This is a genomic window from Aequorivita lipolytica (genome assembly GCF_007997135.1).
Taxonomy (GTDB): Bacteria; Bacteroidota; Bacteroidia; order Flavobacteriales; family Flavobacteriaceae; genus Aequorivita; species Aequorivita lipolytica.
This window is the reverse complement of record NZ_VORU01000016.1, coordinates 1-49,046: the sequence shown is the minus strand read 5'-3', so window position 1 is coordinate 49,046 and position 49,046 is coordinate 1. Positions and strand designations below refer to the sequence as shown.

The window sequence follows — 49,046 nt, the reverse complement described above, 5'->3', positions numbered from 1 at the left end:
TGGTTTACCAGAACGAAGCTCATCACCCATTTGTTTAATGAGGGCTTCCATGTTCAAAGTAATTTCTGTATTTTTCATATGTCTAATTTATTAAATTATAAATTGACACACTTAATTGAATAGACTCCTCCCTAATTGAATAGACTCGACTCCTCCCTTGAACATTGCACATTGAACCTCCAACCTGCAACCAGTAACCAGTAACCAGTAACCAGTAACCCGCAACCAGTAACCTGTAACCTGTAACCTGCAACCTGTAACCTGTAACCTGTAACCTGTAACCTGCAACCTGTAACCTGTAACCCGCAACCCGCAACCAGTAACCAGTAACCTGCAACCTGTAACCTGCAACCTGTAACCTGCAACCTGTAACCAGTAACCTGTAACCTGCAACCTGCAACCTGCAACCAGTAACCTGTAACCTGTAACCTGCAACCTGCAACCTGCAACCTGCAACCTGTAACCTGTAACCTGTAACCTGCAACCTGCAACCTGCAACCAGTAACCTGTAACCTGTAACCTGTAACCTGTAACCTGCAACCTGCAACCTGCAACCTGCAACCTATCCCCAACTAAATATTTCACTACCTTAGCCGCAATAGCGCCAAAGAAATAGCAAATAATAATAGAAAATAGCAATAAAGAATAATAAAGAATAATAATAGAAAATAAATAATAATAAATCCAATCAAAAGAATCTTCGACATACTGTTTTCGGCTTTCCTCTTAATACTCATCGGTTGGTTGATTGTAGTATTAATTATTGTTGCGGCCATTGACACAGGGAAGGGGCTCTTCCTTCAAACCAGAATTGGTCAATATGGCAAGCCTTTTAAAATTTATAAAATACGTTCCATGAAAGTGCGCCGTGGCACCATTTCAGCCTATGGCAGTTTTCTTAGAAGTTCAAAACTGGACGAACTCCCACAATTGCTTAACATTCTTTTAGGGCAGATGAGTTTTGTGGGCCCACGGCCCGATGTGCCGGGTTATTACGATAGGCTGGAAGGAGAGTCACGAAAAATCCTTGAACTGAAACCTGGCCTATGCAGCGCCGCTGCCTTGAAATATTATAACGAAGAGATGCTATTGGTAAAACAAAAAGAACCCTTGAAATATAATGATGAGGTTATCTTTCCCGATAAGGTGCGGATGAATTTGCAGTATTATTATAATAGATCGTTTTTCGGGGATTTGAGGATTATTTTTGAGGTGGTTGTTTTTAGGTTGTAGGCTGTAGGCTGTAGGCTTTGCTGTGCGTTGTATGTGAATATGTGTCCCGATAGCTATCGGGATTGTGAATATGTGTCCCGATAGCGATCGGGATCGTTAATTCGGGTCCCGATAGCTATCGGGATCGGGATTCGTTAATTCGGGATTTGTTAATTCGGCATTCGGGAAATGGGGATGTTCGAAATATGAAAATTGGGAATTTTAGGTCACAATCTATGGTGACCGAGTGATTCCGATTATTCATTGGGATTGTATCGAGGCCAGCGCTTGCAATTCGGAATATTGAAAGTCACAATTAAAGGTGACCGAGTGATTCCGATTTTTCATCGAGATTTTATCGAGACCAGCGGCTGTTCTGTTCAGAAATAAATAATTTAAAGCGATAATATTATCAAATCCCACCTTCAAAACAGGGTTCTTTTAATATTAAATTATTCTTAAACATTATAAATCCATTTTTAATTTTCTAGCTTTGCGCCCTCCAAAAAATCCATAAATATTTGAGAATTTTGACAATACAAAGTTCTATGATATCGTTTACGAAATAATCCTATTTAATTGATATGCAATTGATTTTCGATTGAGATTTTAATTAAAAATTTTTTTTAAACAAACTGTGCTAATGAAAGAAAAAATTTACTTATCCTCCCCACATATGGGCGGAAGTGAACAGACTTACGTAAATGAGGCTTTTGAAACAAATTGGATAGCCCCATTAGGCCCCAACGTGGAGCAATTTGAAATTGCAATAGAAAACTATTTGGGTTCCAATAACCACGTTGCAGCGCTTAGTTCAGGCACGGCTGCGATCCATTTGGCGCTTATAATGCTAGGTGTGGAAAGAGATGATGAGGTAATATGCCAGAGCTTTACCTTTTCTGCTTCCGCAAATCCTATTATGTATCAAAGCGCAACCCCAATATTTGTGGATAGTGAGCCCGATACTTGGAATATATGTCCACATCATCTTGAGGAGGCTATAAAAGATAGAATTTCCAACGGCAAAAAACCAAAGGCCATAATTGCAGTGCATCTTTACGGAATGCCATATAAGGTTGATGAAGTTAGAAAGATTTCAGAAAAATATGAAATACCCGTAGTTGAGGATAGCGCCGAAGCTTTGGGCAGTAGTTATAAAGGACAAAAATGTGGGACTTTTGGCGACCTTTCAATCCTTTCCTTTAATGGTAATAAAATTATTACCACCTCTGGGGGCGGCGCTTTGGTTTCACGTAATTTAAAACACAAAGAAAAAGCAATATTCCTAGCCACCCAAGCTCGCGATGCGGCAGTACATTACCAACATTCTGAAATTGGATACAACTATAGGTTGAGTAATATTTCAGCTGGAATAGGGCGGGGGCAGATGGAAGTACTTGATAAGCACGTGGGTTTGAGAAGAGATATGAACCAATTTTATAAAGACATTTTTCAGAATACAGCAGGGGTTCAGGTATTTAATGAGCCAAATGCCGATTATTTTTCTAACCATTGGTTGTCGTGTATTCTTGTAGATAGAAAGACAAGCGGTTTCTCAAATGAAGATATACGCTTGGCCATGGCAGAGAATAATATAGAGTGCAGACCGTTATGGAAGCCAATGCACTTGCAGCCCGTTTTTAAAAATGCCCCTTATTATGGCGATAAAGTTTCCGAACAGCTGTTTGAAATTGGTTTGTGTTTACCCTCAGGTTCAAACCTCCAAAATGAAGAAAAGGTGAAGATTAACGATATTTTAATACACTTAATCGAGAAATAGTTTATATTTGTAGTCCTAAATCCTACGATACTGTGACTCATAAAATTTCTATTTTAGAACAAATAAGAATGCGTACTAAAACTATTTGCTTACTGAACCAACGCTATTTACCGCGCTGGGCAGTATTTATGATTGATATTCTTATATGCGTCGTTTCCTTTGGGATGGCGTATTTTATCTTGGATGGTACACCTTTAAAATTCCAAAAAGTTTGGCCTACCCCAGTTAGGGCTGCTTTTATTATTGGCGCCAACGTTTACTTCTTCTATATGCTTCGCACCTATGCGGGCATAGTTCGTCATTCCACTTTTACAGATGTGTTTAGGGTTGCTGCGGCTTCTTTTTTAACTGCACTTTCAGTGGTGATTTTCAATATGGCTTATTTCGCCGTGAGTGGAGAAAAAATCTTTCTAACCACTGGCATTCTTCTATATATGTTCTTTTCTTTTACATTGATGCTATTTTTTAGAATCGTGGTGAAAGAGTCTTATCAGTATTTAAGAAGAATGAACAACAGTAGTTTAAAAAAGCGTGTGGCGATAGTGGGAATGGATAACCAGACCATTAGTTTGGGAAGAGCGCTTACCACGGAATCTGACTTGTCTTTTCATTTAATCGGTTTTCTTACAGAAAATTCTTCTAATAAAAGCCTAAGTATAATGGGTAAACCTGTTTTTTCTTTGCCTATCAATAAAGATTCCCTTCAATTCGCCGAATTGATTAAGAAACACCAACTGGATGGTGTTTTGATGGTACGCGATTCACTTTCGGTTTCTGAAACAAACGAAATAGTAGAGGCTTGCTTGGCAAACAGTATTGAAGTTTTCAATGTGCCACTGGTGGAGAATTGGAACAAAAAAGAGGATATACAGACTCAGATAAAACATATAGAAATTGAGGATCTTTTGGATAGACGTCCTATTGAAATAGATACTGAAATTATTAAGGACGATTTAGAGCATAAAACCATTTTGGTAACTGGTGGGGCGGGCTCTATCGGTAGTGAGATAGTTAAGCAATTAGCGGTCTTTAACCCTAGCGAGATTGTTGTCTTGGACAATGCTGAAACTGCACTTTATGAAATGGAACTGTATTTAAATAGTGCGTTTCCCGATTTGAAATTTTCAACGGTCTTGGCAGATGTTCGTAATGTAGAACGCCTGGAGATGATATTCTCAACTTATAAGTTTGATATGGTATATCACGCTGCAGCCTATAAGCATGTGCCGATGATTGAAAAGAACCCGCATGAAGCTGTGGGTGTCAATATCTGCGGGACTGTTAATCTTGCAAATCTTTCCGTGCAGCACGGTATTGATAAATTTGTAATGATTTCAACAGATAAGGCCGTAAACCCAACCAACGTTATGGGCGCGTCCAAACGGGCGGCAGAGATGTATGTGCAATCCCTTCAGGAAAAAATAGGTACCCATCCAAGATTTATTACCACACGTTTCGGTAATGTTTTGGGTTCCAACGGATCGGTCATTCCTTACTTTAGAAAACAAATAGCTGCTGGAGGACCCGTGACAGTTACGCATAAAGAAATAATACGTTATTTTATGACCATTCCAGAAGCCTGTCAACTTGTACTGCAAGCTGGAACCATGGGAAAAGGTGGTGAGATCTTTATTTTTGATATGGGTAAGCCTGTGAAAATATTGGATATGGCCGAACGTATGATATTGCTGTCTGGCCTAAAACCCTATAAGGATATCGATATACAGATAATCGGTTTGCGCCCCGGCGAGAAACTTTATGAGGAATTGTTGAGCGACACCTCACAAACACTGCCCACGTATCACTCTAAAATTATGGTCTCTAAAGTTCACTCTGAAAATTTCAGCAGTGTAAGCGAGAAGATTCAAGCAATAGTTAATGCTACTTCAAAGAACAAAAAAATGGATGTTGTTATTAGACTTAAGGAACTGGTTCCTGAATATGTGAGTCAAAATTCCGAGTTCCAAATATTAGATGTTCACCATCAAAATTGAATTAAGAAAAAACAAACTTTTTAATATACTGAACCTTCGTACTTATATATGAAGGTTCTCTGTTTTTATAAAAGAGAATAAAGGGCTAACTTAGTTATCTTTTTAGAATAAAGGAGGGAATTATTTTTTTTGGGATTTCGGTCATCTTGAAGTGTTTTTATAGATGAAATGATAATTTTCTCGGTTATATGCTACTTCCTTTAAGTAAGCTGATTAGAAAAGATTATATTTGCAAAAAAAAATTGATGAGACGTTTTTTTACTAAAGTATTTATCTTGTTTTTACTTGGGAGCATAGGTGTTTCCTGTGTTTCTTCAGAAAAAATAGTTTACTTTCAGGATTTATCCGAAGGTCAGATGCTTTTGGACACTATTCAAAAAAGTTCAAAAATCCAGTCTGACGATCTTCTAAGTATCGTGGTATCGGCCTACGATTTAAATGCTGTGCGTCCGTTCAATCTTATTAGTGAGACACGACCAACAATAGAGGCAACTGGCGTTTCCTATAATACTAGCAATCAGCAGCAAGCCTATCTTACCGCACAGGATGGCACCATAGATTTTCCGGTATTGGGAAGGATTAAGGTAGCGGGACTAACTAGGACGGAGCTTAGTGAAATGTTGAGCCAGCGTATTTCAGAATATGTAAAAGATCCCATCGTTACCGTACGTATTGTAAATTTTAAGGTGAGTTTATTGGGAGAGGTTAACAGGCCCGGAACCTATAATTTTGAAGGAGAACGCCTTACGCTGCCTGCCGCACTCGGCCTGGCGGGAGATTTAACCCTTTATGGGCGAAGGGATAATGTTTTGGTAATCAGGGACGATGGCAAGATCAAAAACTTTAAGTATCTCGATCTTAGAAGTGCTGATGTACTGAACAGTGACTATTATTATCTGCAGCAGAACGACGTGGTATATGTGGAACCAAACACCGCACAGGTACAGAGCAGTAGTTTTAACAGGAATACCGCTATCTACGTTAGTGTTGCCTCCTTACTTCTTTCGGCTATGGCCATTATTTTTAGATAGGTTAAAATCGGAAGATTGCACAACATTACTAAAACATTTATATTTTATTATTTATCGCATTATCGCGAAAAATTAGAGGGTTATATTTTAAGAGCGAAACCCATTAGATTGTCCAAGAAATTAAATTATGAACGATAGCCTTAATAACCAAGAAGCTGACGAACTTTCCTTAAGGGAATTAATAGAGCAATACTCCCGATATTGGTACCTTTTTGTAATAGGAGTGATTATAGCTCTAGCAATTGCCTTTATTTATTTGCGCTACACCCCACAACTCTACCAGAGTAAGGCAACTATTATTATTAAAGACGAAAAGACCCAAAGTCCGCTAGAAATGGCTGCCTTTTCGCAATTTGGTAGCTTTCTGTCGCGTTTTAAGAGTAACCAGATTGATAATGAGTTGGCTATCTTCAATTCTAAAAGATTAATTTCAGAAACTGTCAAGGAACTTCAGCTTAATATCAAGTATGAAGTAATGGGCAATATAAAGACTTCCGAAATTTATGGCTCCAAACCTTTTGAGGTAAAGTTTCAATCGTTTAATGATAGTCTTTCACGAGAAAAAGTACCAACTTTATATATCGAAATCTTATCAGATTCCGAGTTTATCATTGAGGACGAAACTAGAAGCAGTAAAGCCACCTATAAGTTTGGGGAAAGTATCTCGCTAATTTTTGGGGATATAACGGTACTGCCAAATTTGGACTATGCGGAGCGATTTGAATCGTATATAAACAAAACGATTATTGTAAGTTATAAATCTGTTGAAGATGTAGCGCTGAGTTTTCAGGACAGGGTCAACATTCTAAATGCGGATGCTAAAAGCAATGTGGTAGAGCTTTCCATACAGACCCAAAATAAGGAAAAAGGAGAAGATTTTTTAAATGAACTTGTGCATCAGTACAATAAGGATGCGGTACAGGATAGAAATGAGATTGCCAAAAAAACTTCAGCCTTTATTGAATCCCGCCTTCAGATTATAACGCGCGAGCTGGATTCTGTAGAAACGAATAAGGAAGATTTTAAAAGCACCAATCGCTTGACAGACATACAGGCGGAAGCGCAGATAACGCTGGAAAATGCAAGTGAGTTCAATAAAAGGCAGTTGGATGTTTCCACCCAAATGGAATTGAGCAGCACTATGATAGATTATATGAAGAATAGCTCTGATAGTGAGCTGCTGCCTTCAAATATTGGTATTTCCAATGAAAATGTGGGAAGTGCGGTAAACAATTATAACGAACTTATTTTATACCGAAACAAACTACTGCAAACATCCACTCCCAAAAACCCGGTGGTTAAGAGTGTAAATGAGCAGATTACACAAATGCGGGGCAATATTCTGGGAAGTTTGGAAAACTCAAAAAATGCCTTGAAGATTGCAATGAAGGATTTGAATATCCAAGAAAACATTATCAGTTCAAAAATATCACAAGTTCCCGCAAAAGAAAAGATTTTTAGAGGTATAGAACGTCAGCAATCTATCAAGGAGAAGTTATATCTTTTCTTGCTACAACAGCGCGAGGAGGCATCTATAGCTTTGGCTGCAACCTCAGACAGGGCAAAAATTGTTGATAGTGCTTACGGTTCCCAAGAGCCAGTTTCCCCTAAAAAACCGCTTATTTATTTAGGTGCATTGCTCGCGGGGCTTTTAATTCCTTTCGGTGGGATTTATGGTTTCCATTTGCTCAGTACAAAAGTGAATAGTAGAAAAGATGTTGAAAAGCACATCAAAACTATTCCTATAATTGGTGAGATACCCAAAGTGCTCAAGGGAGATTCAGACCTTATACAGCACAATGATAGAAGCATCATGGCAGAAGCCTATAGGATATTGAGAACCAATCTGCAATATTTATTTATCAATAAGCTGGAAGAGAGCGAGAAAGGTAAAACCCTAATTGTTACCTCCACCATTAAGGGAGAGGGAAAAACATTTGTAGCATTCAATTTGGCCTTAACCTTGGCACTCACTGGTAAAAAGGTAGTGCTGGTGGGAGCCGATATTCGTAATCCGCAATTGCAACGTTATTTGCCAGAGCATTTAAAAACTAATAAAGGGCTTACGGAGTACATTGTCCATAGCGATATGAAGGTGGAAGATATAATCTCCCAAAGTGAGTACAATGAAAACTTGAGTATTGTTCTATCCGGGGCCATTCCGCCAAATCCCGCGGAATTGTTAATGCAAAAACGAACCACCACGTTTATTGATGAACTTAGAAATAATTTTGACTATATCATTATGGACACAGCACCATCTATGCTAGTTACAGATACTATTTTGATAAATAAACTGGCAGATATTACACTTTATGTAGTTCGTGCCGGCTACACAGACAAGCGTTTACTGGATTTTCCTCAAGATGCTATTAAAGATGGCCGTTTAAGCAATGTAGCTATTGTGCTGAACAATGTGAAGCTCAACAATTTCGGCTACGGAAATAAATATGGTTACGCATATTCTCAAGAAGAACGTTCTTTTCTACAGAGAGTTTTCAATAGATAAATTCCGTTTTATGAAAGCGTCCGTAATAGTTGTCTTTTTAATACCCTTACAGTTTTTTTCACAGGAGTTCGAAATTGGCGGTACTGTTGAATCAAAAACAATTCTGGCAACGAAAGATGAAAATCCTTTTTGGTTTCACACGAACACCAATAATTCCTTAGGGGAACTAAGTAATCTTTCCGCAACGGCAGAATTGAAATCAAACCTCTCCTTTTCATCGTTTAAGTTAAACGCTGGCGTAGCTATATATGGAAGGGATGGAGTTGAAGATGCTATTCAAAGAAGGGATTTATATATTCAATTCGAAAATTCTTGGTTGCTGGCTACTATTGGAGCAAAGAAGCAAACCGAGGTTCTGGACGGTCTTTCGTCTACCAATCAAAACTTTTTGTGGTCTGGGAATGCAAGACCTCTGCCAGGATTACTTTTGGAGGCAAACAATCCCATTAAAATTTCGAAAGCCTTTGCTCTAGATTGGGGAATAGCTCATTATGAAATGAATGATGATCGTTTTGTGGACGGAACACACTTGCATTATAAAAGGCTAGCGTTAATAACTAGATTTAATGAAAACAATAAGCTTACTGCAAAAATACAGCATTATGCACAGTGGGGTGGCACTTCGCCTGTCTATGGCAATCTGAAAGATGGTGCTAAAGATTTTGTTAATATGTTTTTTGCACATACTACATCTGAAGTCGAAATTGATAACGAAATACTAAACAAACTGGGAAATCATTTGGGCACCTATTTTCTTGAATATAAAACTAAAAACAAGCTAGGTGAATTTTCCATTTATCTCGAACATCCTTTCGAAGATGGCTCTGGCAGTGGTTTGAAGAACTTTCCTGACGGTGTATATGGGATTCACTTTAAGCCCATTAACCAAAGTATTATTTCATCTATACTTTATGAATATATAACTACTACAGATCAGAGTGGTTTATCGGGCGGTAGTGGAAGAGATAGTTACTTTTCAAATGGTATATATAGAAGTGGCTGGACTTACGAAGAAAACATAATTGGCGCTCCCTTCATTCTTTTTGATAAGAATGTGGAGATTGATGGAGGGAATACAGCATTTATAAGTAATCGTTCAGAAGTGCATAATATTGGGGTTGCAGGAGGCTTAAACAAATTTCAATGGAAGCTGAAAAGCACCTATGCTAAATATTTGGGAACTTACAGTAGACCATTTACACCTGAATGGAAATCTTGGTATAATTTCGGATCACTTTCCTATAAAACCACAAAAATTGGGATATTTACCATTATTTGCGGTGCAGATTTCTCAAATATTTCCCAAACGATCTTGGGTGGGGGATTAGCATATTCTTATTCATTCTAAATTTTTATTTCCAGGGCTTACTTATATCAGGATTCAAACGTTAGAAATTTCCCAATTTTCGTGAATGCTTACTATTTAGTTTTGTTACTGAAACAATAGCTATTAAATTTGTACATAATAATAATTAACCTTAAAAAAGTGCTATGAAAAAGTTGATATTAATTTTTGTTGCTGTTTTAGCAATTAGCTGTGGCGACAGTAAAAAAGAAGACGCAAACGAAATAAAGATCGGAACCCAAGTGGAAGAAACTACTCCGGCTGAAGTTACAGATGGCGCCGTGGCCAATGTAACCATAGAGGGTAACGACCAAATGAAGTTCAATAAGACCGAGATCCGAGTTAAAGCTGGTCAGAAAGTGAAACTTACATTGAATCATGTTGGAAAGATGGACGTAACAGTTATGGGCCATAACTGGGCATTACTTACGCAGGATGCCGATATGGCCGCTGTCGGTCAAGCCTCTGCCGTTGCTAAGGATACGGACTACATTCCTAGCGATATGGCAGATAAGATAATTGTACATACCAAAATGCTAGGTGGTGGTGAATCTGATACTATAGAATTTGATGCTCCAGCGCCAGGAACTTATGTATTTATGTGTACTTTCCCAGGGCATTATGCATTGATGCAAGGGAAGTTTATTGTAGAGTAGTTCGAACTACGAGTTACGAAATACGAGCGACGAGCGATCAATTAAAGAAAAGCTGCAATTTTTATTGTGGCTTTTTTTATTGCTTTTTTCTGAATAGAAAACCCAGCGGAAGCCATATAAAAAGAAACAAGAATTTACCAGTTACTATACCAATAATTGTGATTAGTGCGGCAGCTATTATTAATAGTATTTTATAACTGTCTTTCATTATTACTTCGTAAATCTATTAGTACCCTTTTTCATCAAAGGAGAAAACCTCTTGAAATGGGTACCTCATCCCATTTTTGACTGAGTGAATCTGAATAAGTGGCAGCAGCTTGAAAATAGTATCGCGACCCCGATTAACAAATTAACAAATCCTACAATTCTCATGCGTTCGTTCCCTGTCGCTCGCATCTCGTCCTTCGTCGCCCATACCTCGTCGCTCGTATTTCGGAGCTCGCACTTCTAGCACTTCGTATTTCACTCCGAATCCCAAATCCCCCTAATCCCGATTCCGATAGCTATCGGGAAACGAATCCCTAATCCCCATCATCCCCATAAATCAATTCAATAAACTCCACTTTCGGAATATCCCCGAAATACTCCTTCACCTCAATATCCTTCAGCAATTCTGAAATAGCTTCTTTTTCATATCGAGCGCCTTCCATAAGCATTTCTAGTTTTTCCACCGGCTCCTTTCCGAAGAAGTCCCCGAATATTTTGAATTCTTTAATATGTCCTTTTTCAACAAAAATACGCAGGTCTATTTCGCCAACCGCAAAACGCTTGCTTCGCTGAATATTGAACTTTGGCGAACGGCCGTAGTTCCAGTCCCAAGTGTCGTATTTTTCTTCTTTCAATTCGTGAACAGCTTTCCATTCTTCGGGCGTTAAATGATAGCTTTCAAAAGGCTCACTTTCGTCGTATAAACCTTCCAATAAGAGTTGACGGAATTCTTCAATTTTCAATGGTTCTTTTAAAAATTCAGAAATATTGGCCACGCGGCTGCGTACAGATTTATGTCCTTTGGATTCTATCTTGCTCATTTTTACGTTCAGTGCGTTTACTACTTCGCCCAAGTCTGTATTGAACAGCAGCGTGCCGTGGCTTACCATTCTTTTTCCTGTGGAAAACTGTGCCGTGCCCGAGATTTTCTTTTCGTCCACTTGTATATCGTTACGGCCTTTTAGTTCAGCGTTAAGGCCTAAACTGTTCAAGACCTTTATTACGGGAGCCGTAAACTTTTTGAAATTGTTCAAGCTTTTTACATCGTGATTGGTAATAAAACTGAAATTGAGATTGCCAAAATCATGATAGACGGCGCCACCACCTGAAACTCTCCGCACCACGTGAATGTTATTATCTTCTACGTATTGAAGATTTATTTCTTCCAAAGTGTTTTGGTTGCGACCAATAATGATGGAGGGTTCGTTTATATAGAACAATAAATAATCACTTTCAGGACTAAAATTTCGCAAGGCATATTCTTCTAAAGCGAGGTTGAGTTTTGGATTGGTAATGCCTTCGTTTTCTATGAAAATCATTTTTTGCTTATTTGAATTGTAAAGATAAGAGTTATTGTAGCGAAAAGGGAAAATGGGAAGTTGGAAGTTGGAAGTTGGAAGTTTGAAATTTGGGAAATAGGAAGTTGAAACCCGCAACCTGCAACCTGCAACCTGCAGCCTGAAACCTGCAACCTGCAACCAGAAGCTGGAAGCTAGAGGCTAGAAGTTAGAAGCTAGAAGTTAGAGGCTAGACCATATTTATTAACCTACCGCTTACAGCCTAAAGCCAATCTTAACCCCCCCAAACCAATTCCTCGGCCTTCCCGGATAATAATATCGAGGTTCGGAATTGCCGAAACCGGTGGCGTTTATCAAGACTGAGGCTGCATATTTTTCATCTGTAAAATTGTTGATTCCTGCGTTTATCTCCAAAGAAAGTTGCTTGGAAAGTTCTTTTTTATAGGAAGCTTTCGCATTGAAAACTGTGTATTTTTCTGAATAGAGTGCATTGGAATCGTTCAAGGGAATTTCGCCTATGTGAAGAAAATTGGTGATCAGACTCAAATTTTTAAATCCGAAGTTAATTCCACCGTTCACTTTTTTTTGGGGAACTCCCGTGAGCTGGTTTCCTGAAAAATCAGTATTACCATCCATAAAATCAATGAATTTGTGATCGGTGATTTCGGCATTCAGGTAGGGAGAAACATATATAAATTTATTTATAGACTGATTGTATGAAATGCTCATTTCTAAGCCTTTGTGTTCTGTTTTCCCAGCATTTCTGCCAATATATTGATCATCGCCCTCGCGCTCTGCTACCAACAAATCGTCAATATCCAAAAGATAGGCGTTCACTTGAAAATGCAGTTTTCTTTTGAAGAGGAAAAACTCGCTGCCCACTTCATAATTAAAACCTTTTTCTGGGCCCAGCTCGGGATTTATGACACCTTCGGGGGTTAAAGTTTCCTCTATGGAAGGATAATTAAAGCCGCGGCTAAAATTTAAATAGGAACTTAGATTTTCGGTGAATTGGTACAAAAGGTTAACATTGGGTGCAAAAATTGGGTCGAAGTCGCGATCCGCACTTTTATCTGCTTCACCTTGATTGAATTCATCATTGAAACTGTAATTGGTTTTATTGAAATTCAAACCAAATTGGCCTTTAAACTTTTCAGTAAATGGTATTGTCACGGTGGCAAATGCGTTTAAATTATTCCTTTTTTCAATATTGTCGCTTAGCAAATCGCCTTCCAGACTGCCGTTGCCGTTGTTTTCTTTATACAGATTTGCGATGGTTTCCCAGTTGTATTCGTCTTTATAAAATTCGCCTCCAAAACTGAGATTCGCTTTATTGTTCAGAAATATAAAATCTTTGGCAAAAACCGTCCGTGCGCCATAACCATTTGTAAACTCGTCTAGAATGTTGAAAGGTCGCGGTTCGTAATGATCCAAATACGTGTAAAAAATACTGCTCGTGTTACTGAACTTTTCAGAAAAGCGATGGGTAAAGCTAAGCCCCACCAGCGTCTGTTTGTTATCCTCAAAACCCTGCGCTGCTTTCCAAGTGAAGGCCGCTTGTGATGGGTCTTCCTCAAAAGCAGTTTTGCCAATGGAACTAGGAATTTGCGCTAAGTAATCCACGTAATTCACCAAAAGTGACAACTCATTTTTGAAGTTGAATTTATATGTTGAATTGAGCAGCAATGTTTTTCTGTTATAATCGCTGTTTTCCCGAAAGCCTTCAGTTTCCAAGTGATCATAATTGAGATTCAGGGATAACTTTTCAGTGGAAGTTGCTGCAGAAACGGAGTTTTTTATCAGTCCGAAGGAGCCAATCGTTAAATTACTTTTCAAAAATGACTCTCCAACAGCGGCCTGTTTTGAATTAAGAAGCAGTGTCCCGCCTAGATTGGTTCCATATTGCGTGGCTTTAGGACCTTTTATAATCTCTAAAGATTGGAGGTCCTCGGGATCAAAAATGTCTATTGCCGTTTCGCCGATTCCATTCGTTATCGGAATTCCGTTGAAATAGGCGCGAATTTTATTGGTACCGTATAGTGTTCGTGAACCCACGCCGCGGATTGTGATTCTATTCGTATTAATGGCGCCACTTTGAATAAAAACACCGGGCGTTTCATTGATGGCTGAAACGAGATCAATCGGACTATACTGATCAAATTTTTCTGCGGTTATTTTTTCGGTGGGAATAATTATAATAGTTGCCGAGCCTGCTGAAGTATCCTTTTGATTGGTGGAGGAAACAATTATCTCATCCAGATTTTCAGATTTTAAAAGTGGAGATAATTGAAAGGTTGAATTGTTCTGTTTCATTTCAACTTCGCTTATAAAATAATCGGGATGCACCAGCCTCAAGTTGATTGGAAGTTTTAGAGCTTCGGAAAGAGCAAAAATACCTTGTGTATCTGTTTCAGCAACCTTTTCAGAATTGAAAAAAATCGAAACATTGGGAATTGGCAGATTCTTTTCAGAATAAACAACCCCCTTATTTTGCGCCCAAGCATTATTAAAAAAGGTGGTTAAAAATACAACCGCCAATGTTTTTTGATGAAGGAATTTCATTTTTTTTAATTTATAGGAGTAAGCGAAAAGCGACGAGCGAAGAACTACGAGTCAAGAGCCAAGAATCAGGAGTCAAGATTTTTTTATTCAAAAATACACGCATTCACATACTCACAGATTCACTACTCAGAATAACTCACTTTCCAAATAACATTTCCAGCATCATCATTTATCAGCAAATCGCCTTTTGGAGTTACTGTTACACCCACGGGGCGGCCGTAAACGTCGCTTTTGTTTTCGTTGGCTATAAATCCAGTTAAGAAATCTTCGGGCTGTGAAGCGGGTTTTCCATTTTCGAAAGGAATGAAAACTACTTTATAACCTGAAAGAGTTGAACGGTTCCAGGAGCCGTGTTGCCCAACAAAAATTCCGTTCTTGTACTTGGCGGGAAACGCATCTGCATTATAAAATGTTAGCCCCAATGAAGCTGTATGCGGCCCAACGGAAACATCTGGCACAATTGCTTTTGCAACTAAATCTGCACCCTTTCCTTCCATTCGTGGGTCTTTCAACTTTCCGAAATAGGAGTAAGGCCAACCATAAAAACCACCTTCCTTAACGCTGGTAACATAATCTGGCACCAGATTGTCTCCAAGTTTGTCGCGTTCGTTTACCGCAGTCCAAAGCTCACCATTCGCTGGGTTCCAATCCATCCCAACAGGATTTCTAAGTCCACTTGCATATATCCTTTCGTTTTGACCATTTAAATCCACAACCAGAATATTTGCACGGCGAATTTCCTCGTCCATTCCGTGTTCGGCAACATTGCTTGCAGAACCCACGGAAATATAGATTTTGTCTTTGGCTTCATTGGTAATAATATTTCGGGTCCAGTGATTGTTGTAACCTCCGGCGGGAAGTTCAACTATTTTTTCACCTTTTGAATCGTTCAGGGAAGTCTGTCCTTCTGTGTATGGGTATTTATAAAGTCCGTCCGTATTGGCTACGTAAAAGCTGTTGCCAATAACCAGCATCCCAAAGGGTTGTTTTAAATTTTCAAGAAAAGTTTCGCGCACCTCAGCTTTTCCGTCCCCGTCTTTATCGCGTAGCAAAGTGATAAGTCCTGCACTTCCGCGTGTGTTTGCTTCACAAACAAACATATCGCCATTGGGCGCAATGTATGTCCAACGTGGATTTTTAAAACCGTCGGCAAATTTGGTTACGGTAAAACCTTGGGGGGCAACTGGCATTTTTCCTTCTGGCCAATCTACCAAATCGGTTGAATTCCTAACGGATTTAGTGGCATAGGGTTTTGGAAGTACAAGTTGCCCCAACGCAGTTTGAACCGTATCTGCTTCCTGCTTCATTTGTGCAGAAGCCATTTCATCTGTATTCCTTTTCTGTTCCGATTTGCAGGAATAGATTGAAAATGTACAGAGCGCTAAGAATAGTATGTGTTTTTTCATAGTTTTTGGTTTTCTTTAAAATTAACTAATTACAGTTTCACTTAAAGAATTATAATGAAAGTTTAGATAATTTTTAACTGATTTTGGATGGTTGAGTGAGTGAGTGAGTAGGTTAATAAGTTAATAATTGAGTGAGGGATTTGTTATGTAAATAGAATATATTATTATTCACAGATTCACAATCCCGATAGCTATCGGGACACAGATTCACGGATTGACAGATTCACCATTAAAAAAATTATCTTTGCTCTTATGAGCAAATTAGTTCAAATAGCGATATTGCCTCGGCAGCAGGAAGACTTGGAATATATTCTGGAGCTTGCTTTGGAAAAAGAAAAGCTTCGTAGAGATGGAATTAGTGATTGGCGCATTCGAAAACGCTCTATAGATGCACGCCGTAAACCCATCAAAATAAATCTGCAGATTGAATTATGGTTGAAAGGCGAAGTGCGTGAAACCATTCCGCCGTTTGTTCCACAGAATGTTTCATCTTGCAAAGAAATTGCAATCATTGGCGCAGGTCCAGCTGGATTGTATGCTGCACTTCGGGCAATTGAAGCAGGTTTGAAACCTATCATTTTTGAACGTGGAAAAGACGTTCGGGAACGCCGAAGGGATCTTGCGGCAATCAATAAAGACCAAATTGTTAACCCGGAAAGCAACTATTGTTTTGGCGAAGGCGGCGCGGGAACTTACTCTGACGGAAAACTTTATACCCGCTCAAAGAAGCGTGGCAACGTTCTAAAAGCCTTGGAGTGGTTTGTGCACTTTGGAGCCGATGAAGATATTCTCGTAGATGCCCATCCACACATTGGCACAAATAAACTTCCGAAGATTATTACTTCAATGCGCGAAACGATTCTTGAAAATGGGGGCGAAGTACATTTCAATTCAAAATTGACGGATTTCAAAGTTGTTGATAGTTCACTTAAAGCAATCCAGATTAATGGTGAAGAATGGTTGCAATTTGATAACGTAATACTTGCTACTGGCCATTCGGCCCGGGATATTTTTTATTTACTTCACGAGAAAAACATAAAAATTGAAGCCAAGCCTTTCGCCATTGGCGTTCGTGTGGAGCATCAGCAGGAGCTTATAGATTATATTCAATACCACGGAGAAGACGACAACCCATACCTACCACCAGCTAGTTATGCGCTAGTAGAGCAGGTGGATGGGCTTGGTGTGTATTCTTTTTGTATGTGTCCCGGGGGAATAATTGCGCCTTGCGCAACAGAGCAGGAGGAGGTGGTTACCAACGGATGGAGCCCAAGCAAGCGCAACAATCCGTATGCAAACTCTGGAATTGTTGTAAGTGTTTCGCCCGAAGATTTACCAAATTATAAGGAAGACGACCCGTTTGTTTGCCTTGATTTTCAAAAGCTTGTAGAACAACGCTGCTGGGAAGCAGGAGGGAAGACACAAAAAGTTCCAGCCCAGCGGATGATTGATTTTGTGGAAGGAAAAGTTTCTGAAGATTTTCCGAAGACATCTTACCAGCCGGGCATCGTTTCAGCGGATTTGAATGAAGTACTTCCGTCATTACTTTCCAAGCGTTTGAAAAAAGCCTTTGTAGCTTTCGGAAAGAAAATGAATGGCTATTATACGAACCAAGCAGTGCTCCACGCGCCAGAAAGCCGAACTTCTTCGCCTATTTCTATTCCTCGAAATGCTGAAACTTTAGAACATATTGAAATTAAAGGCTTATATCCTTGCGGCGAGGGCGCAGGTTACGCCGGTGGAATTATCTCCGCAGCCATTGATGGAATTAACTGTGTGGATGCGATTGTTTTGAAAAGGGCTGTAAGCTATAAGCTCTAGGCAAATTGCTGAGATTCTGAACCTAGAAAAAGGGGAGATGATTAATTAGTAATGAATAATTAATAATTAATAATGAGTAATGAGTAATGAGTGATGAGTAATTGGTATTTTTTGTAACTACAGCCTACAGCCTACAGCCTACAGCAAAAAAAAGACCACCTTTCGGCAGTCTTTTTCAATAGATATTTCTAAAAAATTACTTTATCTCAAGCAATTCGAGTTCAAAGGTCAAATCTTGTCCTGCTAGTGGGTGATTGGCATCCACGATGATAAAATCATCTTTTACATCTGAAACGCGCAGTTGGCGTTCGCTACCATCAGGATTTTTGGATACAAGACCCATACCTACTTCTGGCTTTATTTCCTGAGGAAGATTGTCATTTGGTATTTTTTGGAAAAGCTCTTTTTGAACTTCGCCATAAGCTTCTTCCTTAGGAATAGTGATCGTTTTTTTGTCGTTTATCTTCATGTCCACCAATCCTTTTTCAAAACCTGGGATCAATTTACCTTCTCCCAATTTTACTTCCAAAGGCTCACGCTGAATGGAACTATCGAACACTTGTCCGTCGTTTAGTTTTCCTGTGTAGTGAAGTTTTACGGTTTCATTTCCTTGTACTTGACTCATCATTTTTGTTTTTTTCGATTACTAAAATACAAAGCTATGGTTTCTATTAGTAACTAAAAACTGAGAGCGCTTTAATTCCATAGTTTGGGGAAACCTTAACGTTTTAGGATCAGAGATTTAGGAAAGTGCCTTAAAAACATCAATTTATAGCACCTTTTATTTTGACTTTTCCCATTCATAAATTGTATTAAATTAATCCTAAATAGTATATTAGATTCTTATATTTTCAGTATATTTTTCAAATAATCTCTAAAATCTATATGTTAAAACAATTGACAAAATCTGAAGAACTCCTCGAAAGACGAAAAAATGTTGTAGCCAGCGGGGTGGGAGTCTTTAATACCGCAACCGCAATGGCAGCGAAGGGTGCTATAATAACAGATAGCGATGGTCGCGAAATGATTGATTTTGCTGGCGGTATAGGCGTGGTAAATGCCGGCCACTGCCCAGAACCCGTAGTAAAGGCAATACAGGAGCAAGCTGCAAAATACATTCACACAAGTTTCAACGTAGTTACTTATGAACCTTATATAGAGCTATGTGAAAAACTTGTTGAAATACTTCCTCACGGCGATAATACAAAAGTAATGCTGGTAAGTACAGGAGCAGAAGCTGTTGAAAACGCCATAAAAATTGCCCGACAGGCAACTAAGAGACAAGGGGTTTTGTGTTTTACAGATGCTTTCCACGGCCGTACCCTTATGGCTCTTTCTATTACAAGCAAAATTGACTATAAAGTAAATTGTGGCCCCTTTGCACCCGAGGTTTACAGACTTCCGTTCCCAAATTTTTATCGGTATCACGAAGATTTAAGTTTGGATGCTTTTGTGGATCGCGAATTAAAAAATTTAAGGGAAGCTGCTAAAAACACTTTCGATCCGCATAATCTTGCAGCTGTAATTATTGAACCAATTCAAGGTGAAGGCGGATTTAATCCAGTCCCAAAAAAATATTTTCATGGTCTTCGTGATTTCTGTGATGAATATGGAATCATGCTAATCGCTGATGAAATCCAGAGCGGCTTTGGCCGAGTGGGAAACTGGTCCAGTTGGCAGAATTACAACGTAACACCAGACATAAGTACCTACGCAAAATCCCTTGGCTCTGGTATGCCCATAGCCGCCATTTTGGGTCGAGCCGAAGTTATGGATTCAGCAGCACCAAGCTCCATAGGTGGAACTTATATAGGAAATCCCGTGTGTTGCGCGGCAGCAATTGCGACCATTAAAATGATAAAGGATGAAAACTTAAACCAACGAGGAATAGAAGTTGGAAAAATCATTGAGGAACGCTTCAAAAAAATGAAGGAGCAATATCCAGAGATTGGAGACGTACGTGGTATGGGCGCAATGATGGCTATGGAATTTGTAAAAAATGGTGATCCTCGCCAACCCGATGGAGAACTCTGCCACCAAATAGTAAAAAACTGTGCCGAAAATGGCCTCATTATTATAAATGCAGGTACTTTCAAAAATATTATCCGTGTGCTTTGTCCTTTAGTGATTACCGATGAACAGCTTCACAAAGGCCTAGACATTCTTGAAAACGAACTTCAAAAATTAACTCAAAAAATTATATGAAACCATTTACTATTGCCGGCATCCAAATGCGGGTTTCTGCCACCCAGAGTAACCTACAAATGATGAAACTAAAATTGGATATCACAATGCACCTATATCCATCGGTGCAATTGGTTATGTTCAGCGAACTTTGCGCCTATGGCCCATTAACGTATTACGCTCAGGAAATTCCTGGAGAATTTGAGAAAGAAATGCAAGCCATGGCCAAGAAATACGGTATTTGGCTCCTGCCCGGTTCTATCTTTGAAAAGGATGGTGACAAGATTTACAACACCGCAACCGTTATTAATCCCAAAGGTGAAATTGTAACCAGATATCGCAAAATGTTTCCTTTCTACCCTTTTGAGGTTGGGATAACCCCGGGCAATGAATTCTGCACTTTCGAGATTCCAAATGTTGGTATTTTCGGAGTATCAATTTGTTATGACATGTGGTTCCCCGAAACAGTTAGAACACTTGCCGTTATGGGTGCCGAAGTAATACTTCACCCCACAATGACTGCCACCATGGATCGCGAAATAGAGCATTCCATCGCGCAGACCATGGCCGCAGTAAACCAATGTTTCTTCTTCGATATAAATGGTCTGGAAACAGGGGGAATTGGACGTTCAACAGTATGTGGTCCTGACGGAAGAATCTTGTACAAAGCAGGTGCCACGGAAGAAATTTTCCCTATTGAAATAGATATGTCAAGAGTAAAAAGAAGCCGTGAACTCGGAGTGATGCGCCTAGGCCAACCGCTCAAGAGCTTTCGCGACAATCTTGGCGATTTCAACATTTATTCACCCAGCGCAAAACATCCGTATCTCGATTCTTTAGGGCCACTAATTAAGCCTACAAAGGTAGACGAACTGGAACATCTTAAGAAAATGGAAAGCGAGATAGAGCTTCCAGTTAGTGTGATCAGCTACAAAGGAGATGGGTATGAAAAATAAATAGATTCTAGCTATAAACTCAACTGATAAATACATTACAATAACATCAAAATAAAATAAATATGGGAACAATGTCCGCAAAACCAAAGAAGACAAATAATAAGATGAAGGATTTCATTACTTGGTTTGAAATACCTGTCCTTAATATGGAGCGAGCTACCAGTTTTTATAACCAGATTTATGGTATAAAGATGGAAACCACTGAAATGAACGAATATGCAATGGCCGTTTTTCCCGTTACCACAGGTATTGGTGGCGCTTTGGTTATGGGGCAGGGTTGCGTTCCCAGTGAAACCGGTTCGCTTGTTTATTTAAACGGAGGCAGAAACCTTCAGCCTATTCTCGATAAAGTGGAAAAAGCTGGCGGCCGCATAATTATGCCCAAAACAAAAATAAGTGATGATGCTGGTCATTTCGCACTATTTATAGATAGCGAAGGTAATAAGCTCGCAATAAATTCCAAAAACTAAAAAATGTCCGATAAAAAAAAGACAATCAGTGCACCTTATTATAGTATTGGCCAACTTCGTCTCGCTACTTGGCGGGATCTGAAGAGGGAAAGCGCAAACCTTGCAAATTCAAAAAAAGGGTCGAAAGCAGAACAGGAACACATTGAAACTCTCAAAGATTTTTTAAAGGATATTGGTACGATTGAACAATATTTTGTCTACCCTGGAAAAATAAGGCTTGAAAGATTAAGCCAAGCGCTTACCAAGGAGGAGTACGTTTCATTGGCGCACAACATTACCGAAATAAACCGTCAGCTTGTAAGTGATGAATACTTAAACCATCCCACCTCTTCCCCCGCGGAAGAAAGTGAGCACTCGGGCTCTGATGATATGCGCGAACTTTCGTCGGGTCAAAAGAAAAACTATTTTGAAGTACTCTTTGTAGAAGATCTTCCTGCCAAAGAAGAAGTGGCTCTTCAGGAAAAGCTTAATGAAATACGCGAACCAAACGAACAATTTACATATGATTTTTTAGTGCAGCCTTCCTTTCAGGATGCGCTGATTGCCTTGCTTTTCAACCCAAATTTGCAAGCTGCTGTAATACGTTACGCACCGCCGTATGCCTCTACAAATATTTCAGAATTATTGAAACCCTACATTCAAAATGTGCTGAAAATTGATCTGGAAAATATACCCGAATACGACCTCGGCCCACTTCTGGGGGAATTTGTGCGACAGTTCCGCCCAGAACTTGATACTTATTATGTTACCGATACTTCACTAACTGACTTAAAAGACAGCACCCTTCGTCAATTCAGCAGAATTTATTACAGGAAAGAAGATTTGCAGGAATTGCATTTGGGTATTGTTCGCGGCGTTCGGGAACGCTTTGAAACACCATTTTTTAGCGCTTTAAAAGAATACAGCCAAAAACCAACAGGAATTTTTCACGCCATGCCAATATCCCGTGGAAATTCAGTTTTTAAATCGCGATGGATTAAGGACTTTGGTGAATTTTACGGAAGAAATATGTTTTTGGCTGAAACATCTTCCACAACAGGTGGGCTGGATTCCTTGCTCCAACCAACTGGAACTTTAAAAAAAGCACAGGAAATGGCCGCCGAAACCTACGGCTCTCAACGTACTTTTTTTGTGACCAACGGAACTTCTACGGCTAACAAGATAGTTTTACAGGCAATTATAGAACCGGGAGATTTGGTATTGATTGACCGCGACTGCCACAAAAGTCACCACTACGGAATGGTATTGGCCGGAGCCTATCCCGTGTATTTAGATTCGTATCCCATTGAAGAATATTCTATGTACGGAGCGGTTCCTTTGAAAAGTATCAAAGAAAAATTAATTCAATTGCGGGAAGCGGGAAGGCTTGACAAAGTAAAAATGTTACTGTTAACCAATTGCACTTTTGACGGTTTGGTATATAATGTTCAAAAAGTGATGCAGGAAATATTGGCCATAAAACCAGATATGATTTTTCTTTGGGACGAGGCGTGGTTTGCTTTTGCAGGTTTCACTTATACCTACAAACAGCGCACGGCAATGTTTTCAGCTAAAAAATTATTTCACAAATACCGGAGTGAATCGTACAGAAAGGATTACAAAAATCACATAAAACAACTTTCCAAGGGGCAGGAGCCCTCTTTGCCGGATCCAGATAAAGTTTGCATCAGGGTATATGCTACACAGAGTACGCACAAAACCTTGAGCAGTTTCCGTCAGGGATCTATGATACATATATGGGATGAGGATTTTAGAAAAAAATCTGAAAACACCTTTTTGGAAGCTTACATGACGCATACTTCCACGTCGCCTAATTACCAAATGCTTGCGTCTCTTGACGTGGGAAGGCGGCAAGTGGAATTTGAAGGCTTTGAAATGGTGGAGAAAAGTATTGAAATGGCGATGGTGCTTCGTGCAAAAGTGACTAACAACCCACAGTTGAATAAATATTTTGACGTACTTACGGTAAAAGATTTTATCCCAGACCAATACAGGGAAACAGGGCTTGGGGAATATTATTCGCCTTCAACCGGTTGGAACAGAATGGAAGCTGCTTGGGAAAAGGACGAATTTATGCTGGACCCCACAAAAATTACTTTATTTATTGGTAGAACGGGCGTGGATGGCGATACCTTCAAAAATAAATATTTGATGGATCAGTTCAATATCCAGATTAATAAAACCTCGCGAAATACGGTGCTGTTTATGACAAACATTGGTACTACCAGAGGTAGCGTTGCCTATTTGACCAATGCACTCTTGAAAATTTCGGAACAGTTGGATGAGCAGTTCCGCTCACTAAACAGCAGGGAGAGCGAGATTTCACAAAAGCGAATCCATTCACTTATAAAGGAAGTGCCGCCATTGCCGGACTTTAGTTACTTTCACAGTTCGTTCCGCGCTGTGCCAAATGTACCGGGCGGCAATATTAGGGAAGCCTATTTTATGGCTTATAATGAAGATAATTATGAATATATATCACTTGGAGATTGTAAAAAAGCAATGGCAGAGGGACGTGATTTAGTAGCTTCTTCGTTTGTTATTCCTTATCCACCGGGCTTTCCAGTTTTGGTTCCGGGGCAAGTGGTAAGTGAAGAGATAATTAACTTTATGCTGGCGCTTGATGTATCGGAAATTCACGGCTACCGAGCAGATCTTGGCCTGCGCATTTTCCGCGACAGCGTACTTAACCGCCAAAAAACCGCAACAGCATTGGGTGCCATGGGAATGGCTATTTCAAAAAGAAAAAATTAAAGCTTAAGTAAAACATAAAAGTCAATAAGGATGACTTAAAATTTCCCTTAGAATACAAATAACATTTTGTTTCGATTTTTCTACGTAGGTTACTGAGCGTTCCTTTCCTGAGCCTATTGAAGGGTCGAAGTTTCGAATTTAATTTTTTAAAAAACAATTATGAGTACAGATAAACAAACAACCAAAACAAAAAGCAAAACTTCAAAAACGAAAAAAGAGGCTTCTGCAACCAAGGCAGTAAAAAAATCTGCCGCCAAGACGAAAGATAGTAAGACTTCAAAAACGGTAGCGAAGCCAAAATCTGTACTCAACGGCATTCCCGATTTGAGACGTTTCTTTTATAAAAACGAGACCCCCATTTATTTTGTAAGTGCCACAAATTTCAACCTCTTGGGAGCGGATGAGTGGATAAAGGGTTTCAAATTTATCAATTATATTGAGTGCTTTGATGGGCTTCACCCGAATGTTTTTTCACCCAAGGAAGAAATTCCGCATGATGAGTTTGAAAGCATCGAAGACATCAACAATTATCTTTTGCAGCATCCCGAAGTGCAGGAATACGTAAAATCTCGAAAAAAAGGAAGAAAAGCCGGGAAAGTAATGTTTTTGATGTTTACCGAAAAAACCGAAAAACTCGCCAAGAAATTGGGGCTGGAAGTGATGTTTCCTTCCGCAAAAATGAGGACAGCAATGGACAACAAGGTGAATACGAACCGTCTCGCTGAAAAAGCAGGTGTGGCTTGTGTTCCCTACGTACTTTCAAAAGTGAATGATTATGAGCATCTTCAAAAAGTTTCAAAAAAGTTGGGGAACGATTTAGTAATCCAAACCCCATTTGGTGATTCTGGGCATACTACTTTCTTTATTTCAAATGAAGAAGAATACAAAAAGCACGCGGAAGAAATAGAAGCTGAAAAAGAGGTAAAAATAATGAAGCGCATTAATTGCCGCGGTTCTGCCATCGAGGCTTGCGTTACGCGCCATGGAACAATTGTAGCACCGCTGATGACTGAATTGGTAGGTTTCAAAGAACTTACTCCTTATAAAGGGGGATGGTGTGGAAATGAAATTTATCCAGATTCTTTTACACCTGCTCTTAGGAAAAAAGCACGTGAGTACACCCAGCTTTTTGGCAACCAATTAAGAAAGGAAGGTTATAAAGGCTATTTTGAACTCGACTTTTTGATTGATCAGGATAATGGTGAAATCTATCTCGGCGAACTTAACCCAAGGGTTACGGGTGCCAGCTCCATTACTAATCATGCTGTATTCGCATTGGCAGATGCGCCACTTTATCTGTTTCATATTTTAGAATGGATGGACGTAGATTATGATCTTGATGTAAAAGCCATCAACAATCGCTGGGCAAAACAAGAAAATACAGATAGCTGGAGCCAATTGATAATTAAGCATACCAAAAAAACCATAGAACAAGTTACAGAAGCACCACGATCGGGTATCTGGAAAATTTTTGACAATGGCCATATACAGTTTAACCGGATGGATACGCACCGTAGAGCCGTGGAAACCGAAAACGAGGCATTCTTTCTTCGCATAACCAATAAAGGCGATTATTTGTACGAAGGTGCTGATATGGGTATTTTGGTAACTCGCGGACGAATGATGACCGATAATTTTCAACTCACGCAACGCGCAAAAACTTGGATAAATGCCGTGCAAGCCAATTACACTTCCACAGTTTTGGATGATAAAACCGAACAGCCTGAGATAATTGGAAATCTTACTAAATAAGTATTCAGTATTCAGTAATCAGTAATCAGTAATCAGTATCCAGTACGCAGTATTCAGTCAAAACCTTTCGGGTTTCAGTAACCCGAAAGGTTTGTTGATTTGTTAAATAACAATAGTTAATGAGAAATTAATTCTATGAATTTTAAAAGTATAAACCCCTATAACGAAGAAATAGTTGGAACCTACAATGCCGAAACAGATAAAGCTATTTCAGAAAAATTGCAAAAAGCAGAAACCGCATTCCAATCTTGGCGAAAAGTTCCGTTGAAAGACCGTTCTTTATTAATGGCGAAGGCGGGAAACATATTGCGCCGAGATGTGGAAGAATATGCCAGAATGATAACTTTGGAAATGGGCAAACCTATTTCCGAATCGCGTGCTGAGGTGAATAAATGTGCTTTGGTCTGCGATTATTACGCTGAAAATGCTTCTGAATTTCTTTCAGATGAAATTATTAAAACCGATGCCCAGCAAAGTTTTGTGCGTCACGACCCAATTGGTGCCGTATTCGCAATTATGCCCTGGAATTTTCCTTTCTGGCAGGTATTTCGTTTTGCGGCACCCACGCTTATTGCTGGAAATGTGGGACTTTTAAAGCACGCGCCAAACGTTTTTGGTTGCGCCGAACTAATTGAAGGTGTTTTTAAAAAAGCTGGCTTTCCAGATGGTGTCTTTCAGAATTTGATAGTGCATCACGATAAAACCGAAAGCATTATAGCTCACGATGTTGTAAAAGCAGTTACGCTTACCGGTAGTGAAAGAGCCGGGGCAGCTGTTGCTCAAATTTCAGCAAGGTATATAAAAAAAACATTGTTGGAACTGGGAGGTAACAATGCCTTCATAGTTTGGGAGGATGCAGATATTGACAAAGCCGTGGCAACTGCACTAACGGCTAGAATGTTGAACTGTGGACAAAGTTGCATTGCCGCCAAGCGCTTTATTCTAATGGAAAACATTTATGATGAATTTGTCACCAAATTTACCACTGGAGTAAAAAATTTAAAATCGGGCGATCCATTGGAAAGTGGCACTCAAGTTGGCCCATTGGCACGAAAGGATTTGGCAGACCAATTGCAACAGCAAGTGCAAAAATCCGTTACAATGGGTGCAGAACTGTTATTAGGTGGAAAACAGAACGGAGCTTATCACGAACCTACCATATTGGGAAATGTGAAACCTGGAATGCCCGCTTTTGACGAAGAAACCTTTGGCCCTTTGGCAGCAATGCTAAAAGTAAAAACAATTGAAGAGGCATTTGCACTTTCAGAGCAGTCTAGATACGGACTCGGAGTTACCGTATGCACTACAAATATTGAAATGGCTCTTAAATATGCTGGCGAAGTAAGCGATGGCGCCTATTTTATAAACGAATTGGTGAAAAGCGACCCAAGGCTACCTTTCGGTGGTGAAAAACGCTCAGGCTACGGCCGAGAGCTCGCTAAAGATGGTATGATGGAGTTTGTGAATAGGAAGACGGTTTATGTGAAATAGATTGATTTTCTGATTACATTCTATTTCAATATCAGCTACTTCCTAAACGAAAATTAAAATTTAATAAAGAACTTAAAAAAAAATGCTACAACTTAATTATCAATCAATTTCTGAGGCGAAGCCTGGACAAAAATGGCAAAAATTATTTCTGAAACATTGGCCTGCTTATAAGGCTTGGTTCCAAAGCAAAGGTGCGGTGGATAACCCACCGTTATCTGTGGCCAAGGCAAAGCTACAGGAGTATATGCCAAAATTTGTTCCTACCTATGAAAAACTTTGCAGCTTGGCAGGTAACGATCCCATAGCAGAACGTTTTTTGACCGGATATCAACCTCCGGCATATATTAGTGGGTGCTCACAGCTTATCACTCAAAACCCGCCGATGCTGATAAGGAATTATGACTATCATCCTCATTTGTCTGAAGGTACTATATTAAACACCGCTTGGAATGGAAAACATATTATAGGGATTAGTGATTGCTTATGGGGTATGGTAGATGGAATGAATTCTGATGGTTTGGTTGTTTCCCTCACTTTTGGGGGAAGAAAAGTAGTGGGCAAGGGCTTTGGAATTCCATTTATAATCCGTTATGTGCTTGAGTTCTGTTCAAGTGTTTCTGAAGCTGTTGAAGTTTTGCAGCATATTCCATCCCATATGGCCTACAATGTTATGGTTTTAGACAAGACAGGTAGCCATAAGTTATTACAGTTGGCTCCCGATCGTGACCCGATAGTAAAAGACATTGAACTTTCAACAAACCATCAAGGGAAAATAGACTGGCCGGAACATGCTCAGTTTTCAAAAACATTGGAGCGTGAAGCATTTCTGCAAAAGATTATTTCTGAAAAGGGACAGGAACAAAATGCTATTGTTGAGGCGTTTTTGAAAAGTCCGCTGTTCAACCGAAAATATAATGAGGGATTTGGAACTGTCTATACATCCATTTACCACCCAGCAGAGGGCAAAATGGAGCTGAAGTGGGATAAGAATTCGTTGAGCCAATCGTTTGCTAATTTCGAAGAAGGCGAAATACTTATAACCTATAATGAAAAAATCCCAGCAGAAAGAGCGACTGTATTAGATACAGCTGCAACAAGACCCGAAGATATAGAAATGCCAACCACGCATACCGATTGGGAGGCGTATGGAAAATCGTGGGCAACCCAGGAACCTGTGGAACTTGCGCAAATGGTTGTAAAGACAATTGGTGCTGCCATGGGAATTTCCGACAGTCCTGTATTGAAGAATATTATGGAGCAAATTACTTCTGAAAATAAAAAGAGAGGCCAGATACCTTGGGAAATGTTGGCCGATATTTGGTCGAGTACGGGTATGGCAACTAAGGACGACCCAAAAATTTGAGATGGCTATTTACTTTCCGATGCAGAAATTGGCAAATATGTTACCCAATAACTCATCGTTAGAGATTTCACCGGTAATTTCACCGAAATAATAAAGCGCCTGCCGAATATCTATAGCCAAAAGATCGCCGCTCAAACCGCTGTCAATACCTTGCTGTACTTTGATAATTTCCTCCAAAGCCTTCAGCATGGCGTCGTAGTGACGGCTGTTGGTAACAATGGTTTCGTTGTTGCGGAGTGCGCCAGTGTTTACGAAATCGAGTAATTTATTTTGAAGTTCGGTAACACCATTTTTCGTTTTCGCAGAAAGTAATAGAAAAGAAGACCCTTCGACTGCGCTCAGGGTGACATATAGTTGTTTTGTTTCTTCTTCTGAAAGTTTATCCACTTTGTTGGCAACAATCACAAGATTTTTTAAAGGATATTTGTTTTTGATGGTTTCAATTTCAACCTGAAACTTGGAACCTGAAACCTGAAACTTTTCAGAATCAAAGAGGTAAATAACAACTTGAGCAGCTTCAATTTTTTCAAAAGTTTTCTTTATTCCCAATCCCTCAATAACGTCCAACGTTTCCCGGATTCCGGCGGTATCAATAAAACGAAACCCGATTCCGCCAATGCTTATTTCATCTTCAATAGTATCTCGGGTAGTTCCTGCAATTTCTGAAACTATAGCACGGTCTTCATTTAAAAGGGCGTTTAAAAGCGTGGATTTTCCAACGTTTGGTTCGCCCACAATGGCCACAGGAATTCCATTTTTTAGTACATTTCCCGTGGCGAAGGAATCAATCAAACGTTTCAGAACCTGGGTTATTTTTGAAATAAGTTTTTGAAATTCGTCCCTGTTTGCAAATTCTACGTCTTCCTCGGCAAAATCCAATTCTAACTCAATTAACGAAGCAAAATTTAACAGTTCCTCACGTAGCTTTTTTATTTCTGAAGAAAAACCACCACGCATCTGCTGTATTGCAAGCTGATGGCTGGCAGCACTGTCGCTAGCAATAAGGTCTGCAACTGCTTCTGCTTGGCTTAAATCCATCTTTCCATTAAGGAATGCTCTAAGTGTAAACTCGCCAGCTTGCGCCATTCGACAGCCTTTCCGAAGGCATAGTTGTATTATTTCTTGCTGAATGTAATTACTTCCGTGGCAGGAGATTTCAACCACATCTTCACCTGTGTAGCTATTTGGATTTTTAAAAATTGTTATGAGTGCTTCATCAATAACACGTTCACCATCTTTTATATTCCCTAAATGTACGGTATGGGTTTTCTGTTTTGCGAGTTCCTTTCCGGAAACGGAAGTAAAGATAAAAGAAGCAATTGCTATAGCTTCTGGCCCTGAAAGCCTTAAAACTGCTATTGCTCCAGCGCCTGCTGGGGTAGCCATTGCCACTATGGTGTCTGTATGTATCATTGGCAGCAAAGGTAAGATTCTTTGGTAAACTTTTAAACGATTGTCTAAATGGAACGGAGCGGACATAAAAAAAAGGGTAGCGTTCGTGCAACCCTTTTTTGGTTCTTTGAACATTTTATTTAATCAATAAGCAAAATCCTTAAAGTTTCCGGTCATAGTAACAGTGGGTCCCACCCCTGAAGTTGCCGTTATGGTAAAGTTTCCGGATATCAACCGCCCGTCCTCGCTATCAGGATTTTCGCGGTTCTCCAAGATATTTATCTCACCCTCGGAAGAGTTGTAAGTAACTTGGGCGCCTTGGTCCCTAATTATAACGTTTGTTACGAATCCGTTGGAATCTACGTCTCCAACAATTTTGGTGATTCCGCTTCCAAAGCCACCTGTTTGATTGAAAAAAAAGCGTATCACGTTTGCATTCTCATCTGTTATTGCAAGGGTTAGTCCGTTGTTGGAGTCCGTTGAGTAGCTTCCCAAGCGAGCTGCGTAATTGCTGCCAAAGCCTCCGCCATTGATTGTAGCGGTAAATTCAGTTTTGGCAGGATCTCCGCCACTGTCGTTATCATCATCTTTGGAACAAGAAAGAATTAGTAAAGAGAAGAATAAAATGCTCAATGTTTTTAATGTTTTCATGTGTGTAGTTTTTAGTTGTTAGTGATTTTAAGGATTAAACTAACTACACATCGAAACGATAAAGAATATGTCATCACAATTTTGAAATAAAAAAAATCCGCCCAATTGGGCGGATTACTTAAAATAATATTCTAAACTTCTAAGAATCTAAGAATCTAAGAATCTAAGAATCTAAGAATCTAAGAATCTAATTATTAAGCATTACCGGCATAACAAGCATAGTAACCGTTTCGCCTTCATCAAGCCCGTCAACAGGGGTAAGAATTCCAGCTCTGTTTGGCAAACTCATTTCCAAAGAAACTTCATCGCTTGTAAGGTTGTTCAGCATTTCCGTAAGGAAACGGCTGTTGAAACCTATCTGCATATCATCGCCTTGATAATCGCAGGTTAAACGCTCTTCGGCTTTGTTGCTGTAATCTATATCTTCCGCTGAAATGTTCAATTCAGCGCCCGCAATTTTCAAACGGATTTGGTGCGTTGTTTTGCTAGAGAAAATAGAAACACGACGCACGGAATTTAAAAACTGGTTTCTATCAATAACCAATTTGTTTGGGTTTTCTTTTGGAATTACGGCTTCGTAGTTTGGATATTTCCCATCAATCAATCGGCAAATCATTTCGGTATTTTCAAAAATGAACTTTGCGTTGCTTTCGTTATATTCTATGGTAACGTTTTCCTCGCTTCCTGCTAGAATGCTTTTTAAAAGGGTAAGCGGCTTTTTCGGCATTATGAATTCCGCAGTTTGTGAAGCGCTAATATCATCGCGGGTATATTTTACCAATTTGTGCGCATCGGTTGCAACGAACACTAAATTGTCCGTTGAAAACTGAAAGAAAACACCGCTCATTACGGGTCTTAGATCATCGTTTCCCGAAGCAAAAATTGTTTTGCTGATTGCCGTAGCAAGTACATCTCCCTGAACAACTGTGGCGGAAGGTTCTTTCAATTCCACAGCATTTGGAAATTCTTCGCCACTGGCGTACGCTAAAGCGTATTTACCGTGATTGGAGCTAATTTCAATAGTGTTGTTATCTTCAACGGTAAAGGTTAACGGCTGCTCTGGAAAGGTTTTCAAGGTTTCCAACAATAGTCTTGCAGGAATGCAGACCAATCCTTTTTCAGTGCTTTCAACCTCCAACTTTGAGGAAATAGTAGTTTCCAAATCGGAAGCTGAAACGGTAAGGGATTTCCCGTCCAAGTTGAAAAGGAAATTATCTAAAATAGGCAGGGTATTGTTGTTATTTATAATACCGCCCAAAACTTGCAGTTGTTTTAATAAATACGAACTCGATACGATAAATTTCATTATATGTGTTTTTGATGAAATAATTGTCAATAATGCTCTCCCAAAACTTTTAATTGATAGTAGCTTAAAAGTTTGGTGAGCCTGTTGAACCACAAATATATTTCAATTGAAGTGTTTGCTAAAACAAACTTATCAACATTTAGCGAGTGTATTTACGTTTTCGGTAAAGGGTAAAACCTATTCCAAAAAGAGCCAGTAACCCCAACGGTAACAATATATTAAGCATTTGCCACTTGGTGCGTTGTTCCACAGTTTTTTGTGGATCCAGAAATGGCACCGCAATTTGCCGTGTTCTAATGTTTATAAGTCCGCTGTCGTCAAGAAGGTAATTGACCGTATTCAGCAGAAATTCCTTATTTCCATAGAACTGATTGGTCATTTTATCGAAGCCGAGTTCAAGCGGTCTATTGCCCTGCATTTGGTTTTTTATGATGTCCCCATCGCTAATAACGACCATTTTTGAATCGCTACCGTCATCTATATTTTTCAGTTCGCCACTCAATTTTAAAGGCTTCACGCGATTTTTAAAAACTGAAGTGAATTCACCTTCCATCAAAACCGCGAGCGGCACTTCGCCAGCGTTGTATTCATTGGGATTTGGCCCTTCGTTCACTACTTGTAAATTCTTCGGAATTTCTACATCAAAATCAATAGGGAAGGGCAGTCCCACTATTTTACTTATGGGGGAAGTGGAGAGCAGCACCGTTTTTTTAATATTGTTTGGAAGTGTATCAATTGCGCTGGCATAATCAAACTTTACAGCTTCAATGTTTGAAACAATTGGGTGATTGTTTGCGCTGCTACTAAGTGGACTAAAAAACCAAGGATAGCGGCTGTATTGCGAGTCTCTATCGTCGCCACTGGCCAAAACTATGGGCGCGGAATAAACGTCTTTCACCAAGTTAGGATTGATGCGAATTCCGTAATTAAAGAAGAAATCGTTTAGGTTTAAATCCTTCCCAAAAGCGAAACTGTTTCCGCTAACCGTATCCAACTTCATTTGGGTTGCATCAAGCAACCAAAGAGAGTTTCCGCCATTCATAATATATTGATCCAGCACATACTTTTCAGCATCACTGAAAGCCTCTGTGGGCTGCGCGGCCACAATTAAATCAAAACTATTTAAAGCGCTTAAAGTTTTTTCAGGATTGGAAGCAACAGAATCGAGCGTAAAAGGAGCGATAAAATAATATTCCCGAAGTGTTCCAAAGAAATCTGCAATGTAGCGGTCGTCGTATTCGCCGTTTCCTTTTAATACCGCTACTTTCTTGGATTTTTCAGTTGCAAGTTTTTTAAAGGCATCAGCAAAGGCATATTGCAGATTTTGAAGGGAACTGTTCACTCTTTCTTCAGAAGTGGCGCCCAGTTGGTTTTTTAGTAATGGTATTTTAATTGATCTGCCATCGTGATGGGCCAGTGCCCATGGATAGACAAGTTCGGTGCTCTGTTTACCGCTTTCGGTAACGGATACTTGAGCGGGTGTCAAGCCAAATTTCTCAAATTGCGATTGGAAGGCTTCGTTGCCTTTTTTGGTAGGGTTGATAAATTCAAACTTTATATTGGAATTATAGGCTGAAAACTCCTCTAAAAGTTGTTCGCTTTCATTTTGAAGTCTGCGGAATTCAGGCGGAAAATTTCCTTTCAGAAAAACATCCACGACTATGGGAGAATTAATTTGATCAACAATTTGTTTTGCTTCTTCGGAAAGGGTGAAACGCTCGTCCTGTGTAAGGTCAAAGCGCTTGTAGAAATAGTTTCCGAGGATGTTCAAAAGAATCAGTCCTGCAATCAAAACTATCAGCGAACCTATATTTTTTCTAACTGAAGTCTTCATTATTGTTTTTTCAATTTAAAAATGGTCAACGCAATGAAAAATGCCGTAACGCTCAAAAAGTAAATCAAATCCCGTGTGTCTAAAACCCCGCGGGCAACGCTATCAAAATGGGCCTTCATCCCGAATTGTGAAATATTAAAACTTAAAGATGAAAAGCTATCAAAGCCATAATAAAGCGCAAAACAGAGAAAAACGGCAATTATAAAAGCAACAATCTGATTCTGCGAAAGCGTGGATGAAAATATACCAATAGAAGTATAGGCAAGCACTAAAAATAATAGTCCAATGTAAGAGCCAATTGTACTGCCAACGTCCCAATTGCCGGGAGGATTGCCTAATTCTGAAATGGTAAAAACGTACAAAACTGTTGGCGCCAACGCTATCAAAATTAAGAGAACTGCACCGAAGTATTTCCCCAAAACTATTTGTTTCAACGATACCGGTTTGGTGAGTAAAAGTTCTAAAGTGCCCATTTTCATTTCGTCGCTAAAGGCGCGCATACATACTGCGGGAATCAAAAAAAGCAGCACCCAGGGCGCGAGTTCAAAATAGGGGGAAAGGTCTGCAAAGCTGGAATCGAGTATGTTGAAACTTCCGTTAAAAACCCAAAGAAACAAACCGTTTATAACCAAAAAAACAGCAACCACCAAATACCCGATGGTACTTGAAAAGAAGGAATTTATTTCGCGTTTTATTATTGTAAACATTTATTTTAAGTTCAGAGTTCAGAGTTCAGAGTTCAGAGTTCAGAGTTCAGAGTTCAGAGTTCAGAGTTCAGAGTTCAGAGTTCAGAGTTCAGAGTTCAAAGTTCAAAGTTTCAATTCAGTCTATGTAGAAATAAAACTCTTTTTCGTTTTACGATTCAATTATTTTCTCGCCAATGCGAAAAGTCGCCAAGTTTTCTTTTTTTCTAACCATCTAACCATCTAACCATCTAACCATCTAACCATCTAACCATCTAACCATCTAACCATCTAACCATCTAACCATCTAACCATCTAACCTTTCACTGCAGCTGTTTAATGAATACTAACAAGCGTATCAACACTCCAAGCTTCAGCTTTTGATTTAAACATTGGTTTTGTTACACTCCAAACATTTTTAAAAAGTTCGCTGTTTCTGTAATTTTCCAAATCTGGCTCATCATTCCAACGGCTATAGGTGAAAAAGATTGCTTCGTTATTTTTATCGTTGTAAAGTTCCAAAAAAGTACAGCCGGGAAAATTGCGAATCTTGTCTTTAACGACTTCAAAATTAGCCAGAAAAGCAGAAACATTTTCCTTTTCGAATTCCATTTTAACTATCCGGGTAAACATATTTTTCAATTAACAATTAACAGTTTTCACTCAAGATTCGGCATTAAAATTAACGGTAATTGTATCCCTAAATTCAAGGCCAAACAAGCTTGATGCCCCGCCCACGGAAGTAGGATTGCTTTTGTAAATAGCCAATTCCAAAAATTGCGATGAATTCCAAAGTGCCAGTTTTTTTCCGTCTTCCTCCCGTTTTTCAGGTGGAAGATTAAAATTTATTGCGTCACTATAATGTGTATGTATTTGGGTGAATTTCGCAGTTCGGGCATTTATAATAAACTCTCTGCCGCGGCCCACTTCTTCAAAAAGTTTTTTAGTTATGTTGCTGATCACGTTTCCGTAGTTGTCAATATAAATAACGTTGCCGATAATTTGGCTTTCTTTGTTGCTTACAACGGGGCGGATGCCGGTTAATTCCTTTATTTCAGTAATATTTTTACCAATAACCTCCAGTGTGCCGCCGCGTGCTATGTGTCCGGCAACTTTCACAAAAACATCTAAAACCGGAAAATTGCTGATAACGCGGTCGTGAATATTTATTTCAACAATTTTCTCTGGACGGATTTCAGAAGTGAGCATTGAAATAATACCATTATCCGCGCAAACAAAATAATGTGCGTCCATCAATACTGCAATGTGTTTATTCTCAGGATTTAACTCAGAATCTACACCAATTACGTGAATGCTTCCCTGCGGAAAACTCTTGTATGCGTTTTGGATTATATAGGCAGCTTCATGAAGATGGAATGGCGAAACAGAGTGCGAGATATCAACAATTTTTGCATCTTCCATTTCGGTATAAATAGCTCCTTTTACTGCGCCAACAAAGTGATCCTTCTCTCCGAAGTCAGTAGTAAGTGTAATTATAGGCATAAATGGATTGTTGATATTTTCTTAAAAGACTTACCACAAAAATAGGTTACTTTTGTTAGTAGCAAAACTATTTTTTGCATATTCCACATATTAAAAAAGCACGCCTTTTGAACGAACTTATCATCGAACTTACAGAGATTAGCCCAAGGGATTTCTTCGGACTTGAAAACGCTAATATTGACCTTCTTAAAAAATATTTTCCAAAACTGAAAATCGTTGCACGCGGCAATAAAATCAAGGCGTATGGTGATGATGATGTGCTGGAGGAATTTGACCGACGCATTACAATGCTTTTGGATCAATTCGCGAAATACAACAAAATTGACGAAAACGTAATTGAACGGGTACTTTTAAGTCGAAACAAGGAAGAGTACGAAAGCCCCGCAGGCAGCGGTGAAGTAATCGTTCACGGTTTAAGCGGAAAACCAATAAAAGCCCAAACGGCAAACCAACGAAAGCTGGTAGCGCTTATGGGCAAAAATGATATGGTCTTTGCAGTTGGCCCAGCGGGAACAGGAAAAACCTATACAGGGGTTGCGCTTGCAGTTAAAGCATTGAAAGATAAAGAAGTAAAGCGTATCATCTTAACAAGACCTGCGGTGGAAGCTGGAGAGAATTTAGGTTTTCTTCCCGGAGATTTAAAAGAAAAACTCGATCCATATATGCAACCGTTGTACGACGCACTTCGCGATATGATTCCTGCGGAAAAATTGGCGTCACACATTGAAACTGGGGTTATACAGATTGCACCCCTAGCATTTATGCGCGGCCGTACTTTGGACAATGCTTTTGTAATTTTGGACGAAGCGCAAAACACAACCCACGCACAGATGAAAATGTTTTTGACCCGTATGGGAAAAAACGCAAAATTCATGATTACTGGCGACCCCGGACAGATTGACCTTCCGCGTCGTGTGATTTCAGGACTGAAGGAAGCCTTGCTGGTATTGAAAGATGTGAAAGGTGTGGGGATGGTTTATCTAGACGATAAGGATGTAATCCGCCATAGGCTTGTGAAAGAAGTGATTGCGGCTTACAGGAATATTGAAAACTTAGACTGAAAAAAGTTAGCAGTACCAGTTTGCAGTAGCAGTTTGGAATAATAGGCGGCTTAATAAATCATCAATCATCCATGGCAAATCGTCAATCGTAAATTTAAGATCAAAATGAGTAATACCATAATTGCCACAGACTTTAACTTCCCCGGACAGAGAAGCGTTTACCACGGAAAGGTTCGCGAGGTTTATACTTTGGAAAATAACAAACTTTTAATGGTTGCTACGGATAGGCTGAGTGCCTTTGATGTTGTAATGCCAAAAGGAATTCCTTATAAAGGGCAAATCTTAAACCAAATTGCAACCAAAATGATGCGCGATACTGAAGATTTGGTGCCGAATTGGTTAATTGCAACACCCGACCCGAACGTTGCAATTGGCGAAGCCTGTGAACCTTTTAAGGTTGAAATGGTAATCCGCGGTTATATGAGTGGTCATGCAGCGCGGGAATATAAAGCTGGAAAACGAATGCTCTGCGGTGTTGTGATGCCAGAAGGAATGAAGGAAAATGATAAATTTCCACAGCCAATAATTACACCTGCTACCAAAGCCGAAATGGGCGATCACGATGAGGATATTTCGCGGGAAGACATTTTGAGAAGAGGAATCGTTTCTGAAGCTGATTATCTTCAATTGGAAGATTATACCCGAAAACTTTTTCAACGTGGAAGTGAGATTGCTGCCAAACGCGGATTGATCTTGGTGGATACCAAATATGAATTCGGAAAAACGAAAGACGGTAAAGTTGTACTGATTGACGAGATACACACCCCAGATTCCTCGCGTTATTTTTACAACGAAGGTTATGAAATACGCCAGAAAAACAACGAACCGCAAAAACAGCTTTCCAAAGAGTTCGTACGTCAATGGTTAATTCAGAATGGCTTTCAAGGTTTGGAAGGGCAGAAAGTTCCCACTATGAGTGATGAATATGTTGAAACTGTTTCCGAAAGGTATATTGAGCTTTACGAAAATATTACAGGAGAAAAATTTGTAAAAGCAGACGTCTTAAATATTCATGAACGTATTGAAAAAAATGTTTTGAATTATTTAAAATAAACTACAATAACATCAAAGAAAACAAAAAAGGTCGCCTAAATTGTTTTTAGACGACCTCTTTTATTTCCTCTCCCGAAAATTAAAGCTATGAACATACCCAAAGTTCAACTCAGTAAAGTCTGCTTGCCCGAAATTGGCATTCAAATGGGCGCCTATGTAAAAATTATTTTTCGGAGACTTTTCCATTCCAATTAAATAATACTTTAAGCCCAATCTAGTTGAGATACGATGTTTCTTTTTATAGCTATCATCCAGTTCTCCCAAAACCCAGGATTTAGAAATTTCCCGTGGCGTATTGACCCAGCCTTCGTTTATTCGCCAATCCAGCTTATATGCCGGTTTATGTAAATTATAGCCCAGTTGCAAATCTATACCTACATGATTCAGGAATATTTCACCATGAATGCTGACGCCCAAATTGGAGGCATAATACCACGCATTGCTTTTGAAATAATCAAACTCTCTTCCAGCCTGCACCAAAGATTCATTTTCTTCAATATAGTCGTAATAATGCTGGTAAAAACGGTAGTAGAAACCTATGCCCACTTTAAAGGTATTATTATAAACACGGCCGTATTCCCCAGCTATGGTATAAACATCTTTTTTATCATTAAATGCCAAAGCAAATGCACTTACACCAAGGCCGCCGCGGATAGCAAAATAATTATATACCGTTTTATTGTATTTAGGAATTGCTATAGTAGCCGTAATTTTAGAATGGTTAAAAGGATTTTTTATATCTGCGGAAAGACTCAGCAAAAAGGAATTATACCCTTGATTCATTAAGCGTGTATGCCCATTGCTATGGTGCGAATATCCCATGCCCACACGCCAATCTAAGGTGGATGTACTGAGAAATTGATAATAAAGATAGGTGCGAAAAGCCCAAGTAAAATCAGTGGTTACAGCCCTGTTCTGTGGATTGGTTTCAAGGTCAAACTTTCTAGTGAAATAGGAAGCGCCCATCCCTGTCAACATTTTCCAACGCTCACTCCCAAAAGCTTTGAATTCAATAAAAGGCGTTACTGTTAAAGCTATCCCCAAGCTGTCCAGATTACCAAAATCGGTTATCCCAACTGACAATCCTGTTTTGGCCCCTTTTAAACGTTGTGCCCATTCTTGTGGATTGTTCTCTTGATGGCGTCCAAAATTCAAAACGGCCTGCTTTTGCAGTTTTGTATCTGGGAAACCGTCATTGGCTTCCATTGTAAGGCCTAAAAGAATTTCAGGAGTGATGTAGAAAGCACTTTTTTTCCACTCGGTGTCGGTTTGAGCGATTGAAAAAAACGAGACGAAAATAAAAAAAATGGTTAGTCGTTGTTTCATTTGGTGCTGCAAGTAACAATTTCCCCGTTAATTTTAAAAATTTTAACGCTACATTAGATAAAATTTTAAATATTTATTTTGAATAAAATTGACAACTTTATTGCTGAAATGGCTTCTGTTGCTTGGGGTTTACCACTATTAATAATCTTGATTGGTGGCGGATTATATCTTTTAATTCGGATTAAATTTCTCCCTTTTCGATACCTAGGCCACGCCATTGCCGTACTTCGCGGAAAGTATGACAATGAAAGCGATACTGGCGAAATAACCCATTTTCAAGCGTTAATGACTGCTCTTTCCTCAACGGTAGGTATGGGTAATATTGCGGGTGTGGCCGTGGCCATTTCAATTGGTGGCCCTGGAGCTATGTTCTGGATGTGGGTGAGTGCCGTAATTGGTATGTCGACAAAATTTTTCACTGCGACTTTGGCAATTTTATATAGAGGAAAAGATAGCGAAGGTAAAATTCAAGGTGGGCCAATGTATTTTATTATTGAAGGTTTAGGAAGAAAGTGGATGCCCTTGGCAGTTTTGTTCAGTGTGGCGGGGTTGGTAGGAGCATTGCCGGTTTTCAACGTAAACCAACTTACCCAAGCTATAAACGATATACTTTTAAAACCTGCCGGAATCTACAATGGTTTTCAGACCGATTTGATTATTGGTTTGGTTTTGGCGGCAATTACTTCTGTGGTTATTTTAGGTGGTTTGTCACGAATAAGTAAGACGGCTTCAAAAATGGTTCCGGGAATGGTTATTCTTTATTTTCTTTTGGTTCTGATCATTTTGATTGTTCACATTGATGTGGTTCCATACTATTTCAAATTGATTTTTACAGATGCTTTTTCAGCAAATTTTTATAAAGGAGATGCGTTTTTGGGCGGTGTTATTGGCGGGATAATTCTTTTGGGAATTCGTCGCGGCGCGTTTTCAAATGAAGCGGGAATAGGTACTGCGCCAATGGCACACGGGGCAGCAAAAACCAATGAGCCCATCCGCGAAGGTTTGGTGGCGATGTTGGGACCGGCAATAGATACTTTGATAATCTGTACGCTCACTGCTTTAGCAATTTTGGTAACGGGCGTTTGGCAAAGTAGCGACGCCAACGGTGTGAGCTTAACTGCGTCAGCATTTGAGGAAAGCATCCCGATTTTTGGGAAATTCGGTTTATTGGCATGTATTATCACTTTCAGTATTTCGTCACTTTTTTCATATTCTTATTATGGCAGTAAGTGTATGTCTTTTCTTTTTGGTGATAAAAATAAAGGGATCTATAATTATTTTTATATAATTAGTATTCTCGTAGGCGCCACAACTTCACTGAGTATGATGATTAATTTAATTGATACTTTTTTCGCGTTGATGGCCGTTCCCACGATGACGGCGACCATAATTCTTGCGCCACGAGTGATAAAGGCAGCAAAAATTTATTTTGAAAAGTTGAAGAAGGATTAATTCAGACTGTCAAGTTTTTGGTTCACAAAGCCAGTGAATTTTTTTGCTCCATCTGGGTTTAAGTGGTTTTCATTGATAAAATCCCGAACAGTGAAATGAAGGGTGTCATTCTCCTGAAAAAGCAATGTTATATTACCGTATTTTTTTTCAATTACTTGAAGAATACTGTCCCTTCTCCGCAGAATATTGGGGTTTCTAGCCTTTAGATAAGTTTTGTAGAATGGTGTGGTGCAGATAATAACCTGCAAATTTTCGGCCTTTGTATAATCCAGTATTCGGTATAGGTAAGCGGTATTTCTATTGAAAATTGAGAGGTCTTCATTATTTAGTTTTTGAAAATTATGTTGGGCAATTTTGGCTTCATCAAAACCCATTTCATTGAATGGCCCATCATAGTTGTTTGTATCAAAACCGTATTGGTTGAACTTTGACTTATCGATTTGAAAAATATAATAATCCGTTAGTTGGTTCGAAAAGAACCGTGGGTTGGAGAGGTAGAGCAATTTATCCTTATACGTTGTTAGACGGCCAAACCCATTTACCCCGTAATAATTAAGATAGATGGAGTTTTTCCAATAATCGTCACGATGGTGCGGAAGCTCTAAATGGCTGTACGAAACCTCGAGCAAAACATATTTCAGTTTCGGAAAATTTTTCCGTGTTTGTTTCAAGATATGGAAATCTTCATTATGGTGTTGTGACTTTGAGGCAAAATTAATCGCCTTAACTTCCGCATATGCAGGGTTAAAAGCGCTTTGCATCTGGGAGGAACCCAGGCCTATCAATTCTATTTCATCGGAATGTTCCCGATAATACTGTCCAATAATTTTAAAGTTAATGGGAGTATTCACCACCACAATTTCTAAAATAATGTAGGCGATTACTACCGGCACAAAAAACCAGAGGCAGTATTTTAAAAACCGGAGCTGCCGTCCGCTAAAATTGAAAATAGATAAAATCCTCTTTGGGACCAGCATATCTAAAAATTAGAATTATAAATATATAATAGATGACCCATCTTGTGGGCCTGTTCAAATGTTTGTCTAGTTGGTATAACGGAAAATTTTTGTGGCGCATATAAACTTCCGAAGCGACCAATATAAAAAGAAAGAACAAGAACTTCCTGTTCAAAAGCTCCTTAATATTTTCGCTGGATATAAAAGAAAAAATTCGCTCAAAAATTACTGCCACTTGGTCCATAGATTGACTTCTGAAAAGAATGCACGAGGCCACTATAAAAGGAAAAGTGAAAACGGGCATTAAAAAACTTGGTATTCTTGGCTTTCGATAATAAAAGCTAGTTTTTCTGTTACGTCCCATTGGCAATCTTTCCATAATCATCAGAACCGCTTGTAAGAGACCAAAAAGTATGAACGTCCAATTGGCACCATGCCAAAGGCCTATCAGGCTCATTGTTATTAAGATGGCAATAATCCGCCTTGTGGTGCTCCGTAGATTTTTTTGGATAATGGGGAAATACACATAGTCTGAAAACCAGCGCGTAAGTGTTATGTGCCAGCGTTGCCAAAAGTCTGTTACCCCTTTTGCCAGATAAGGCACGTTGAAATTTCTGCTAAGCTTGAAACCGAACAGTTTCGCTGTACCAATGGCAATATCTGAATACCCCGAAAAATCCCCATAAATCTGAAAGAAGAACAGCACCGAGGCATATACCAGCGAATAGCTACCGTAATTCTCTGGATTATAGTAGACCATATTAACAATTATGGCCGCATTGTCCGCAATGACCATTTTTTTGAAAAGACCCCACAGTATCTGCCGCAAACCGTCCTTGGTATCTTCAGCAATAAATTTTCGAGGTTTATTGAACTGTGGCAACAAGTCCCCAGCCTTTTCTATTGGACCAGCTACCAATTGCGGAAAGAAACTCACAAAACACAGAAAATTGAGCAGATTAGTAGTGGGCTCAATCCGTTTTTTGTACACATCTATGGTGTAGCTCATCGTTTGGAAGGTGTAAAAACTGAGTCCAATGGGAAGAATGAGGTTTAAGGAACTAAACATGTATTCACCCTGATTCTGGTTGAAAAGCAAGGCGAATTCTTCAATAAAAAAATTGTAATATTTAAAAATAAAAAGCACTCCAAGGTTCCAGAGTAAACTACTGTAGAGGTAAATCTTTTGATTATTTCTATTTTCTGAATTCGCTACGGCTAGCCCGGCAAAATAATCTACCAACGAGCTGGCGACAATAAGAAAGAGAAACCGCCAGTCCCAAAGTCCATAAAATAAATAACTGGCAACCAGCAGGACAGCATTCTGGGTTTTTATTTTTTTGAAGCCCACAGCCCAATAAATAAGCAGGGTAATAGGTAGAAATAGACCGAATGAAAAGGAGTTGAACAGCAAATCTTGTCAATAATTTAGGGTCAAGGATATTTAATGCAACCGCTGGAAAATACCCTTCAGAGGGTTTTTTCATTTATTCATAGAAAGTTATCATTTTGATCTAAATATAAAGCTTTTTTCAAACCTAAAGATAAAGGCTTATCTTTTTCAGAATAGCATAAGGTTTCGTCATCTTTATATGCAGGTGTATTTCGTATATAAATTTAATTTCGTTTTACACAATGCCCCGATAAACTTTTCTAACGAAGTATGCGTATAACGAACCGGCAAAACTATAGCTGGCGCATAGCTCCGTGTAAAAAACTATTCTTCTATTCTCAATCATTGGAGGTTAAAGTTTCGTGGGTAACTTCCGTTACCTAGCGATGTTAGGTTTAATAAATTATGCAATCATTTCGGCGCCACCGAATCCTATTTACTATAAAGAGGAGGAGATTTAATTCAACAATATAAAAAAATCTAGTTTATACTATCAACCACTTTGCTCACTATTGAAGTGAATTTTCTGGCACCATCAGGATTTAAATGATTTTCGTTTAAAAAATCCTTAACCTTAAATTGAATCGTATCGGTTTCTTTGTTCAAAATAACCACATTGTTATACTTCGATTTAACTATCGATAGAATACTGTCGCGACGATGTACGACTTTAGGATTTCTTTTATTTAAATAGGTTTTATAAAGCGGCAGTGTAGCAATAATTACCTTTAAATTTTTGGACTGCATATAGTCCAACATATTAAATAGATACCCAGAATTATTTTTGAATATTTCCAAATTTTCACCCGTATATATTTTAAAGGCATTGTTTTTTATTTTGGAAGTATCGTAACCCAATTTATTGAAGGATGAGTAATAATTATTGGTATCGAAACCAAATTTATTGAGACGTACCTTGTTGCTTTTATATAAATAATGGTCTCTTAATTTAGCTGAATAAAATCTAGGATTTGAAACGAATACGAGCTTATCCGTGAAGTAGGTGGTTCTTTCAAAAGCGTTGACAGCGTAATATTTTAAATATATATTATTCTTCCAATATTCCCTAGGATGGTAAGGCAATTCCAAATGCATATAGGAAACTTCAAACAGTACGTATTTTAAATTTGGAAGTCTGTCTATTGTACCTTTCAGAATTGAAAAATCTTCTTTGTGGTGCTGTGATGAAGAAGCGAGGTTTATAGCTGGTTTATTCGATAATTCGGGATTAAAGCTGCACCGTACTTGTGACGACCCCAAAGCCATCACTTCAATTTTTTGCGATTTGGAATTTAAGTAATCACCAACAATCCTGTAGTTTACAGGAAGGTTTAGAGCTAATAATTCCAACAAACAATAAAATACAACCAAGGGTATAAAAAAAAGCAGACAGTAAGTCAATAACCGCTTCTGTGATTTATTAAAATTGGAAATAGATAAAATCTTCTTTAAATCCGGCATATAGGAAAATTACAATAATTAAAATATAATAAATTAACCATCGGGTTGGTCTATTAAAGTATTGATCCAGCTTTGTTAATGGAAAACTTTTGAAGCGGGTAAGCACCTCTACAGTTATCATAAGGAGCAGGAATACTACGAATTTTTTATCAATAAGCAGGGCAATTTTTTCACTTGGAATAATTGAAAAAATTCTTTTCAATATAAGCCAGGCTGCGTCAATGTTTGGGCTTCTAAAAAGTATGCAAGACACTGTAATGAATACAAAGCTGAAAATGGGCACTATAAAATTTGGAAGTAACGCGCTATGAAAAATGGTAGATTTACGGTCTGTTGAAAGGGGTGTTCTCTCTAAGATAATTAAAAAACCATGAAACACTCCAAAAATAATAAACGTCCAATTTGCTCCATGCCATAGACCAATCAACATCATTGTAAAAAAAATAGCTAGATTCCGGCGTGTGCTGCTGCGAAGGTTTTTTTGAATAATGGGAAAATATACATAATCTGAAAACCACCGCGTAAGCGTAATGTGCCAGCGTTGCCAAAACTCTGTAACACTTTTTGCTAAATACGGGATGTTGAAATTCTTGCTTAGCTTAAAGCCGAATAATTTTGCACTACCAATTGCTATATCAGAATAGCCAGAAAAATCTCCATAGATTTGGAAAAAGAAAAGCACTGAGACGTAAAGCAGTGAAAGGCTACCGTAGTTTTCTGGACTTGCGTACACCATATTTACCATATAGGCAGCATTGTCTGCAATAACCATTTTTTTGAAAAGACCCCAAAGAATCTGCCGCAGGCCTTCTTTTACTTCAATTGAATCAAAAGACCTTTTATTTTTAAATTGTGGCAACAAATCTGATGCTTTTTCAATAGGGCCGGCTACCAGCTGTGGAAAGAAGCTTACAAAGCATAAAAAATTGAGCAAATTTTTTGTCGGGGCAATTCGATTTTTATAAACGTCAATGGTATAGCTCATTGTTTGGAAGGTATAGAAACTCAAACCAATGGGAAGAATTAAATTTAATGTGCTAAAGCCATATTCGCCCTGCTGCATACTAAACAGTAGCGCAAATTCATCTATAAAAAAGTTGTAATATTTAAAAAGGAAAAGAACCCCTAAATTCCAGATAATACTGCTGTAGAGATAGCGCTTTTGTTTGCTTACGCTTTCCGAGCTTTTGATGGCAATAGCCGCAAAATAATCCACCAATGAGCTGGCAACAATCAAAAATAGAAACCTCCAGTCCCAAAGACCATAAAAAAAATAGCTCGCAACAAGCAGAATTGTGTTTTGGGCTTTAATTCTTTTAAAGCCAACAGCCCAATAAAGGAGGAGGGTAATTGGCAAAAACAATCCAAATGAGAAGGAGTTAAATAACAAAGGTTATTGGATTTTGGCGTAAATATAACAAAAATGCAAGCAGAGTAAAGTTTTTCATTGATAGCTCTAAAATTTATAGTCTGGAGTTGTCTTTAAGTAGAAAAGTATAATAATTTTATTTTACAATCAGAAGCTATATGCAAGAAAGTTTGTTCGGAAAATGAAAGTCGAGAATTCCAATTATTGTTCATCTTTTATTTATTTAAAATAATTTAAAAAATAATTTTAAGCTCAAATAGTTAATGATTTATGGTTTTTATTAATCTTAAATATTTAAAACCTTAAATCATTATTTTACGTATGTTTAATAGTTTTAAAGCCCCAAACTATGAAACAACTACTGTTTTTAACCTACATTATAGGAGTTGGTTGTATAGCTCAAAATGTGGTATTTGACCCTGAAATAAGTAAGGGAAACCTATTTGAATATGCCGAATTTTATGAAGCTGGAAAATCAAAGTATGACCTTATCGAACTCCAAAATGATCCTTCAAAGAAATTTTTGTCGTTAAAATCAGAAAACCAAAGTACTGGATTCACCACGCATAATTTTTGGATTAGATTTAATTTAGAGAATAGCAACGCGCAAGCTAAAACATATTACCTTGAAACAGCCAGACCTATTACAGATGTTGCCAAATTATATCAGATTGGCACTAATAATAAGATAACGGAATTTAAAAGTGGGGATCAAATTCCCTTTAATGAACGCCAGGTAGCGCATCGTTCTACGGTATTTAAAATAGAATTACCAAAAAATAGCGTGCAGCAATTTTATCTACACTTTAAAAGTGATGGTGAAACAATCAATCTTCCCTTGAGCTTATATTCAGAAACTGAATTTTGGCAGGTCAATTACAAACAACAATTGTTCCTCGGGATATTTTATGGATTATTATTGTTGGCTGGTATTATTTATTTATTTTTTTATACAAGTTTAAAAACAAAGTCTTTCATTTATTACAGTGGCTATGTTTTTTCAATTGGCTTGATGCAAGCTTCGCTTGATGGACTTTTATTTCAATATATTTTCAAAGAACCGGGATATTTTGCGTCAAGGGCGGTACTTATAACTGCCATACTTTCAAATATTTTTCTCTTAAAGTATTGTGAGCATTTCCTTGGAGTTAATAGTAAACTTCCAGGGTTTTCCAAAATATATAAATCACTTTACTTGATAATTGGCTTATCCACATTACTTGTATTTATAAACCCAAAGACTTTAGCGTTTGCATATCCCATTTGCAACATCAATGGCTTGTTGAGTTTATTGCTTATTTTATCTACCATTTTTGCAATGCGCTATAGAAAAATCTCAATAGACAGGTATTTTTCGTTTGGAATTCTTTTTCTTGTTATCGGTTTAATGGGATTTGTAATGAACAATTTAAGCCTGTTGCCCAATAATTTTTTCACACTAAACAGTGCAAAGTTTGGCACTGGATGTGAAATAATATTTTTATCAATATCCATGACATATCTTATCAGAAACTTAAGGGTTGAAAAGGAAAAATCACAGGAAGAAGCACTCTTAAGAATGGAGGAGGTAAGTGGGCTTAAGTCATATTTTATGTCTAATATGAGCCATGAGCTGCGTACACCCCTTAATACTATTATGGGAATTGCTGAAATTGAATTAAGCAAGCAAAACGATAACGAAAAATGCAAACAATTTGAAATTATTAAGAATGCTTCCCTTAGTTTATTGAGCAGCGTAAACGATATATTGGATTTTGAAAAAATTGAAAAGAATCAAATTCGTTTAAAAAAGGAAGAATTCAATCCCTCAATTATCCTTAATCAAATAAGCAACAACTGGAAAGAGGAAGCGACCAACAAAGGCCTGAAATATCAGTTTGAAATGGATTATAAAATACCCACTTCGGTTAAAGGCGACCCAGAAAGGTTTGTACAGATAATTAATAATGTTCTTGGAAACGCTATAAAATTTACAAACAATGGCAGTATTTTTTTTAAAATGCGCTGCACAAAACGCGGAACCGATACCTATTGTTTTTCATTCAAAGTATCTGATACAGGTGTTGGAATTGATTTGGATTTCAGAAGAAATATTTTCGACAGTTTTAATCAAATGAAGCTCGATCATAAACGCCAATTTGGAGGCATAGGTCTTGGGCTAACAATTGTTAAACATTTGGTAGATTTGCATTCCGGAACTATTAATATTGAGAGTGAAATCAATAAAGGAACCAATGTTTTTATAGATTTAATGTTTGAACGTGTATCAAAAGATTTTTCTGTTGAAGCAGGAGCTTATTCACAATTAGTCACAAATAATAAATTACATGTTTTAGTTGTTGAAGATAATTTGCTGAACCAAATGGTCATGCGAAAAATGCTTAATAGCTACCCCGAAGTAAGCTTCGCCATAGCAAATAACGGCACCGAGGCAATTGAAGCTTTAAAGAAAGATGTTTATAATATTGTTTTAATGGATTTGCAGATGCCAGTTATGGATGGCTATGAAGCCACTCGGATAATAAGAAGCGGTGAATTGGGTAAGGTAATTGGCAACATTCCAATTATTGCTGTAACTGCTGACGCTATGCAGGAAACACGTCAAAAAGTTTTGGATATTGGAATGAATGATTATATGACCAAGCCCATAAATAGAGACATATTGTTTAAAAAAATGGAACGTTGCAAGGGACTATCTCATAAAGTGTGTAAGTTAAAAATTAGCGGGGGCATGCCCCCGCTAATTTTTTGTTTAATTTTAAATATTTACACCTTATGAAGAAAGATGATTTAATTTCAGATGATTTTCTGAAGC

Annotated in this window: 36 protein-coding genes; 19 read left to right on the top strand and 17 right to left on the bottom strand. The window is 38.6% G+C overall.

Translation table 11 applies throughout. The features are described 5' to 3' along the window. Positions 1-111 precede the first annotated feature (111 nt). Entirely contained in the window at positions 112-585 is a 474-nt protein-coding gene (locus ESV24_RS15400; protein ID WP_170227899.1) for a DUF6944 family repetitive protein, read from the bottom strand. A gap of 90 nt (positions 586-675) precedes the next feature. Between ESV24_RS15400 and ESV24_RS14140 the strand changes: the two genes are divergently transcribed. The 7 genes from ESV24_RS14140 to azu all read left to right on the top strand — a co-directional run bounded on the left by ESV24_RS14140 (position 676) and on the right by azu (position 10,527). Next, the gene (locus ESV24_RS14140) at positions 676-1,233 is read left to right on the top strand and encodes a sugar transferase (protein ID WP_111817000.1); all 558 of its coding nucleotides are present in this window, start codon (positions 676-678) and stop codon (positions 1,231-1,233) included. A 622-nt stretch (positions 1,234-1,855) separates the two neighbouring features. After that, positions 1,856-2,992 (top strand): DegT/DnrJ/EryC1/StrS family aminotransferase, encoded by a 1,137-nt coding sequence (locus ESV24_RS14135; RefSeq protein WP_111817001.1) that lies wholly within the window; start codon positions 1,856-1,858, stop codon positions 2,990-2,992. A 68-nt stretch (positions 2,993-3,060) separates the two neighbouring features. Then, complete coding sequence (locus tag ESV24_RS14130) at positions 3,061-4,986, top strand: polysaccharide biosynthesis protein (protein ID WP_111817002.1); 1,926 nt, start codon at positions 3,061-3,063, stop codon at positions 4,984-4,986. Positions 4,987-5,231: 245 nt separating this feature from the next. Beyond that, complete coding sequence (locus ESV24_RS14125; RefSeq protein ID WP_111817031.1) at positions 5,232-6,017, top strand: polysaccharide biosynthesis/export family protein; 786 nt, start codon at positions 5,232-5,234, stop codon at positions 6,015-6,017. Between the two features lie 127 nt (positions 6,018-6,144). Next, entirely contained in the window at positions 6,145-8,526 is a 2,382-nt protein-coding gene (locus ESV24_RS14120; RefSeq protein WP_111817003.1) for a GumC family protein, read from the top strand. A 10-nt stretch (positions 8,527-8,536) separates the two neighbouring features. Next, positions 8,537-9,874, top strand: a complete 1,338-nt coding sequence (locus ESV24_RS14115) for a capsule assembly Wzi family protein (RefSeq protein WP_160110635.1) — start codon at positions 8,537-8,539, stop codon at positions 9,872-9,874. A gap of 143 nt (positions 9,875-10,017) precedes the next feature. Further along, a complete protein-coding gene (gene azu, locus ESV24_RS14110) occupies positions 10,018-10,527 on the top strand; it encodes an azurin (protein WP_111817005.1) in 510 nt (169 codons plus the stop codon). A gap of 521 nt (positions 10,528-11,048) precedes the next feature. On the opposite strand, the gene lplA is transcribed toward azu, so the two are convergent. From lplA to ESV24_RS14095, 3 genes are all read right to left on the bottom strand, one after another. Continuing rightward, a complete protein-coding gene (gene lplA / locus ESV24_RS14105; protein ID WP_111817032.1) occupies positions 11,049-12,053 on the bottom strand; it encodes a lipoate--protein ligase in 1,005 nt (334 codons plus the stop codon). Positions 12,054-12,287: 234 nt separating this feature from the next. Next, positions 12,288-14,594: a TonB-dependent receptor family protein gene (locus ESV24_RS14100; RefSeq protein ID WP_111817006.1), complete on the bottom strand. Its 2,307-nt coding sequence runs from the start codon at positions 14,592-14,594 to the stop codon at positions 12,288-12,290. Between the two features lie 122 nt (positions 14,595-14,716). Further along, positions 14,717-16,000 (bottom strand): PQQ-dependent sugar dehydrogenase, encoded by a 1,284-nt coding sequence (locus ESV24_RS14095; protein WP_111817007.1) that lies wholly within the window; start codon positions 15,998-16,000, stop codon positions 14,717-14,719. 252 nt (positions 16,001-16,252) lie between these two features. Between ESV24_RS14095 and ESV24_RS14090 the strand changes: the two genes are divergently transcribed. Then, complete coding sequence (locus tag ESV24_RS14090) at positions 16,253-17,821, top strand: NAD(P)/FAD-dependent oxidoreductase (protein ID WP_111817008.1); 1,569 nt, start codon at positions 16,253-16,255, stop codon at positions 17,819-17,821. Between the two features lie 196 nt (positions 17,822-18,017). Here ESV24_RS14090 and ESV24_RS14085 read toward each other — a convergent pair whose 3' ends face one another. Beyond that, a complete protein-coding gene (locus ESV24_RS14085; protein WP_111817033.1) occupies positions 18,018-18,446 on the bottom strand; it encodes an FKBP-type peptidyl-prolyl cis-trans isomerase in 429 nt (142 codons plus the stop codon). A 260-nt stretch (positions 18,447-18,706) separates the two neighbouring features. On the opposite strand from ESV24_RS14085, the gene ESV24_RS14080 reads away from it, so the two are divergent. The 7 genes from ESV24_RS14080 (at position 18,707) to ESV24_RS14050 (ending at position 28,791) form a co-directional block, all read left to right on the top strand. Beyond that, entirely contained in the window at positions 18,707-20,026 is a 1,320-nt protein-coding gene (locus ESV24_RS14080) for an aspartate aminotransferase family protein (RefSeq protein WP_111817009.1), read from the top strand. Beyond that, entirely contained in the window at positions 20,023-20,961 is a 939-nt protein-coding gene (locus ESV24_RS14075) for a carbon-nitrogen hydrolase family protein (RefSeq protein WP_111817010.1), read from the top strand. Before ESV24_RS14080 ends, ESV24_RS14075 begins: the two co-directional genes overlap by 4 nt. A gap of 62 nt (positions 20,962-21,023) precedes the next feature. After that, positions 21,024-21,431: a VOC family protein gene (locus ESV24_RS14070; RefSeq protein WP_111817011.1), complete on the top strand. Its 408-nt coding sequence runs from the start codon at positions 21,024-21,026 to the stop codon at positions 21,429-21,431. A 3-nt stretch (positions 21,432-21,434) separates the two neighbouring features. Beyond that, positions 21,435-24,185: an aminotransferase class I/II-fold pyridoxal phosphate-dependent enzyme gene (locus ESV24_RS14065; RefSeq protein ID WP_111817012.1), complete on the top strand. Its 2,751-nt coding sequence runs from the start codon at positions 21,435-21,437 to the stop codon at positions 24,183-24,185. A gap of 159 nt (positions 24,186-24,344) precedes the next feature. After that, the gene (locus tag ESV24_RS14060; protein WP_111817013.1) at positions 24,345-25,937 is read left to right on the top strand and encodes a biotin carboxylase; all 1,593 of its coding nucleotides are present in this window, start codon (positions 24,345-24,347) and stop codon (positions 25,935-25,937) included. A 135-nt stretch (positions 25,938-26,072) separates the two neighbouring features. Then, on the top strand, positions 26,073-27,428 hold the full coding sequence (locus tag ESV24_RS14055; RefSeq protein ID WP_111817014.1) for an NAD-dependent succinate-semialdehyde dehydrogenase: 1,356 nt from the start codon (positions 26,073-26,075) through the stop codon (positions 27,426-27,428). A gap of 82 nt (positions 27,429-27,510) precedes the next feature. Further along, positions 27,511-28,791 (top strand): C45 family autoproteolytic acyltransferase/hydrolase, encoded by a 1,281-nt coding sequence (locus ESV24_RS14050; protein ID WP_111817015.1) that lies wholly within the window; start codon positions 27,511-27,513, stop codon positions 28,789-28,791. 9 nt (positions 28,792-28,800) lie between these two features. Here ESV24_RS14050 and mnmE read toward each other — a convergent pair whose 3' ends face one another. The 7 genes from mnmE to ESV24_RS14015 form a co-directional block, all read right to left on the bottom strand. Beyond that, a complete protein-coding gene (gene mnmE / locus ESV24_RS14045; RefSeq protein ID WP_111817034.1) occupies positions 28,801-30,204 on the bottom strand; it encodes a tRNA uridine-5-carboxymethylaminomethyl(34) synthesis GTPase MnmE in 1,404 nt (467 codons plus the stop codon). A gap of 123 nt (positions 30,205-30,327) precedes the next feature. Next, positions 30,328-30,834: a hypothetical protein gene (locus tag ESV24_RS14040; protein WP_111817016.1), complete on the bottom strand. Its 507-nt coding sequence runs from the start codon at positions 30,832-30,834 to the stop codon at positions 30,328-30,330. A 187-nt stretch (positions 30,835-31,021) separates the two neighbouring features. After that, entirely contained in the window at positions 31,022-32,140 is a 1,119-nt protein-coding gene (gene dnaN / locus ESV24_RS14035) for a DNA polymerase III subunit beta (protein WP_111817017.1), read from the bottom strand. 139 nt (positions 32,141-32,279) lie between these two features. Next, positions 32,280-33,974: a gliding motility-associated ABC transporter substrate-binding protein GldG gene (gene gldG, locus ESV24_RS14030; RefSeq protein ID WP_170227898.1), complete on the bottom strand. Its 1,695-nt coding sequence runs from the start codon at positions 33,972-33,974 to the stop codon at positions 32,280-32,282. Then, the gene (gene gldF, locus ESV24_RS14025; protein WP_111817019.1) at positions 33,974-34,681 is read right to left on the bottom strand and encodes a gliding motility-associated ABC transporter permease subunit GldF; all 708 of its coding nucleotides are present in this window, start codon (positions 34,679-34,681) and stop codon (positions 33,974-33,976) included. The genes gldG and gldF overlap by 1 nt, the downstream gene beginning before the upstream one ends. 312 nt (positions 34,682-34,993) lie before the next feature. Beyond that, the gene (locus ESV24_RS14020; protein WP_111817020.1) at positions 34,994-35,290 is read right to left on the bottom strand and encodes a putative quinol monooxygenase; all 297 of its coding nucleotides are present in this window, start codon (positions 35,288-35,290) and stop codon (positions 34,994-34,996) included. Between the two features lie 30 nt (positions 35,291-35,320). Beyond that, positions 35,321-36,160, bottom strand: coding sequence for an SAM hydrolase/SAM-dependent halogenase family protein (locus ESV24_RS14015; protein WP_111817021.1), 840 nt, complete (start codon positions 36,158-36,160; stop codon positions 35,321-35,323). Positions 36,161-36,267: 107 nt separating this feature from the next. Between ESV24_RS14015 and ESV24_RS14010 the strand changes: the two genes are divergently transcribed. Then, positions 36,268-37,221 carry a PhoH family protein gene (locus ESV24_RS14010; RefSeq protein WP_111817022.1) on the top strand — a complete coding sequence of 318 codons (954 nt, stop codon included), beginning with the start codon at positions 36,268-36,270 and terminating at the stop codon, positions 37,219-37,221. 105 nt (positions 37,222-37,326) lie between these two features. Then, on the top strand, positions 37,327-38,274 hold the full coding sequence (locus tag ESV24_RS14005) for a phosphoribosylaminoimidazolesuccinocarboxamide synthase (protein WP_111817023.1): 948 nt from the start codon (positions 37,327-37,329) through the stop codon (positions 38,272-38,274). 60 nt (positions 38,275-38,334) lie between these two features. On the opposite strand, the gene ESV24_RS14000 is transcribed toward ESV24_RS14005, so the two are convergent. Then, positions 38,335-39,600, bottom strand: a complete 1,266-nt coding sequence (locus tag ESV24_RS14000; RefSeq protein WP_111817024.1) for an acyloxyacyl hydrolase — start codon at positions 39,598-39,600, stop codon at positions 38,335-38,337. A gap of 78 nt (positions 39,601-39,678) precedes the next feature. On the opposite strand from ESV24_RS14000, the gene ESV24_RS13995 reads away from it, so the two are divergent. Continuing rightward, positions 39,679-41,052, top strand: a complete 1,374-nt coding sequence (locus tag ESV24_RS13995) for an alanine/glycine:cation symporter family protein (RefSeq protein WP_111817025.1) — start codon at positions 39,679-39,681, stop codon at positions 41,050-41,052. Here the strand turns inward: ESV24_RS13995 and ESV24_RS13990 are convergent. The 4 genes from ESV24_RS13990 to ESV24_RS13975 all read right to left on the bottom strand — a co-directional run bounded on the left by ESV24_RS13990 (position 41,049) and on the right by ESV24_RS13975 (position 46,252). Then, complete coding sequence (locus tag ESV24_RS13990) at positions 41,049-41,945, bottom strand: hypothetical protein (RefSeq protein WP_146743187.1); 897 nt, start codon at positions 41,943-41,945, stop codon at positions 41,049-41,051. The genes ESV24_RS13995 and ESV24_RS13990 overlap by 4 nt on opposite strands. A 43-nt stretch (positions 41,946-41,988) precedes the next feature. Next, complete coding sequence (locus ESV24_RS13985) at positions 41,989-43,422, bottom strand: MBOAT family O-acyltransferase (RefSeq protein WP_146743188.1); 1,434 nt, start codon at positions 43,420-43,422, stop codon at positions 41,989-41,991. A 459-nt stretch (positions 43,423-43,881) separates the two neighbouring features. Beyond that, on the bottom strand, positions 43,882-44,754 hold the full coding sequence (locus tag ESV24_RS13980; RefSeq protein ID WP_146743189.1) for a hypothetical protein: 873 nt from the start codon (positions 44,752-44,754) through the stop codon (positions 43,882-43,884). Positions 44,755-44,821: 67 nt separating this feature from the next. After that, complete coding sequence (locus ESV24_RS13975; protein WP_111817029.1) at positions 44,822-46,252, bottom strand: MBOAT family O-acyltransferase; 1,431 nt, start codon at positions 46,250-46,252, stop codon at positions 44,822-44,824. A 328-nt stretch (positions 46,253-46,580) separates the two neighbouring features. Between ESV24_RS13975 and ESV24_RS13970 the strand changes: the two genes are divergently transcribed. Then, on the top strand, positions 46,581-49,010 hold the full coding sequence (locus ESV24_RS13970; RefSeq protein ID WP_146951079.1) for a hybrid sensor histidine kinase/response regulator: 2,430 nt from the start codon (positions 46,581-46,583) through the stop codon (positions 49,008-49,010). Positions 49,011-49,046 lie beyond the last annotated feature (36 nt).

Bases quoted from the DNA above. Each gene is read 5' to 3' on its own strand.
- ESV24_RS14135 (WP_111817001.1), top strand. From the start codon at position 1,856: ATGAAAGAAAAAATTTACTTATCCTCCCCACATATGGGCGGAAGTGAA.
- ESV24_RS14130 (WP_111817002.1), top strand. From the start codon at position 3,061: ATGCGTACTAAAACTATTTGCTTACTGAACCAACGCTATTTACCGCGC.
- ESV24_RS14125 (WP_111817031.1), top strand. From the start codon at position 5,232: ATGAGACGTTTTTTTACTAAAGTATTTATCTTGTTTTTACTTGGGAGC.
- ESV24_RS14120 (WP_111817003.1), top strand. From the start codon at position 6,145: ATGAACGATAGCCTTAATAACCAAGAAGCTGACGAACTTTCCTTAAGG.
- ESV24_RS14115 (WP_160110635.1), top strand. From the start codon at position 8,537: ATGAAAGCGTCCGTAATAGTTGTCTTTTTAATACCCTTACAGTTTTTT.
- azu (WP_111817005.1), top strand. From the start codon at position 10,018: ATGAAAAAGTTGATATTAATTTTTGTTGCTGTTTTAGCAATTAGCTGT.
- lplA (WP_111817032.1), bottom strand. From the start codon at position 12,053: ATGATTTTCATAGAAAACGAAGGCATTACCAATCCAAAACTCAACCTC.
- ESV24_RS14100 (WP_111817006.1), bottom strand. From the start codon at position 14,594: ATGAAATTCCTTCATCAAAAAACATTGGCGGTTGTATTTTTAACCACC.
- ESV24_RS14095 (WP_111817007.1), bottom strand. From the start codon at position 16,000: ATGAAAAAACACATACTATTCTTAGCGCTCTGTACATTTTCAATCTAT.
- ESV24_RS14090 (WP_111817008.1), top strand. From the start codon at position 16,253: ATGAGCAAATTAGTTCAAATAGCGATATTGCCTCGGCAGCAGGAAGAC.
- ESV24_RS14085 (WP_111817033.1), bottom strand. From the start codon at position 18,446: ATGAGTCAAGTACAAGGAAATGAAACCGTAAAACTTCACTACACAGGA.
- ESV24_RS14080 (WP_111817009.1), top strand. From the start codon at position 18,707: ATGTTAAAACAATTGACAAAATCTGAAGAACTCCTCGAAAGACGAAAA.
- ESV24_RS14075 (WP_111817010.1), top strand. From the start codon at position 20,023: ATGAAACCATTTACTATTGCCGGCATCCAAATGCGGGTTTCTGCCACC.
- ESV24_RS14070 (WP_111817011.1), top strand. From the start codon at position 21,024: ATGGGAACAATGTCCGCAAAACCAAAGAAGACAAATAATAAGATGAAG.
- ESV24_RS14065 (WP_111817012.1), top strand. From the start codon at position 21,435: ATGTCCGATAAAAAAAAGACAATCAGTGCACCTTATTATAGTATTGGC.
- ESV24_RS14060 (WP_111817013.1), top strand. From the start codon at position 24,345: ATGAGTACAGATAAACAAACAACCAAAACAAAAAGCAAAACTTCAAAA.
- ESV24_RS14055 (WP_111817014.1), top strand. From the start codon at position 26,073: ATGAATTTTAAAAGTATAAACCCCTATAACGAAGAAATAGTTGGAACC.
- ESV24_RS14050 (WP_111817015.1), top strand. From the start codon at position 27,511: ATGCTACAACTTAATTATCAATCAATTTCTGAGGCGAAGCCTGGACAA.
- mnmE (WP_111817034.1), bottom strand. From the start codon at position 30,204: ATGATACATACAGACACCATAGTGGCAATGGCTACCCCAGCAGGCGCT.
- ESV24_RS14040 (WP_111817016.1), bottom strand. From the start codon at position 30,834: ATGAAAACATTAAAAACATTGAGCATTTTATTCTTCTCTTTACTAATT.
- dnaN (WP_111817017.1), bottom strand. From the start codon at position 32,140: ATGAAATTTATCGTATCGAGTTCGTATTTATTAAAACAACTGCAAGTT.
- gldG (WP_170227898.1), bottom strand. From the start codon at position 33,974: ATGAAGACTTCAGTTAGAAAAAATATAGGTTCGCTGATAGTTTTGATT.
- gldF (WP_111817019.1), bottom strand. From the start codon at position 34,681: ATGTTTACAATAATAAAACGCGAAATAAATTCCTTCTTTTCAAGTACC.
- ESV24_RS14020 (WP_111817020.1), bottom strand. From the start codon at position 35,290: ATGTTTACCCGGATAGTTAAAATGGAATTCGAAAAGGAAAATGTTTCT.
- ESV24_RS14015 (WP_111817021.1), bottom strand. From the start codon at position 36,160: ATGCCTATAATTACACTTACTACTGACTTCGGAGAGAAGGATCACTTT.
- ESV24_RS14005 (WP_111817023.1), top strand. From the start codon at position 37,327: ATGAGTAATACCATAATTGCCACAGACTTTAACTTCCCCGGACAGAGA.
- ESV24_RS14000 (WP_111817024.1), bottom strand. From the start codon at position 39,600: ATGAAACAACGACTAACCATTTTTTTTATTTTCGTCTCGTTTTTTTCA.
- ESV24_RS13970 (WP_146951079.1), top strand. From the start codon at position 46,581: ATGAAACAACTACTGTTTTTAACCTACATTATAGGAGTTGGTTGTATA.